Source organism: Paenibacillus sp. FSL H8-0122, from assembly GCF_038005345.1.
Lineage (GTDB): Bacteria > Bacillota > Bacilli > Paenibacillales > Paenibacillaceae > Paenibacillus_AQ.
Genome location: NZ_JBBOTB010000001.1, coordinates 7264027 through 7321697, shown reverse-complemented (window position 1 = coordinate 7321697; position 57671 = coordinate 7264027). Strand labels below are relative to the sequence as shown.

Sequence of the window (57671 nt, the reverse complement as noted above, 5' to 3'; positions counted from 1 at the left end):
AGCAAGCTCTCTCATCCGTTGCAGGATGGAGTGAGTCTCATTCAATGCACCTTCAGCGGTTTGAATCATGGAGATACCGTCTTGAGCATTGCGGGATGCTTGGTCCAGACCACGAATCTGCCCGCGCATTTTTTCGGAAATAGCCAAGCCAGCAGCATCGTCCCCTGCACGGTTAATCCGGAGACCGGATGACAGCTTCTCGATATTCTTGCTTGTATTGCTAGTGTTAACTGCCAGTTGGCGGTGAGTGTTCAGCGCCGTAACGTTGTGATTGATAATCATGATAATTTTCCTCCCTGAAATATACTGGTTCCACATCCTTGTGGTAACAAGGATCCGTTAAGGTCGGCCGCCCCGCGGGATCTTCGTCTAAATTATATATCGTCTTTAAACCCTCATGAGTTTAGAGTAATCCGGCAAATTTCCATATATTTATTTTGGATTATTTTGATGTCATAAAGAAATACCGGAGATAGCCCTGAGCTACCACCGGTTAAAGTCTTATATCCATATTAATTTTTCGCCTCGCGTATTCGGTCAATAAGTGTGTGAATCTCTGAGGGAGCAGGTGCTGCCGATTCCTGATTGGATTCCTTAATGGATAGATATATTTCTTTACGAAATATATCTATATCACTGGGAGCCTTTATACCAACTTTGACTGTATCCCCCTCTACACTTAAAATTGTAACTTCAACCTGGTCCGTTATGATGATACTCTCGCCTTTTTTTCGAGAGAGAACGAGCATATTAAGCACCATCCTTTCCATAAATACTTGGAGACAACGCTAATAAGCTGTGTTTAGTATGATAGGGTGTGTTGTGCAGTACAATCTGCTTGCCTACTCGTTCTTCTGGGTTAAGCACAAGGGGAGCAAGCAAATTAATCGTAGACTCCTCCACCTTATTCTTCAGGGTTATTACACAACGTACGATTAGTTGGTTATCAATCTTTAGTTCCTTTGCTTCAGCATCAGGAAGATCAAACTCATACGACGGATAGAAGACAAAAGGGTCACTAAGCAGAAAGGACAAGGCCTTATCTTTCGTCGACTGTAAATACCAAAAAGAATGATCAAGGGTAGAAATTAATGCAAAATCAGTTTCCTCTTCAAATCCGGGAATCCCCTTTGAAAAATGAAATACATGTTCCTCATCCACTTCCATTTCCCCCCAAGACAGTGTATCAATAATCATCTGTTTCCACTCCTTCGTACAATATTAAACAAGAAAAGCCGTAGAAGCGCTATCCGGCACATCTACAGCTCACCATTGCAAATTCACTTCAGGCGGAATGAACTGAATAGATGTATACTGCCTCATATATATATCCAGTTTACCTCTTTTATATTCAATATCAGGCCGACGAACAACTACATCTATCTTTATCGCTCCCCTCAAAAACTCAATCCGGGGGCTTCTCGTTTCAAAATGAATATCCACATTATCATACGAAGCGGGGCCACGAATTTCCGGAAATGAAAAAGAATTCCAGTCCCCCCCGTACAATTCTGCAATAGAGTTTCCAGGTTTGAAGAATTCAGCCATTCGATTCCCCTGCTCCACTCGACGTGCAATGCCTTGGAGGTAAATTTGCTCAATACCGGAATATATGCGCCTATTTACCTCAATAAGACTCCCGCCATTATAGGCAGCCAATGCTTTGGATTGATCCACAGACATTTCAGGTTTAAACTGCTGGATATCCCACTGTCCTCTTTCGGATGTAATGTTTAGCTCTGCTTGGTGTTGAATAATTGAGAACTCCCCCATGTCAGAATCAATACCTATCAAACCAGGTGTCTGACGTATTTGAACTACTGACAGTACCAACAGAGAGCACCTCCATTATCTTATGAAATCAACGAGAGTTGTAGATATAATCTTAGCTCCAACAGATAGTGAGGCATTGTAGATGTTCTCTTGAATCTTGGACTTCATAATAAGTTCTTCGTAGTCCGCATCCTCAGTCTTAGCTTGAAGGTCTGTCAAGTTTAAATTCAAATCGCTCAAACGATCCTGCATCAACTCTACGCGATTAGTCTTAGCACCTATTTCAGAGCGGGCTGACAAGATGGTCTCTACGCGAGTGTCAATTATATCAAGTTGTCTGGAAACCGCTGTAATGTTACCAGTTTTCAATCCTTCTGAAATACTGTTTATTATAGAAAACAGATTATCTGTTTCTCCTGTATATCCAAAAATATCGTTTCCTGTCATATTAATAGGTAATTCCACACCCTCACCTACAATATATTGAATTTGTCCTGGGTCTGTTGTAATTACCTTAGTAGTATCGTAGGTGCCATCAGCCCGCTTGGCAAAATCATAAGGTTTGGTAGCATACTGTTCACCATTGAATATATACTTTCCGTTCAGCTTGCTGTTCGCTATATCCACTAGTTGTTCTTTAAGTTGCATCACTTCTTCATTAATACTATCCAAAGCTGACTGTGGATTACTGCCGGTAGAAGCCTGAACAGTAAGCTCCCGCAAACGTTGAACAACATCCCCCGCCTGTCCCAACACCGTATCGTTATAATTCAGCCAGGACAGCGCGCTATCCACGTTCTTCGTGTACTGCTCATTAGAGGACAGCTCGGCGCGGTAGCGGAGGGAATAGGTGATGCCTACCGGGTCGTCGGAGGGCTTGTTGATTTTGCGGCCGCTGGCCAGCTGGAGCTGGGTGTCGTTCATGGTACGTGCATTGCGGTTCAAGTTAAGCAGCAGCTGTGAGCTCATCATATTGGAGGTGACTCTGATCATGGTATGGCCTCCTTATCTTCCGACTGTGCCGGTAGAATTAATCAATTTATCAAGCAGTTCATCATAGGTGGTCATGAAACGTGCAGCAGCACTGTAGGCATGCTGGAATACGAGCATATTGGACATTTCTTCATCCAGCGACACACCGCTTACGGATTGGCGGCGGGAATTCACTTGCTCCACCAGATAATCGGCGTTACTCGCCTGGCGTGTGGCCTCTTGAGATTGGATACCCAATTGTCCAACCATGGAGCTGAGATAGGACCCGACTGTACCGGTCTTAGTACCATCTGCTGTAGCGAAAGTATTGTTATCCTTCATATTGCTGAACAGCAGCGCCAGTGTATTATTTCCTTTTACTACGGATACATTGCCTGAGGTATCTGTAGTAGTACGCAAGGAAGTAGCAAACAGCGTGGGATCTGCAGCGATTTCTGGATTCAGCTTAAGATTGGCAGCAGTGATCGCTTCTCCGGCTACCGCAGAGGTGAAGAACGGCCGGCCCGAGGTCCCGTTGAGCGCATACCCCAGTTGGTGGAGACCGTTCAGACCTTTGACTGTTGTTCTTAGATCACCCGGCAACGGGATAGGTACCGCGCTTCCTGCTGAAAGAGTTGTTTTGGTGCCATCTGCATTAATAATCTCTGAATCCTTGAGCACAGTCGTTCCTGCGGGCAGGTTAGAGCCTGACGGTATGGTCACCTGCACTTCACCATTGGCAATGGTATTGGCCATCGCGTCGAGCTGCTTCCTGTAATCTGCTACATAGGTGTTTTTGGAGAAAAGCATCCCATAAGCTTCACCAGCCTTCAAATCGCCGGAGGCGAAGGCGGTATTAAGAAACGTACTGTCTACAGCCGCAGTCACGGTTGCTCCTTGAACTAACGGCTGTGTGCCCAGTGAGATGTTATATCCGGCATCTGTATCCAGAATGGTGATGTTAGCAATCTTGGACAGCTTGTCCGTCAACAGGTCGCGCTGGTCGCGCAGATCATTGGCTTTGTCGCCCATACCTTCTATCTTGGAAATGGATTGATTGAGGTCAGCGATAGAGCTGAGGTAGCTCTGAATCTCTTTGCCTTTGACGTCAATGTTGGTACTGAGATCGCGGTCCAGATTGCTGAGCTGTGTACTCATATAGTTCATGGCATCCGTGAGGGCCTGGGCTGTCTGAACGACGATCTTGCGGGCTGTGGGATCTTCCGGATTCTTACTGAGGTCCGACCAGGATTTCCAGAAGTTATCCAGTACGATACGGACACCGGTATCTGAAGGCTCATTCACAATCGCTTCCAGCTTATCTAAGGTATCCGACTGAATGCTCCAGTTCCCGCTTGCCGAGTTCTCCCCGCGGAATTGATCGTCCAGGAACATCTCCCGAATCCGCTCAATGGAACTGAATTCAACCCCTGTTCCCAGTTGCCCTGGCATCGTCGAGTTATTCATACCATAGGCTTCAATCGGGATGGCCGCCTTCATATTCACACGCTGGCGGGTATACCCCTCCGTGTTGGCGTTGGCAATGTTGTGGCCGGTGGTATTGAGCGCCGCTGTCTGGGTAAACAGGCTTCGTCTTGCGGTCTCGATGGAGTGGAATGTGGATGTCATGCTACTTGTTCCTCCCTTGTGATTGCTGCGGTGAGCGCAGCTCAGCGGATAACCTGATTATCCACGGGCATCAAAAAGCCCCGGCCGAGTCACACTGCTGCCCTTGTCGGACGGATGATGGTATGTCATTTCCTGATTTGGTCTTCCGACCAGCAAATCCAGGGAATAATCTATAAAGGTAAGCGACTGCTCAATCAGCTTCTGGTTCAGCTCATTGGCCTTTTTTAATTGCTGCAATGTGCCGGAAAGCTTCTGCTGAATCTGCAGCAGGCGCGATTTGTCATCGGGATCAAAGACAAGGCGGGACAGCTCGGTAAGATTCAGATTCAGATTGGAACGGATTCCAACCCCCTGCAAAAACTCGAAAGCCGCTTCTGCACGCCGTTCTTCCAGCTGTCCGATCACCTTCATCAGCTTGGACTCGCGGTTCAGGATATCAATAAGACCCTCTACCTTGTTGTCCATAATGGTCTGTTTCTTGACTGCGGCCAGATCCAGCATTTGCACATGCGCCTCGTCCAGCCGCTCAAGCAATTCTAATAATGTTGTAAGTGCCATGGGTGTTTTCACCTAATTCTCGGAGGATTGCTTAAAGTAGGGGGCGAGTGTCTCAGCGAGCTTGGCTGCGTCAACCTGGTAGGTACCTGCGGATACTTGCTGTTTCAGGCTCTCGATCTTGTTCGCACGTTCAGTGTCAATCTTCCCGCTCTTCTGTGCCTGAAGCAGCTTGATGGCTTCATCCGAAATCGATACCTCATCCTTGCGTGTACTTTTCTTCATCTGTTCCTGCCTTTGCGATTCCGCACTTCGTTGGTATGGATTAATCGCATTGATTCGTCCGGCATCGTTAATTTTCATAACTTCACCTTCCTTCTGTAATAAAAAAGCCGATAATCTTTACTAAGTTTATCGGCCCCTGTTGAAACATTCTTTATAGCTGCAAGCGTTTTTTTGCAGAATTGTTTAGTTGCGGAACTTGTCCACCGCGCGGTAAGCGCCATCCGGAGCCTTCTTGGGAGCACTTGAGTCCGCACTATCCTTGGCCGCATTGGCCAGGTCCTTGGTCAGACGGCTGCGGCAGCTGTCGCACATATGCCCTTCCCGGATCAGGGTTCCGCATACCTCGCAAGGGTACATCATATTGGGCGCATTGGCTATGGAAATCCGTCCCTCCCGGATAAAACGTGTGATTTCCTTGATGGAAATATCGGTGGCATCGGACAGTTCCTGTATGTTGGTGCCTCTATTTTTGCGTAAGTATTCTACACAGATTTCATACTCATGCTCTAGCTCTTTGATGCAGGGCTGGCACAGGTTCATCAGGTTCTTGACATATAACCGGCCGCATCTCGGACAATTGTCTACATTCATATCTACCGCGGCTCCCTTCTATCATTCTGCACAACTCATGAATCGCTTATGCTACTAAGATTACATGATCGCCGAAGATCCGTCTATGTTTAGTATCGGTCAGGGAAGCGGTTTTATTGAATTCCGGAGCGGTGGCAGCTGCTAGGAACGCGCCCAGGTCAGAGAGTAGATCTCGGCAGTACAATCCAGGCTGCGGAAGAGCTGCTGAAGCGCCCCAGCGCAGGCACGAATCGTACTCCCCGTAGTGTAGATATCATCAACAATAATAATTCGCAGGGGGCGCTGTTCAAGCTGATGTGATGCACGGGAATGCAGGTGTTCCTTCAGACTTTGGAGAACCGCCGAATCTGTAGTCCCGGCAAAAGCATGCTTCATATCGGCCAGCCGCTCCCTTCGGCTTTTGAAGCTCTGCTTGGCGGTGTGCTGGGTGCGGACCAGCAGCGGAAGCTGAGGGACTCCTCTGCGTAGGGAGACAGCTTCTGCCAGCCGCTCCGCCTGATTGAAGCCCCGCTCGGACAGACGGACAGCACTCACAGGTACAGGGACCAGCAGGTCGGCTTGCCACAGGTTAGAACGCATACGAAGCTTTGAATGCAATACCGGGAGTGGTCTGCTGAAAAAGTTGCTCTGTAGCGCTTCATTAAGTTGTTGTCCACTCTGTTCGTGTTGCAGCAGCGCATATGCCCTGTCCAGCATCAGACCGAGCAGGGGCGCGAGCCGCTCATCCCCTCTGTATTTATACTGGCCTAATATTTCACGCATTTCACTGGTGTAGGCTACTGCACTCCGGTTGCACGCAATTGGTATGGGTGCATGGCTGCGGCTGCAATCGGGACAGCCCACGTGACGCCCGCAGGTCTGGCACCGGGGAACACGTATCCATGGAATGCCGCTCTGGCAGTGTACGCAGATTCCGGGCCATTCGGGGGAAGGACGGCCTCTGCGGCCGCAAAATAGGCATTCCGGCTGCGAAGGCGCGATTATGGAGCGGGCTTGGTTCATCCATGACGTCAGGGAACGCATTGTAATCCTCCTTATAAAATAGAATGTGTTGAGTTTAAAAGTACAGAGTGTATAGAACTCAAATTGTGGGAGCTGGGCATTCACAGCTATTTCCAAGGAATCCTCACAAAATCATTAAGACTTGAGATATCCTTGTCTGCGGGCAATGGCGTTCATACTGCGGATCTGTGATATGGCGGCGCGCTGCGAGCGGCTCCACTCTGCTGAAGCGAAGATGACGTTGCCTGCCGGATCATCCTTGGAGCGTCCCGCCCGGCCCGCCATCTGTACCAAGGCCGCCTCATCAAATAGTCCGCTGTCTGCATCCAGAATAAATACATCACTATGCGGTACCGTGACCCCACGCTCCAGAATCGTTGTCGTCACAAGCAATGAGATGGTACGATCGCGGAATTTCAGTACCTTCTCTGCTCTGCCCGGATCTTGAGAGGAAGTACCCTCTATAGAAATCCCGGGGAATATCCGCCGCAGCAGCTGCAGCAGTCCCTCGATATGGGCAATTCGTGAGACAAAGAGGAAAATCTGCGCCTTACGGTCAAGCGACCGCTGCAGCGCTGAACGCAGTCCTGCCGGAATTCTGCCCTGCTTCAGGCAGCGATGGAGCGGTGGTATCTGGATATGGCGCGGAACCGGCAAGGGATGGCCGTGAAAGCGGACCGGGACCCTTGCATGCGGCAATCTGCCGGAGCGGGCAAGACGCTGCAGCTCCGCAGGCGGCGTGGCGGAGAGAAGGATGTATCGTCCGCCGGGCTTGCAGACCTGCCTTGCAGCATAGTCCAGCATAGGATCGTTGTGATAGGGAAACGCATCGATCTCATCGATGATGACCAGATCGAAGGCCTGGTGAAACCGCAGCAGCTGGTGCGTGGTCGCCAGGGTGATCCGGCTGCGGCGCAAGCGGTCCTCGCTGCCTCCGTACAGCACGGCGGGGACATCCGCCGGGAAGGCTCTGGCCAGGCGCGGCGCCAGCTCCAGCACGACGTCGCGCCGCGGCGTGGCGATCAGCGCCCGGCCCCCGGCCGCGAGCGCTGCCTCCAGGAGCGGGAAGACCATCTCCGTCTTCCCCGCTCCCGTCACTGCCCAGAGCAGGAACCGCTCTGGGCCTCTTGCAGCGGAGCGCTTGCGCGGCTCCGCCAGGAACCCCAGCGCAGCGCAGGCGGCGGCCGCCTGCGCTGCGCTAAGCCCCCACCGGCGTGCCGCTACGGTGGGGGACACGCCGGCCGTGCAGCGCACGGCCGGCAGCGGTGCGCTGCGCAGCAGCAGCGCGCAAGCCCGGCTGCGCCCCAGTGCGAGGCAGGCCTCGCAATAGGCGCAGCCGGCAAGGCCGCACGCGGCGCAGGCCGTGCGGCCCGTGGGGGCGCTGCCGCAGCGCAGGCAGCGCGGCACTTCGCGGCGGCGCAGGCCCAGCCGCGCGGCGCCGGCAGGGCCCAGGACGGCGGCCGTAAGGCGCAGCCGTCCCTGGAGATAGGCGAGCTGCGCCGCAGCCCGCCAATGCTCCGCCAGCTCCGGGAGCTGCTCGGCCACCAGCGCCTCTGCTTCACCCTGAAGCAGCGAACGCCCATCCAACGCCGTAACCAGCCCGTCAGCTCCCGCTGCAAGTGCCTCCAGCTCTTTCCTCCGTAAGCTCACCCGTTCGTTCCCGCGCCAGTTCTCCCTCCTACTTCCCCGCTCGATAACCCGTTCATTCTCCCACTCCTTCTCCCCGCCGCTGTCCCTCCCACTCGCCCACTCGCTCCCCGGCTCATCCCCCCATTCAAATCCCTCTCTATCCCTCCATTCACTCACCCCTGCCTTACGCCCCCCGTTCCATCCTCCAACCACTCTCCCCTCATCCTCGCTCCATCCCCTGTCCTCCGGCAGCCTGTACACCTCAGCCTCCTCAAAAGGCCACCCTGTGCCCCGTGCCCCTCCAGCAGCCCGCTCCGCCCGGATCTCCGCCTTCAGGAGAGCTGCGGCGTATTTCCTCCAGGCTGCCTCATCCCAGCGCTGCATCTGGTTCGTGAACTGGCAGGCTGCTGCCAGCTTCACCGCCCAGCCCAGCGGCAGTGACCGGGAGAGCACCACAACCCGGTCTGCCGATTGGCTTCTCTGGTCTGCCCGCTGACTTTTCCGTTCTGCCGCTTGGCTTTCCCGAGCTACCCGCTGACCTTTCCGTTCCGCCGCTTGGCTTTCCCCGTTTGCCACTTGACCTCCCCCTACTACCCAGCGCCCTCCCCAACCCCCCAGCCCCTCCGCCTCACCCGCCCACCATAATTCATCCACCGCCAGATTCAGTGAAATCCGGGCCTGCCACTCTCCGCCCTGCGCCACCACATACACAGCCACCTTCAATCCCAACGCCTCCTTATCTTTTAGAGCACGCCAAAAAGCACACCGCCCCATTCCTGGAGAGTGTGCTTCACCCGTAACTTACATATTTAGCTGTCATTCGCCGGGCTTGGATGGGGATCTCCCTCTTCCCGGCAACCGCATCATCCGCAGCGGCAGCAGCGGCTCCTGAACCCGCAGGTCTACCGTAACCCCCTGCCGGAGCTCTTCCCTGCCCGCAAGACCGAAGAACGGCACCGCAGGTGCAAATTCAATCGAAGAGTTATGATAAGCCATCCGTGAGGCTACCGCCATGGTCCTGTCTTCTGAACCGTCATCCACCAAGGTGACCTGCAGGGGCCTGCCGATCCAGCAAGCATACACTGCAAAAACCCTGAGATACCACTCCACCACGGCCTCATGATTACGGGTAATCAGAATATAGTGAAGCCGCTTACCAGTCCGTGCTGCTGCCCGGGTCTTTTCCCGATGATGCAGGAGTTGAACAAGGGCTGCTGCGGATGCATAAATAGAGATAATCCAGATTAACTGGGCGATCATGAAGATGCACCTCCCTCTTATACCCACACTATATGCCGGTGATAAAAGGACGGTGACAGCCCATTAGCGCGGGAGCCCTCCCGCCAGTTTAACTTAGGGTACATATTTAAGTTAGCATTTTGCAAAATTCGAATAGAGTGCGGACTGAAACAATACTATGGCTGCAGCTCTCAGCTGCATACAAGTTATGTACCGTTTATAAGGATCATTAGGATTCTCCAAAACGCTCAGTTAAAAGTTTATGAGGGAAGCTATAAAGTTACCCAGCCGTATTTGATCGAATTAATTACAGCCTGCGTACGGTCATCCACTTCCATCTTTTGCAGAATACTGCTGACATGGTTTTTGACCGTCTTCTCACTGATAAACAGATACTCCCCAATCATCTTGTTACTCTTGCCCTCCGCCATCAGCCGCAATACCTCTGCCTCGCGGCGGGTCAGCGGATTGTTATCGCCTGCAACGAATTTGACACCGGCTTCCTTCACGGCCGTCTCGGCCATTGCGCCAGTCTCGTTAAGGTACGTCATGCGCCGCAGCTGATTAATCAGCTTGCCGGTCACCTTCGGATGGATAAAAGCATGTCCCTCGCATACAGAGCGGATCGCATTAATCAGCGACTCGGCCTCCATATCCTTCAGCAGATACCCGTTCGCCCCCTTGCGCAGTGTCTCAAACACATAGCTTTCATCATCATGAATCGAGAGGATAATCACTTTGACATCCGGGAACATTTCACGGAGCTTTTGCGTAGCCTCCACGCCGTTCTCAATCGGCATATTGATATCCATCAGCACGATATCCGGCTTATTGCCGTTGCAGAATTCAAGCACCTGGATGCCGTCCCCGCATTCGCCAATGACCTCGATGTCATCCTCCATATTCAAAATACGCTTAAGCCCTTCACGAAACAATTGATGATCATCGGCCAAAAGAACTTTAATGGGCGCTTTGCCAGAGTTTTGGTTCTCCATCACATTACTCCTTCCCCTTTTCCACATTCGTCGGAATGTGAATTACGATTGTTGTGCCCTGGTTCTCGGCTGATTGTATTTCCATTCTTCCCTCCAGCAATTCCACGCGTTCGCGCATTCCCACCAGCCCGAAGCTTTCCCGGTTGGCTTGTTCACTGATTTTTTTCACATTGAAGCCTAAGCCATTGTCCTTCACGACAATCTTGATCAATTGAGCCTGATAAGTAATCTCTACCAGTACGTAGCTCGGGTAAGCATGCTTCGCCGCATTGGACAGACCCTCCTGCACCAGCCGGTATACCGCCGCTTCCATTGCCGAGGACAAACGGTGCTCCTTCCCCCTGGTTTCAAAAGAGGTGCGGATCCTCGTCTTCTCCTCATAATCATGCACATACTTCCGCAGAGTCGGAATCAGCCCCAAATCATCAAGCGCCATCGGACGCAGGTTGAAAATCACCTTGCGCATTTCTTCCAGGCTGTATCTTACCTGCCCCTTTAAGTCTATTACTTCGGCTTGTACCAGCCCAAATTCCTGCTTTACCAGCATTCTTTCTACAATTTCCGTCCTTAGGACTAGATTCGCCAGCATTTGAGCAGGACCGTCATGAATTTCCCGGGCAATTCTTTTCCGTTCCTCTTCCTGAGCCAGGATTATTTTGAGTCCAATCATCTGGCGGTTCTTCGCAGATTCGACAATTCGCGTCACTTGACCTAGTTCTCCGGACAGATATTCCAGGACAACGCTCATTTGCGAACCAATCGATTCGGCACGTTCTACAGAATTTTCGACACTGCGAACCCGCATTTGCAGTTCATCGCGTCTGCTCCGCAGATAAGCTTCTCTCTCCCTGGTCATCATCAGCTCCAGCTGCAGCTCCGTCGCCTTCTCATAGGCAATCCGGATATCCTTCTCCGTGTAGCGGACAAAATCCCGGCTGACCTCTGTCAGCCGGATCCGGGAGCGGTGGTACTGCTGCTCCAGTTTGTCTACCTTTTGCAATGTTTCATCCGTTTCTTCCATGACCCGCTGCAGTTCTTTGTTGAGTGCAGCAAGCTCATCCCGTGCCACCTGCAATATTTCGAATATCTGATACTTGCTGCTCTCCATCACGTCGATGGTGTTTTTAATCACCCGATCTATCGCATCGGCTTGAAATTCCACGGATGCTTGCCCCATTTCTATCGAATCGTATTAAAGGCTTTCCTTTATACTAACATATCACGATTCGATAGTTACGGTCTTAGTGTTCTGTTCCCATTTTACAGTGAGTCCGAGCTGTTCTGTCACGAGTCGAAGCGGTACTAAAGTCCTGGCATTCAGAATCATCGGTGCTACTTCAGCACTCTGCCGCTTCCCGTTCAGTACGAACTCCTTCTTATTCACGGTCAGATCGAGCGCCTTAGAGCCCCGAAGGACCATAATCTTCTTTGTCTTCGCATCCCAGACCGCATTGCCGCCGAACGCGTCCAGAACATATTTTATCGGCACATACGTACTGCCGTCCTTCACGATCGGCGCGACATCAATCGGCCGCTTGGTGCCGTTAACCGTCATCGCCTTGCCGCCAATGCTCATCGCCGCCGTCCCTTTGGGCAGTCCCGCCTCACTGGAGAGAGATGGCATCACGAAGGAAATATTATCAAAGGCCACTGTCCCTGTCTTGGCCCGTTCATCCTGGCCTTCTTCTACATTTACCACGTAAAGTCTCTTAAGGGAAGCTGGGAATTTAATCCCTGAGCCGGACAGATCGATATTAAGCGTCTTCCAGCCGTTCCAGTCAATAACTTTCGCCAAATCAATATAGGCCGTCTTTCCGCTGGCATCTGTCAGCTCGGCACGCATCCAGTTCAGGCTCATGTCTCCCATCACATCGACTGACATGGAGGTTGCCGCCGCCGGAATATCCTTGCCCTTTGTACCGTTGAACTGGGCGTATGCGTACATTTTGCCGGTGCCTGCACTCATATCGTAGCTAAGCGATAAGACCTTCGAGCCTGCACGCTCTGCGCTGCCCGCAACTACTGCTGCTGTTCCAGTGACGCCTGCCGCATTGGTTGTGAACGCGAACGGATAATTGGCATTCTCGAAATCCTCCCACGCCGTAGCAGCTGCAGTAGACAAGACAACCGCCGTGCTGAAGCCGTCATAGCGGGCAATCGCATATCCGGTAGTTACGCCGGGATCGACTGCCTCCACTTTAAGCTTGCCGTCCCCCACACTTCCTTTGAAGCCGATAAACTCCCACTTCAGTGCGGTTGCCGGAACAGCTAGCGTTGCCCCGCTCTTCGACACCGCGCTAACCGGAACCGATACAGTGGCTCCTGCTTGCAGCGGTGCAGTTGCTGTACCTGCAATCAGGCTGGACAGGTCTTCTCCGCCCAGAACGGTGACCTCGGTCTCCGCACTCGCTGTTCCGCTGGTCGCCTTCAGCTTGACGGTTCCCGGCTTGACGGCCGTGGCTTCGCCCGCATTCACAGTCACACTGCCGCCGCTTGCGGTCCAGGCCGGATTAGCTGCCGCTACATCCACCGGATTGTAGTACGTATCATACCCCTTTAGGGAGTATGTGGCCTTTTGTCCGATTAACAGTACCGAGTTGCCGCTGATCTTGATTCCCTTCACTTCACCTTGCGGAGCAGAAGTATATACCCCTACGCCGTTAACGATTGTGCGCTGCTCCTTGCCGTATTCGGTATTGAAGGTAAGTGTAGTCGAGGTTTCAGCCAGCGGGCGGTCTACCATCGTTGTAGAGCCCCCTCCGTCCAGATTAATCCCTTTCCACACCCCGATATTCGTCATGAAGGATTGCAGCTCTGTCAGCGACAGACCCACACTATTGCTGTTCTTCTCAGCTGCAATGACATATACGTACCTGCCATCCTGGGAATAGCCCAGCGCTGTACGCGCCCGGTACCCGCCAATGCTGCTTGTAGAACGGGAGAACGACGACGCCTTGCCGTTATTGACCAGAATCGTATGCCCCCCGATCATCATCTGCAGCGTTGAAGGATCGAGCTCCTGCTGGGTGGTTTTGGAACGGAGCAGATAGGTACTGTTTATCTTTTGTCCTACAACCAGATGTGCCTTGACGAACTCGGCAGCCAGCCCGTGCGTCCGCAGAATATAAGCGCCTTTGGGTACGGTCACCGGCAGAGCCGAATCCAGCGAGATCTGGGTAATCGTATCATTCTCTACCAGCACCTCTGTCGGTGTAGTAGAACTGCCCTTAGGCCGCTCCAGCGCTGTCCACGCATCCGTGTAGATATAAGCTGCATTAGCATGACTGTAAGTCGAGCTGCCGCCTTCGGGATTGTAGGCCCCTTTGTTGATGCCGGACAGCGGGAACTGGGAGCCATCCTCTGCGGTCAGCATCCCTTCAAACGTATATTCATCAATGATAGGTTTACGGTCCTTGGTTACTGCAAAAGCATACATTCCGTTTAGCTGTGAAGGAGTGGACACGAGCACACCGCCCGACACCTGGCCGCCAATCGGTGCACCTTCTCCGCCGGTATTGAAGTAATCCCCGTTCACCGCCGCGACCGCGCCTGTCTCCGCCGCCATGCCCCCTGTGCTCTGCCGTGTCGTCAGATTCCCGCCTTTGCCGGTCATGACATCCAGAGAGACATAAGGATTATTCAGATCGACACGAATGACGCTGGCCAGTCCTGTGGCACTCTTACCTGAACGCACCGTGGTAAACTTATATTTCATCATCATCGCACCGGAAGTGATAACCTCTTCACTCAGTTTCGTCGCCGAGAAGGACGCTGCTGCTTGTGCTACCGGCGCAGTGCTTGCGCCCAGCCATCCTGCACCTTCACTCCCGACAACCGGCATGATCCAGATTACACCCGCCAGGGATGCAGCAATCCATTTTTTAGCAGGCGACCATTGATTTCCCCGTGTTGACTCAGTACTCTTTTTCCCCATGAAAAGCTCATTCATTTCAGTGTAACTCTCCCATCTATTTGTACTCTTCTACCTCGCTATCAAGACCTGGATATCAGTTCATAGTAATAGACTATACCTTTAATAGACTGAATTCAGCTCGAAAAGTTGCGAAAATTGGAGAGAACTAGCAGGTTTTACCGGATGAGCGGAGTCACGCTGGAGCTGTCCAGGTATGCCAAAAAAGCACCCGGCCCATAGACCGGATGCTCTGCTTAACTATACAATTCCCTTGCTCTTACAAATAGCCTGCTGTCTTCAGCATCCGCTGCAGCATGACCGCAGCCTGCCCTCGGGTAGCATTACCCTGCGGCTGGAATTGCGTGGTGCTGACTCCCTGAATAATCCCCGCCTTGACTGCCTTGGCTACAAATTCGATACTCTGGCTTAGAATCCTCGCCCGGTCCTTGAACGGGCTAAGCGTATCCATTACAGATGCACTTAGCGTTACAGGCTGCCCCGTATACTCAAGCGCCCTCACCATCATAATCGCCATCTGCTCACGGGTAATTTTATCCTCCGCACGGTAGGTCCCGTCCGTATTGCCATTGATGATGCCGGCTTTGGCAGCGGCGCCGATATAATTGCCCGTTTGACTGGATGACTGCACATCTGAGAAGCGCTGTGCTGTCACGCTATCCCCTAGCAGGCCTAGCCCTCTGCTCAGCATTACTGCAAACTCACCCCGGGTGATGGCTTGATCCGGCTTGTATTGGCTGCCATAGCTGTTGTCGATGATATTCTTGGCTGCCAGTTCAGCAACAGCCGTGTTACTCCAGTGAGTAGCCATATCTGCAAAAGAACGCGTGGAGGAAAATGCTCCAACGATCTGATTTCCACTGGTCAATGCACGCATTACTTTGTAAGTCCCTTTAGTAATACTCGTTGTAGGCAGATACGCTGCATCGTAATAGGATTGATCTAGTCGTGCTACAGAAGTCTGCTCACTGCTATTTGAACTTGTTGTCCGGATCATGTACTTCCCTGGTAAGCTAAGCGCAGTCTCATTAGCGTAATTACCTGTCACAGATGCAGCCAGCCGAAGATCAGCCAAAGGGGTTATACTGGTTAGCCCCTGTGTCTGAAGTCTTTGGACGAATGGAGCAAACGCCTCAGAAGGCATTTTCTCTATGCGATAGATAAGAGAAATATTACTGCCGGTTGTATTTAGACTGGCTACGATTCCGTTGAGGTCTATTTTACCGAGATCAACACTATAGATCTGATCCCCATAACGAATACCAAATGACGAAGCCTTGTTGCGGTTGAACGCATCCACGAGTGGCTGTAGAGGTACAGTAACATAGGCTGCCAATTCGGTGGAAGGCACCTCAAACACTAGTGAAGCCGTGCCCTGTGCGTTTAAATACATATAACTGGCTGCCAGCTTATCTGCATTAAGACTGTATCTTTTCACATCCTGACTGTAAATTGAGCGGTCTGCTGCGATTACGGCGGAATCACTCTTCAGTAGCGGGAGCGCGTCTCCAAACTCGCTTGCCTCCAAGGTCCCCAGATAAGCTGGACGGTTCGCATCTGTTGGTACAGCAGCCGCCACACCTCCAGTAAGGTTCTTCACCGGAAGCTGCGAGAACGAAGCGAGTGCATTTCCGTTAAGATCCTTAATGAAGGATGTCCCCGTAGTATAGGATAAGTCAACTGTCTGCCCGCTACCCGCATAATCAGCCAGCATTAGTTTGAGGACGTTGCCTGTTAGGGTATAACTCTGAACCAGGGTAGTGGTACTATTCAATCTGACTGCAAACTGCGAAGTGCTCAGTGCAGAAGAAGTCAGCATACTTTGGACAAAAGTTACCGTCAGCTCATTACCGTTCACTGTTGCGCTGCTGATCTCCGATACGGTGATATCGCTCAGATCAACCGGCTTCAAGTCCACATAAACAGCCCGGTTGCCGTTAAGATCAGTTAAGCCTTTTACACCGGGTACATAGGAGACTGTTACAGTCTGACCTGCTACCATGTTATTTTGAAGTGTTAATGTCACACTGCTTCCACGTACTGCAACATTTGTGACGTAATTCGGGCTACCTCCCACCAGGACCGAGAACTGGCTGTTCATCGGAAGGTTACTGTCAGATAATCCCTCATTGTAATTCATTGTAATTTTCTTTCCTCCGCCCGTCGCATTCTGGAACACCGGCGGCACATTATCCTTACTATTGCGGATGTTAAACTCAGCGAAGTTTGCAATATTCTGCCCCAGAGAGCTAACCAGCGGATACGAACCGGCGTAGTAGGATACCCGGACCGACTCCGAATTGCCCACCTCGGAACCCACTGTTAAATAAAGGGTGTTGCCGCTGGAGCTGATTGAATTCACCCCAAGCGAATATCCATCAGTTGTTACCACAAACTGATCATACGCATAAGGAGAGACCGTTTTGAGCGTATCATTGAAGGTCAGTGTCACTGTTCTGCCAGTAATTCTGCCTTCTTTGGGCGTAGGGAGCGCCGATTCTATAGTATTAGTGATCTGCTGTCCAGAAAAGGTAGGCGCAGCATTCCCGCTCGTATCCTGAATCGTCCGCACGCCGCCGGTATAGCTGATTTTTACATTCTGGCCTACAGCGATACCTGTGCTAATCACTACAAATACACTGTCTCCTTGAATATAGGCACTTTCAATATTCCGGCTTTCCTCATTGACGGTTACCCCGAAGCTGGAAGCCAGCAGAGCCACTGAAGCATTAAGCGTCTCATTATACCTCAGGCGGATCGTCCGGTTGTTCTCTAGCACTGCGCTCGTCAGCGATGGCGGAGTCTTATCTATGGCTACAGTGCGGAAGCTCCAAGACTTGGTACCGCTTAATCCCTCATACTGCACACTGGGGTCTGCGGCATCTGTGAAAGCTCCTTTGGCGATGTCGATATAATAGATCGTATCTGATTCCAGCGCTGCGGACGGCTTAATGATGAATTCTTTAGCAGAGGAGCCTTGCTGAACTGCCGCATTCACTTTAGATCCATTGCTTTTGTACAGAACAACTCCGTTCGCGACTGTGCTATTGTAGACAACTTCCTGGTTGAAATTAACCGCTATTGTTTTGGAGATATCTACCGACTCACTGCGGTCTGCTGGTGATAACGCGGCTACAGACAGACTTGTCAGTGATGCCGTCGTGAACGTCCAGGAGTACGGTCCTGAAGCCGGAAAGATATGACCATCCTGATCATAAAAAGCTCCCTGCGGTATAGTCACTGTATATAGTGTACCGCTCAATAGCGGTGAAGCTGCGGAGGCTGGCAACAGAGTTATTGTCGAGCTTCCCCCACCGGTAACATTCGTTGAATTGACATTCAGCCATCTTGTTCTAGGGTCCCCTGCACCTGGAGAGACCGAGATTACTCCAGAGGCCGGACTCATCGGGCGGTCGAAGTATAGCTTAAGGGCTCCACTAACCGATGCGCCAAAAGATGCATTGGCTGGAGCCGTAGATGCAGAGATAGTACCCGTGCCGACCGTGGAGAAGCTCCAGCCGCTGCCGCTTGCTATCCCCTGATAGGTTGTATTATTAGCATCCTTGAATGCATAAGCGTCGATAAGGACATAATAATTCCCGCCGGATGGAAGCTTATTAGCCAGTGTCAACGTCACCGTTGTCGAGGAATCTGCACTCTGGAATGCTACCCCAGGTTCTCCATCTCTGATCGCAAACTCTTGTATAACCGCGTTATCCGCTGACGAGAGCAGCCTGACGCTGCCTCCTCCGGCTGTAAGGACTCCAGATAAGCGAATACTCAGCTCCGTTAAGCTACCTGCCTCTACTCTGGAATTGATGGCAGGAGACATGCTGCTTGCTGTAATCGCCGGATTTACCTCCGGGGCTGTCGTGAACTTCCAGCTTGTTGCGGCAGATTCATTGCCTGCACTATCCTTAAACAGCCCCTTAGGCACACTTACGCTATAGGTTTTGTAGGGAGCAAATTTAAGGCTGGCGCCTAGCTTGATCTCGTAGCTTGACGAGTTTCCGATTAGTCCTGCACTCCCGACTGCAATTTCCGTAAATACCGTTTCGGCATTTACATCTGTAATGGTGATTTTCCCGGCTTGCGGGATCACCTGGCGGTCAAAGCCAAGCCCCAGCGAAGCCCCGACATTTACAAAAGCAGACCCGTTCGCAGGAGAAATGCTGATTCCGAATTCCGAAGCGGCGTATACCGCTGATGTATGTATACCGATAGCCGGACTGCCCAGACCAAGCAGCAGATTGCCTGCAATGATAATTGCCGTTCCTATTCTTAATTTCTTTCTCATTCTTAAAAAACCCCTTTCAGCCCTTCCAGCACTTCTTGTATTTGTATACTGTTATATTTCGGCTAAAGGGCTTCCAAAGTTTAGAAGATGACGGCTGAGGGCACATCGGCTTGCTCTTTTCACAAAAAAATGCCCACACATCACCCTCTTCATGAGGGCTTCTGTATGGGCATATTTATTCTTAATTTCTTAGATTCCAGACTGGGCCTTTAACAAATCCGCCTTATCCACGCGTTCCCACGGAAGGTCCACATCGGTACGGCCAAAATGTCCATAAGCTGCTGTCTGTCTATAGATAGGCTTACGCAGATCCAGCATCGAGATGATTCCTGCCGGACGAAGATCAAAGTTATCGCTGATCAGTTGAACCAGCTTCTCCTCACTGATCTTGCCCGTTCCATATGTATCCACATTGATCGATACAGGGGTAGCAACACCTATAGCATACGCCAATTGAATCTCGCACTTGTCAGCAAGGCCGGCAGCGACCAGATTCTTCGCTACATAACGAGCCGCATAGGCTGCAGAACGGTCCACTTTGGTCGGATCTTTACCGGAGAAGGCTCCGCCGCCGTGACGGGCATAACCGCCATATGTATCCACAATGATCTTACGACCAGTCAGACCGGCATCTCCTTGAGGACCACCAATAACGAAACGGCCAGTAGGATTAATGAAATATTTAGTGGCTTCATCCAATAGTTCAGCCGGAACAACCGGAAGAATGACATGCTCTTTGATGTCTGCCTGAATCTGTTCAAGGGTAATTTCTTCTGCATGCTGGGTAGATACAACGATAGTATCCACACGCACCGGCTTGTCGCCCTGGTACTCAATCGTAACCTGGGTTTTGCCATCCGGACGCAGATATTTCAAAGTTCCATCTTTACGGACTTCTGCCAGACGCCGGGCAATCCGGTGAGACAGGGCAATCGGAAGCGGCATAAGCTCAGGTGTCTCATTCGTAGCGAACCCGAACATCAGACCTTGGTCACCGGCACCAATGTTAGCAGTCTCTTCAGCTAATGACGCAGGGTCGCGATGCTCAAGAGCAGCATTTACACCCTGGGCAATATCTGCCGATTGCTCATTCAACGAGCTAAGGACAGCACAAGTATTATAATCAAAGCCAAACTTCGCGCGGGTATAGCCAATTTCCTTAATAGTATTACGTACGATTGCCGGAATATCCACATATTCTGACTTGGTGCTAATTTCCCCGATGACAAGCACAAGACCTGTTGCTACAGCTACCTCACAAGCTACACGGGCATTAGGATCGTTAGCAAGAAATGCATCTAGTACCGCGTCGGATATCTGATCACAGATTTTATCGGGGTGTCCCTCCGTTACGGACTCAGAAGTAAACAGATGACGCCCTTTGATCGACATATACAACAACCTCCCATATTGTTGATCTGACACTGTATTCAAGGGGGCTCCCTAGTAGATAACAGGCCAAATATAAGTAGTAGAATAATAATGGCCAATGCCTGTTTTATTCAAAAAATGAACCTTTTCCGGATGGAAAAGGTCTACGGCCTTCCTCAAAGGTCATATTATCTTATTTACCGGTGGCTGTCAATTGAAGCCAGTTATGCGAAAAGAGACTGCTCCGCCTGTTTGATCAACCTCTTTGTGATTTCCCCGCCAACAGATCCATTATCTCTGGAGCTTAGATGTCCCAGATATGGAGTACCTCCAGAAACACTTGCTCCGCCAATCGTCCCCAGCTCAGAAGCAAATTCCGTATCCATTCCTCCGCCGTACGAAGCTCCATATAATCCGAATTCAGAAGCAATTTCATATTGCATTTGTTTCAGCATTGCCCGGCTCTCTGGTACCACAGTGCGATTTGTACGTGCCATGTTACAGCACCTCCTGCGAATTTTTTTTAAGATTACAGGTGGTATTGTGTACGAATCCCAAAGGCCTGAGTCGGCTTAATGTTTGTCAACTGTGGGAATGAGTTCCGGTGTATATGGAGGTCCAAAATAGGGCAATCTTTATATAGAAAGAAAATGTAAATTGTAGTGTAACTTAAATGGGTTGCAGCTTATTTCAGAGTATATGCTCCACGGACCATAACAACGATTTTCATCGTTTGACCGTCCTGTACAGCAATTCCACGGCCATCCCGGGGGAAAGATAACAGATGATTCGTAGGCGCAGCTACACCATTCGCCAAATCGACACCATCCGTCAAGTCAGCTACTCCATTAGCATCTTGGGAATAAATAACCGCTTTGCCGGCGCGAACAATAAATTCTGCACCCGCCCCGGCAATCAGGGTTTGTCCAGGTTTCACATCAACGATTTCGCTGGCAGTGCCTGTATCACCTGGACCCGTTGCCGGAGCTTTCGTTGGTGATGTGGTTGCAGCCGGTGCATTAGTCGCAGTAGCAGCCGGAGTCTGAGTAGGTGGACTAATTGTTCCACCTTGCAAAGCCTTCTGAATCTGTTGGTCCACATAGCTCTTAGTAACCACCGGGTCCTCTGCCGTGCCTGGCTGTGAACCGACACCGGCACCTTCAGCCGTTAAGTTAAGCATGGAGCCTGCCCACAGGCCACCCGCCAGCAACACTGCTGACATCGTAACTTTCCAAGCGGTCTTCAAAGTTGATTCCTCCTTATGGTGGGATAAATGGCTATAAAAAAAGAATAGCCTCCGAAGAGGCTATTCTTTGCTTCGTTAATCGGAGATTACTTAGCGGAAATTTCAGTGCTATCAGTGAGGATGTTACCATCACCATCTCTAGCAGTTGTTGTTCCAGCAACCTTAACGATGATTCTGTTAACTTCGTTGGAGTTCAGATCCAGCTGAGTATCTACAGCTGCACTTGAATCAACAATTTTCTTGGAGAAAGTAACAGACCATTTGCCTTTGTCAGATCCGTTAACAATCTTAGTTACTGTGTAGTAATCTTGATTGATAACGTTGGCAGCAGCAACATCATTATTGATATAGAATTGCAGATCTTGTTTGTTCAGAACTGTAACTTCTTTAGAGAATCCAAGGATCAGCTCATAAGAGTTGCCGCTGGACACTACTGCCGAAGTAAGGAGCGGACTAGTTCTGCTAGTCAATTTACCAGGTTTGCTAGCTGCTACAATCGGGTTACCAGAAGTATCAGTAACACCATTAACGATGAACTTGTAGTCAGTTTTTGTTTCAGTGATAGAAGAACTTGGGATATGAATTGTTGCACGAGCAAATTTCGGACTGGAAGAGCTGCTTGTCACAACCCCACCTTCTGTGAGAGTCTGAATAGTTACATAGCTACCTGAAGGAAGAGCCTTGTCATCCAGAGTATAGCTGTTAACATCCATCACAGAAGCAACATTCAAGCCGCTTGCATCTTTGATGTCGACAGTGATAGTAGCATCACCATAAACATTGCTTGTTGCGGATACTTTTTGACTGTCATTGAATTGAATTCCGTTATTAAACAATACTGGAGATTCGCTATCAGTAGCAGCAGAACCAATAGTCACTGTAAGCACAGTTGCCGCAAGTTTATTAGCAGAGAAGGATTTATCCTTGAAGAGTCCTTCTGGCAGGCGTACAGTGTATTCACCAGCTTCTACATTAACACCAGTCAAGATAAACGTTTTGCCGCTACCGCTTGTAGTGTTAGCAATCGAAGTAGATTGACCAGTTTTGTTGTTGATCAGCACTACAGAACCAACGCCACTATTCACAACATCTTCTGAGAATGTCAATCTAATACCTTTAACAGAGCCAGAAGTAGTATAAGTGATACCAGTAACAGTTGGAGCAACAGTATCCTTAGTGAATGTGATTGCTTGACTCGAAGCAGTTCCCAGAGTATTACCCAATGTATCCTTAACTGTCGCTCCAAACACTACGCTACCAGTGAAAGTACCGGTGGATGGGAAGCTAGTCAATGGGCTCTGCAGAGTGAACTTTTTACCATTTTCAGTGGTAATTACGCTGAAGGTACCTTGGCTTTCACCAACGGCATTCAGGAGACGTACATTACCAACCAAAGACGCACGGTCAACATTCTTATCAAACTCAACTTCAACGAACTTATCACTTACAGGAGTTACGCTCTTGATCACAGGAGCAGCAACATCGGAAACGACAGTTACAGTTGTTTTAATTGGGTTTGGAGTAGCAACATTACCTGCAAAGTCAGTTACATTAAGCAGGGATACGTCATAAGATTTACCACTTTCCAATGTTACTCCGCTCAGTTTGAATTCAGTGTAAGTATCATTCTGAACAGTAGTGGAAGCAGCAGAACCATTTACGTAAGCTACGATACCAGTAGTTTTAACCGGTTCGCTGAAGGTTACATAAACATCTTTAGTAGTCTGTTTAGCGGAAGAAGTAATTGAAGCTACAGTTGGTGCAACTGTATCAGCTACAGGCAGCAAACTTGTGAATGCTGGGATAGCTTCACCAGCTGTAGTTTTAACAGCATCGCTTACTACAACTGTGTAGTTACCTTTAAGTGCTTTAACACCAGGAAGAGTAATAGTAGCTTCTGTGTTATCAGCGCTCAAAGTTACATATGCATTAGCAACTTCATCAGTTTCGCTTCCAACCTTAGTAACCTTTACAACACCATCGATAACTTTGCTGGATTCAGCCAGTGTATCAATATCGATAGCACGGTTGAATTTAATCACAACTTGCTTAGCGTTTGGTGCTGTAGCAGAAACTACCTTAGGAGCCTGCAGAGTTACTTTTGCAGTGTAGTCCTTTTCAAGGTGTTTGAAGTTGATTGTTGTTTCAACGCCTGCTACCAGAGCAGTTGTCAATTCAACGTTTGCAGTTGTCTTGTCAGAGAAAGTTACAACTACTTTGGTTGGGCTTAATGCTTCAGCAGTAGTTACAGTCAATGTAGGAACTTTACCGATTTGGTCAGCATAGTAAGCTGTTTCAACTACCAAAGAACGAAGAGCGTTAGCTTTGAAGTTGGCAGTTTTCTCTACCAGACCAGCGTTGATAACTGCTTGCGCATAGCCCTTAGCCCATACAGATGCACTGTTATCAGTTGTAGTTGGTTGTTCCAGCTTAAGAGCGATAGCCAATACTTTAGCTACTTCTTCAACTGTTACTTTACCGTTGTAGTTGAAGATACCTTTAACAGTATCTTGACCCTGCATCAATCCTGCTGCAGTAACTGCTTCGATGTAAGGAACAGCCCAGTTTTTAGCGTTGTAACCTTTATCGTTGTAAGACAACTTGCCAGTTACTTCAGTAAGACCGAACAATTTAGTAACGATCTTAGCGAATTCTCCGCGAGTCAAATCTTTATCAAGATGAGCCTTACCATCAGGGAACCCATTAACAACACCCTTTGCTGCTAAAGCATCAAATGCTTGTTGTGGAGTTACCTTTGCTGTTTCACCAAATGCTACAGAGGCAAACATCGAGAATGCCATTGCTGTAGATAATGCTACGGATAAAATTTTCTTCATAACCTTTTTTTCTCCTCCTTGGACATTCATAAACTGGGATTTTTCTTTAGTTGTGTAGCTCATATCACTCATTTGTCGAGCACCCCCTTTCCCGAGTTGAGCAGATTAAGTATAAATAATGTCTGTGACGGGTATCACAGAAACTTGTAAACAGCTTCAAGGCATAGTAATACTAGATTCCTAATTCTACCTAAGTATTATACAATGTGCCTCTAGTCACGTAAAGCTAATTTTTCCATTTAGCAATGAACAGTGCCTTGAGGGCATTCCGCAATTGCCTTGTGCAAGTGACTCTACACCTTAAACGCAATAGTTTCAAAAAAGTTGCGCTTTGGTTAAAAAAACTTTTTCTGCCCTGCTGTATCCCTGCCCCGATACTCTAGAAGATACAATATGTATGTTCTACTAACTATTGTTAATGTTGGGTGGCTACGGGAATCAGTATAGCATAGAGGCATTCCAAACGTCATTAAACAATATTTGCTAAGTTCATAAACAAATATTGTATACTAAATGTGATTTTTTTGTTGACCAACATTCGAGCTAATAAGTATATACCCACATTGCAGCAGGGTTAACACGTTCCCGGATAATGATTGACATAAAGAAAGGCTACTGAGATCAACTCAGCAGCCTTACCTTCAACTCAGTATATCCAGGGCTATCGAATCTTCATCGATAGCTGTATTAACTCCTGGCGCTTCTCAGGGCTTGCATTTACATTCTCATACATGGCATCAATCGCTGCGCGGTTCTCACGGTAGGTCTTCTCATGCTTGATGGTGCTATGGGACCAATCGATCAAAGCATTCTCAGCAATAACAAGTTCATTATAAGCATCATGGAAGCCAGTTGCTTGAACAAGCTCTTCCATTACTTCCTGAGTGATCTCCTGCAGTGCCCGCTTCGCTGCAATTTCCTTTTCCATAACCTTTGCTCTATTCTCAAACATATTCTTTGCTTTCGTGTAATCCAATTGTGCTTTTGATAAAATCGGTTTCATCGATAGCTTTCTCCTTCTTGCATTAAATGTTTGTGCTTACAGCTTCTTAGGTCATTGTAACGCAAAGTAACACACAATTCAAAGATTTGTATATGGAAATTGTAAAAGATAAGCCTCTTTCCCGTAAACAGGGAGTCAGAGGCTTATTTTTACTTCATATATATATTTTTTTTACAACCTCTTCATCTTAGCCATAATACGCTGTGCCATTACTGCTGCATCCGCCCTCGTAAAGTTGGCTTGCGGATCGAAACGGAATGTTGCCTTCTTTTGTCCAGCCACCAGCTTGTTTTCAATTCCAGAAATTACACCGGCTTTGTAGGCTGCAAGGATAGAAGGAGCTGAGTATACCGACACAATTGATCCCGTATCCGTAAACAGCTTCTGCAGGGCCGCCAGATCGGTGGCATTGTTTCCAAGCTTCAAGCTCATTGCACGAGCGATCATCACCGCTGCATCCTCTCTGGATAAGGTGCGGTTAGGAGAGAAAATTCTCGGTGCTGTTCCGCGGATAATCCCTTTGCGGACCGCTGTTTCTATATAACGATAATCCCAGTGATAATCACTGTATTTAACCACATCTGAGAAAGTCAGATTGTTTGGCTCGTAATCAAGCTGAATACCCATAATCTTAACGAGCATGGTAGCAAATTCCCCACGCGTAACATTCTCATACACGCCAAACTCATTAGCATCCTTCGCATTCATAATCCCTCTGGATAAAATAGTCTCCAGCTCGCTGCGCGCATAGGTGTGGGAGACAATATCATCATAACTGTAGCGTAAGCTCATTACAGTGTAATAACCAAAGCCGTCGAAGGTGGCCGTAATCGTCTTGCTCCCTGTGTTGACCACACCGCCCATGTTATACCAGGTGCCGTCAACATTCTTCCAAACAGAGATATTAGAGGTTGCGGCATTAACGATTGTCGGATCATATTTCAGTGTAATCTTCCCTTGCTGTGTAGGCTCCATCCATCTGCCCATATGTCCGAGGAAGGATTCGTTCCCCTTCTTATATGGATGAGAAGCAACTACAGTTGAATAATCATTAATGGACGTCGCGGAAACAAAGTATCCCGGGTCAATCCAATACAAGTTCGAAGCATATCCGTAATGAAGTTTTGGGGTCATATAAGCAGTAGCCAAGCCGCTGGCAGGAACCTCAACCAGCTTGCCGTCCTGATAACTCGTTCCATCATATTCACCTACCGGATTATACTGCTTCACGGTACGTCCATCTTGCTTATCAGCAATACCAAGCAGGATATATTGTTCATTGAACAGATTGATCTGCCGGGTATTACTTGACCCTGGTGTCGGCGTTGCATCCCGCAGCATTGTTCCTTTTGGGAAAACGAGACTAACTGCATTCTGGAAGGCTGTCAGCTTGCCAGATGAGTTAAGAGTCGTTTTTAGCTGTGCTCCTTGCAGGATCTCATCTGAGTAGGTTACATCAAACGTTCCGTTCGATTTCGTCGTGCCTGTCGTGACGGTGAACTTAACCGTGTTTTTTCCTTTTTTCAGACCTTTCAATTCGAGACGGAAGATGTCCTTCGCCCCTTTAATCATCGGTTCTTTACCAATTACAATGCTTGTAGCCCCTTCAGCCTGAATACTCACATCAATAAAGTTCTGTTTGATGATGCTTTCATTCGGAAGCTTTGGTGACAAAATTCTATAAGGAGGAACCTCACGGGTAATTTGCAAAGTCTGCGTGATTGCCACTGTTCCTACTCTGGCTGTAATGACAAAGGTCTGCAGCCCGGTCGTAGGTAGCTCTTGAGCTTTAATCACGAATTCTCCGTCCTTGTTAGCAGGTGTCGTGAGATAACTTGAAGCTGTGCTCCATACACCTGCACTAGTCCCGGAAGGTCCACTATAATCTGCAACAGCATATTGCTTACCGTCTTTCATTATGACAACCTGAGTGGCGTTATTCACTACAAAGTGAATATCCGCCGCAGATTCGTTTGTCGTGTAATTAAGATTTGAATTCTTAATAAACACCCCATTCGGATCCGAGATCTGACCTACTGGATAAGGAACGACGCCATCAATATTTGGTGTATTATTCGGAAATAGATACACAGTGAGGTTCGTCGAGACAGGAACTCCATTTGCGATACCCGCAATCGTAATTTTGTTTGGTCCGGCCACCAGAGAGATACCAGAAGTATCTACGCTGAACTCTTGAGGAGAAGTACTGTCGAGAGTTGGTTTAATCGAAGTTCCATTAATAGTTGCCTTGACAGAGCTAAGATCACCTGCCGGGAAATTTACAAACCGCCCCTTGATGGATGTGAATTCACCTTCATATTTAAACACCTGATTGTTATAAATATTCGTAAGCTCAATAAATGGAGCAGACACATAATTAACTGGGAGCACCTTAGTATCAATGACAGGACTGTTGGCAGAGTTGTCCTTCTTCAAGTCAATCTGCAATGTCTGCTCGCCAGTTGGCAGTCCATTAATCTTGAACACTCTGTAGCCGTCTGCCGTCTTCATAGAGTTTGTATCTGTGACAAACAGACCATCTGATACCTTTTTACCATTCTGATATGAGCTAATGACCAGATTTCCTGGAGCACTTGTAGTTTCGCTTGTCTTGATCATTAACCACAAAGGCAACTCAAACAAATTGGAATTGCCGGTAAACACGCCGGATGAGGAATAACTAACAGAACTCCCACTCGCCTTTGCGCTGTATAACTGTTCAACCCCTGTAATAGAAGGGTCATTGGCATTCCGGTAGGTGAACTGTAATGGATTAATGCCCATTCCGTTATACGTTCCATTGGTAGTCGTAAAGGTGATAGTGTACAAGCCGTTGGAGGAGAGTGTTACATCAGCTGCACTAGTATAATGGAACGTTATATATTCCCCGTTTTTAACCGTAGAATCAATTGTGGTAGCACCGCCAGCTAGTACATCGCTGCCCGTAGTCGTATTACGAACAGTGACTGTCATATTTGACAGCGGCGGTTTGCTAGTATCATCGGATACACGATAGGTAATCGAACCGGAAAGCTTACCCTTGATTTCGGTATCTGAGCCTGTATTTGTTACAATATTCCCCTCATCTATCTTGTAAGATCCGATCTTGGTCTGGTTCGGAGTCCCCTTATCGATAGGCGCATATACCACTTCACGCGTAACCGCATAAGTACGCGTACCTGAATCTGTGGTTGCAACGAAGGTCAGCTTATTAAGACCCGCAGTTAACGGTATGTCAGCAATGACGAAAGTACTGCTACCGCCGTTAAACATCTTGGAATTATTAACCATAACCTCTGTGGCATTCGGAGCTTCCAGAGTCAAAGTTAATCCCGCTGTATTAACCATTGTGGGTGTATTCTCACTTAGCAATGTGCCATCCGGTAAAGCAATATTATAAATGGCAGGAACGTTGGAGAAATTAACATAGGCTTCCCCACTGGCTAAGCTTCCTGTAGCCGTGGTACCGTAAACTGTGATCCGGTTGAGGCCTTGGCTCAGCTTCACACTAGGAAAACGGAAAAATTTCTCGTTCTCAATAATCGGCTTAACATCGGCACCACTTGCTCCAGGTACTACATTCCCGTTGACAATTCCGTCTACTTGATAGTAGATGCTGTCAGCAGACACTCCATTAAACGTACCTTCTACGTCAACGGTACTGGTATTCACTGAAGTTGGAGCACCCTTATCTGTACTGAACTTGGTAAACTGAAAGTATTGTCCTGTTGCAGGGTCCGCTGCATAAACAGCACCCGCTGAGGAAAGTGTGGATATCATCATCACTATTGCTAAGAACATTCCGCCTATCGCCTTCAAACTTTTCTTCACGTAAGAAACCTCCTACTGCTTTTTGGTTTATTGTCGGCCTGTGCAGCATTCCGCGTCTTAACCAACTCTATATTTTTATCGGACAGATATTGACTAATAATTAGCAAAAAAATAAAAAACCTTACTCCACTGGAGTAAGGTTAGGTGCTCACTGCGATTTGTATTTTATAAATTGCTAATCATGAATCTAGGATTTGGAGCTTCGTTCAGGATCAACCTTCATCCGCATTCTCAAAAACAAATCAATCACCGGGCGCTTGGTCTTGCTGATGACGCCGGTGATCTCTGCGCCGATCTGCAGGAAGAAGAGCATGACGCAGATGACTACGAAGGTAACCCAGTTGGCTTCGTAGAGCGAAGCAGAGGTCTGGATGACTGCCAGGATACCGAAGAATGCGGCAATGCCGTAGATGATCAGTACCGTCTGGCGGTGGCTGAAGCCGAGCTCGCGCAGACAGTGATGGAGATGGCCTTTGTCCGGAGCGAAGATCGGCTTCTTCTGCAGCTTGCGCCGGACGATGGCGAAGAACGTATCCGATAACGGAACTCCGATAATCAGGAGTGGTGTGATGAATGAAACCACCGCAATCTGTTTGAAGCCGAGGAGTGCAAGCAGTGCCAGGCAGAAGCCCAGGAACAGCGAGCCCGTATCTCCCATGAAGATTTTGGCGGGATGGAAGTTGAAGAACAGGAATCCCAGTATGCTGCCCAGAAGCAGCAGACAGAGCAGGGCAACCATGGTGTTCCCCATCAGGAAAGCCATGACAGCAATCGTAGCAATGGCAATACCGGATACGCCTGCTGCAAGCCCGTCCAGCCCATCGATCAGGTTCACGGCGTTCGTGACGCCGACAATCCAGAAGATCGTCAGAGGGATGGCAATCCAGCTCTCTAAGGAAGAATAGCTATTATGAAAAGGAATATTTACGAAATCTACCGTGATGCCAAACCCGAAAACTACAATACAGGCAGCAGCAATCTGGCCCAGCAGCTTCACTTTGGCTGATAGCTCAAAACGGTCATCCAGACCGCCGATCAACACAATCAGGCCTCCGCCGCATAGCAGCGCTTTAATGAAATTAGCCTCCCGGGGAGTGAAGTCATACGGAATAATCGGTAATACGGCAAGCAGGCCTAACACAAACGCCAGAAATATGCCGAGTCCGCCAAGGCGGGGCATGATCTTCGTATGCACTTTCCGGGCATTTGGCACATCTGTCGCACCGATCTTAATGGCGAATTTCTTCACGAACGGCGTCAAAAGCAGTGCAAGCCCCATGCACACAACGAATCCGGCGATGTATATGATTAACATGTGAAAAGTCGACCTCCATTTCTCTACCGCATTGAATTATACGCTGAACCAAAAACAAATTCCAATACTGTTTTTAGGCGGTAACACGGATTTTTTCAGTAAATTTCCTCATTTTACTGGTCTTTTGTCACTTTATCTTTCTCTCGTACCACTTTTACTGCGAATTTCGGCAGCGCAAGCATTCTTTTGTAACGTGTGGGTTCCTTGAGCAGCCGGTATAACCATTCTGCCCTTAATTTCTGGAAGGCCACAGGGGCACGGCGGCTCTTGCCGGAGATCACATCAAAGCTCCCGCCGACACCCATCATCACCGGGATCTGCAGCCGGGCTTTGTATTTGGCGATCCATGGCTCCTGGCTGTCCGCCCCTCTGGCAACAAAGAGCAAGTCAGGCTTCGCTTCAAGGATTCCGCCCACAATGTGTTCATCCTCTGCCGGACCAAAATACCCGTCATGATATCCTGCGATGACAATACCGGGATATCTTGTTTGTAACCGGGAAGCCGTCTCGCGAATCACCTCAGGGGTTGAACCGAGCAAATATACTCTCCAGTTATAGCTTTCGCCTTGGTGCAATAATTCATGTAAAAGATCAAAGCCCGCTACACGCTCTGCTACAGGCTCCTGACAATACTCCGCGGCCCAGACCACTCCAGTTCCGTCAGGGACAACCAGCTCTGCTGATTTCATAATCTCCATATAAGACGGATTCTCCAGCGCCGCCATGACCATAATCGGATTGGCAGTAATTACCTGATGAGGCTCACGCTTATGAACCGCCTCTGTCAGATAGGAAACGGTGGTCTTCATATCCGCCTTGGATACTCGTATGCCAAAAATGGGTACTGTCGGTAATGCGCTATCTGCTTTCACTTGTCACTCATCCTTTACGGCCGAAATATTGGACAATTCGCCGGGCCGGTGCCTCTGCCTCTTGGGTGAGCGCGGCAATCAGCGGCTCCCGCTCCTGCTTCCATCGCTCCCCTGAGCTTAGCAGCTCCAGAAGCCCGGCAGCCACCTTGTCTGCCTCCAGTGTATCTGTCTTGCCTACCGGCTGACAATCCACCCGCTCAAGAAAATGATCAATCTTCGGATCATAAGAGACGCCCATCAGCGGAACACGCTGTCCCGCAGCATAGATAAGGCTGTGCAGCCGCATACCTATAAGCGCCTGGCACTGGCTTACCTCACGCAGCATCTGCAGAGGATGAAGCGCATCCTCACGGATCGTTACCGATCCTCCATTGTCTTCTATACTCCGGCCCAGCTTCTGCATTACATAGCGGGAAGCCTCATTGTCCGCAGAATGATGGAAGGGCAGAAAGTGTACATGGAGCGGCTGGACCGCAGAAGCCTTCACAAGGCCTTCAGCCAACGCGTCCAGCTCCTTACGGGACTGCTCCCAGAAGCGGACAGAGACACCTACAGTAGCGGGCACAACTTGCAGGCCAGGATCTGGCGTATCCCCAATCAACGTCCCTTTTTCTACCCCTGGCTGCATATCCTCAGGCAACTCCAGACCCATAACCGGGTCAGGTACTACCTCTACCTTATCAATACTAAGCCCCATAGACTGAAGCAGCAGGCGGGACTGGTCGTCCCGCACGGAGATATAGACACATTTCCGGAAAATGGATTTGATCAGCGGATGAAACAGCTTGCGGTTCACCGGGCCGATCCCCTGGGAATAGATAAATACCGGCTTCCCCATCCACTGGGCCAGCTTGATAATACCGAGGTAATACGGAATGGTCTTGCTGCTTGTAACATCCTGAAGCAGGCTGCCGCCGCCGCTGATCAGGCCCGCACTTTCTGATATGGCTCTGCGGACCTCTCCCAGCTTCATCCGGTGTACAGATTCCACCCCGTACGTGGCAGCCGTCCACTCCGGATCAATGGATAAGACCACAGGCGCAAGCGTTATTCCGGCGGCCTGGGACTGCTTGCGCAGAGCATTCAGAATCGACTGCAGAACGGCTTCGTCTCCGCTGTTGCGGAAGCCGTAGAAACCGGAGATTACAATTTTTTGAGGAGTGGTGACCATCGTTTCCAACATCCTTCCGCAATCTGCCATACCCCAACAGCGATAATACCGATGATCAGGCCGAGTCCAAGACCCAGGAGTCCGCGGATCAGCGAGATCAGCACAGGTGAATGAATATGGGCAAAGGTATCCACCATAGACAACTGCCCAATAACAGCAATAATCATGATGAAGGCTGCGTTCCGGTATTTATAGGCCAAGAATGCGCCGAGGATAAAGAGCGGATGCGCCAGCAGGAATTCCTTGTTACGCGGTCTTACCCCGACGGTATTCTCCAGGAAGACACGCAGGATTTTCTCCGGTGCACTTACACTTCCGGCATTCCCGGTCCGGCTCAAATAATACATCCCCACGATACCGATCACACAGGCGGCAATGACCATAGCGAGTGTAATCGGCGTCCGCAGCAGCTTACCTGTCTTGTTAAAGGCAAAATCCCCACGGTACAAAAGCACATAGATTGCGGTAAGCCCGATCGGGGCCAAATGCAGCAGACTCACACCGCGGAACTGTTCCAGTACCAGGGCATAGGTGATATTGTTCAGCAGTGCAATGACGAAAGGCACCGCACTGAAGGTGATTAACGCAGTTTTGACATACAGGACCAGACTATGCGTCAGACGGCGGCGCGGGCCCATTACGGCAAAGGTTAACGGATTGGCGCGCAAAGGCGGACCCATTTCATTAATTTTGCGGATAGCCAGAATTATAGCCAGAGTAGGCGCACTTATGGCTACGGCAAGCGCAAGCGCCTGTTCAAATAATGCCGGCTTCAGAACCAGCAGACCTGCACTTCCAACCAGTCCAAGCACCCATACAGGCAGAGTAAGCCAAGGAATGAAGTAGGAGAACAGCAGCGCAACCATAGCCACCGCTCCGATTACCGCAATCAGCTTGAAGTAACGCTGGAAGGAGGAGTCGCTCACATCAAATGCTGTAGCCTGTCCAATCTTGAAGCCGTTCGCCTCAATCTTGGCCACTGCACCCTCAGGTCCGCTGAGACTCTCAATCAGGTTATCCAGCGTATCTGTGATAGCAGCCTTCTTGGTGTCTCTGGAGGGAATCGTATTCAGATAGATCATGCGGATATTGCGGTCTTTGGTGCCCAGCGCGAACCGGTCTGCGATCACTTCAGTCTTCAGGCTGGAATCCGCCTCGCTGAGTGAATACAGGCGCGTCACGTTGTAATCCAGCATATAAGCCAGCTTGGAGAAGCCCTTCTGCTGAACCTTAATATTCTCGATTGCCGCAATTCCCATCCCGTGCTGCTTCAGGAGATCGGCGAAGACGGTCAGACTGCCCGTATCTGCATCATCGGAGTACCCTTTGACAGACTCTCCTTCAAAAAGAATCCGCTTGACGCCAAGCTCGGCGTAACGGTCCAGCAGCTTCTTCACGGCATCCTGATTGTATGCCAGAGAGTCTACAAGCCGGGGCACAATGCTGAAGCCCTTCCCGTGGAGCATTTCCAGGGTAATCGGGTCCGGCTGCAGCGGCTTGAGCGTTGCATCCTCCAGCGGTGTCTGGATGATCAGCCCCTGCTGGCCGCGGTAGTTCCATTCTTCCGTCCGGATGTCCAGTCTGCTGAAGGCATCGCGGATAACCGGTGAGAGCATTTCACTGTTCTTCGCACTGGTAAAGAGGACATATGTATAGTTCTCATTCTCCGGAATCACAGTATCGGTAAGATTGGCGATATCAGACGCTCCCCAAATCATCAGGCGGCGCGCCTTGCGGAAATCCTCCAATGTATTCTCATAGATAGCCATACTCTGAACACCGGCTGCCTTCAGCCGGTCCAGCTGCTCGTTGATATAATCCTGCGGGTTCTCCCGGTAGCTCGCAACCTCAACCAGATCGCGGTAATCAAAGACAAACTCAACCGTTTTGGAAGACTTCTCTGTCTGTAGACGGTCATATACGACCGGAAGCGCACCGATCAGACCTATCACCATAATGATCCATAACCACTTGCGTGATGCTATATTCCAGCGTTGCCATTTCTGCTGCACCAAAGTACCTCCTCTTTCACTTTAAAGCTGAATGCTACTTACAGACGCCGACCCTCTTGCCAGCGGCAAATTGAAGCGGAAACGGAGGTCTGTCCATCTGGAGCAGCTCCGTTTCCGCAGGGAAGTTATCTATTGCTTATTATTTCCCGTCTACCCGTGCCATAACCTGACTGGTCAGTTCCGCAACCTTGTGCTTGGCGTTGTCCAGAGATTCACCCACCACGGCAAAATACACTTTGATCTTCGGTTCCGTGCCGGAAGGGCGCAGGCAGAACCAGGAGCCGTCCGACAGCAAGTATTTCAGCACGTTCTCCTTAGGCAGACCGTCCAGTCCCAGGGAGTAGTCCAGCACCTGTGTTACGGATGCCCCGGCGATTTCGTGCGGCGGGCTGGTCCGCCAGTCATTCATGATCCCCTGAATCTGGGCCACTCCATCCTTGCCCTTCAGCGTGCGGGATTCCAGGCTCTCCAGGAAGTATCCGAACTGTGCATACAGCTCTTGCAGCACATCGTACAGGGTCTTGCCCTGGGCCTTGTAATAGGCACCTGCTTCAGCGATCAGCATTGCAGCAAGGACTGCATCCTTGTCACGGGCATAGTTGCCGGCCAGATAGCCGTAGCTTTCTTCATATCCGAACAGATACGTGTACTCCCCGGACTGCTCAAACTGGTTCATCTTCTCCCCGATATATTTGAACCCGGTCAGAGTGTTGAACACTGTAGCGCCATAATGGCTGGCTACAGCAGCCCCCATCTCACTGGTTACAATGGTCTTGACTACAGCGCCGTTAGCCGGCAGCTTCCCTTGTTCCTGTAAACGGCTCAGGTAATAATGAATCATGAGCGCGCCGGACTGATTCCCGGACAGCACTACAAATTTGCCTTCGTTGTCACGAACCACAGCGCCCATACGGTCAGCATCCGGGTCTGTACCGATCAGCAGATCCGCATTCAGCTCTTCGCCCAGCTTCATCGCCAGCGTGAAGGCTTCACGTTCCTCCGGATTCGGTGATTTCACGGTAGAGAATTCGGAATCCGGCTGTTCCTGCTCAGGAACTACATGTACCTGAGTGAAGCCGATCTTCTCCAGTACACGGCGGACCGGAAGATTGCCTGTCCCGTGCAGCGGCGTATAGACAATGGAGAAGTCACGGCCCAGCGAAGAGGCAATCTCTTCACGGCTGACACTTACCGCAGCAACCGTATCCGTAAACGCCTCGTCCTCTTCGGCCCCCAGCCAGTGCAGCAGGCCTGCGCTCTCTGCAGCCTCCTGAGACATGCGCTTCACTCCGTTGAAGGAGTCCACATTCAGAATATTAGCAATAACCTTCTCCGCTTCATGCGGCACCAGCTGTCCGCCCTGGGCATTGTAGACCTTGTATCCGTTGTATTCAGGCGGATTGTGGCTGGCAGTGATTACAATGCCTCCAGACGCCTTCAAATGACGGACGGTAAAGGACAACTGCGGCGTAGAGCGCAGGGAAGAGAACAGGTGGGTCTCAATTCCGTTGCCGGCGAGTACAAGCGCAGCCTCCAGCGTGAATTCCGGCGAGAAGCGCCGGGAATCGTGGGCAATAACCACCGAGGGTCTGCCTTCTCCCGTATGCTGCCCCAGAATGTAATCAGCGAAGCCCTGAGTAGCCCGGCCGACAGTATAACGGTTCATCCGATTACTGCCTGCTCCGATGACTCCACGCAAACCGCCTGTACCAAATTCAAGATCTCTATAGAATCGTTCTTCCAGTTCCTTGGGTTCACCGGCAAGAGCCTTCAGCTCTTCTTTGGTGTTCTCGTCGACAGAAGGGTCCTGCAGCCAGCGTGTCAGAGTCTCCTGCGCCTTAGGGCTTAATCCAGTCATGTCAATCTCTCCTTCTCCATCTATAATGTATAAGTTTATAACAGGGACTAGCTGAGTGCGAACATAATCTCGCCGGAAGCTACCGTCTTGCCGTCCACCTTGGCAGTGGCTTGTCCTTTGCCGATACTGCCTTTAAGCCGGGTAATCTCTACCTCAAGCACAAGGGTATCGCCGGGAACAACCTGTCCACGGAAGCGGAAGCCGTCAAGCCCGGCCAGAAAACCGATTTTGCCCCGGTTAGCTTCTACGCCAAGAATAGCCACAGCGCCCACCTGAGCCAAGGCTTCCGTAATCAGCACACCCGGCATCACCGGGAAGCCAGGGAAGTGTCCGGCGAAAAACGGCTCGTTCACTGTAACATTCTTGATGCCTACCGCACGTTTGCCCATTTCTATTTCAGTAATTCTGTCCACCAGCAGAAATGGGGGCCGGTGGGGGATTATTTCTTGAATCTCATTGGTATTCATCATGATTATAAAGCTCCCTTCGGTTGTAACCGCGTCTATGAACCTCCGCCTACAGCAGCACTTTTGTTTTATTCTCCGCCGTCTCTGCATAAATATGGACAGCTTCGGCAAAAACTATAATTATCCTTCACCACCTGCAGCAGTGGAGGTTAAGATAAGGGGCTTTCTCCACCGCACGCGGCAGCATGGCGGAGAGGGCCCTTTTTGGCGCTCTTAGGGCACGCCATCATTATACAATTTTCAGTATAAAAAAGAAAACTCCCCTGCACAACAAGGGAGCCTCAGATATCGGTATGCCATAACGCTTTAAGGTGCGAACACCAGATCATATACATGCTTCCACGTGCTCCACAGGAGCACATCACTTAGTTCCTTTTTGCCGAGGATCACATACCCTACGACCAGCCCGCCTCCAAGCGCGGCAACCAGCAGCAATGGAATCAGGAACCACTGGATAATGGTCCAGGCCCTAATCCTGCGCCGCTTCACCGGCTGCTGCTGTTCCTCTTCTGCTTTCTGTGCAGTCTTAACCTTCTCACGACTCATTCCTTCACCTCACGCGCGCATGTTATTAGCCAGGCCCAGCATCTGGTCACTGGAGGACAGCGCCCGGGCAGCAAGCTGATACGTACGCTGAATCTGCATCATCTCCGTCATTTCCCGGCTCAGATCCACGTTAGAGGATTCCAGATAGCCTGAGCGAACGCCTACATCCTTCGCTTCGCCCGCTGCTCTTGGCACGAATGCCTGCTGCGTTGTCACGCCCTCAGCCAATACATAGAAATTACCATCTACAGCTTGCAAAGCATTCTTGCTGAGCGGCTCAACTATCATTAAGCTGCCTGCCAGGACAGGCGGCTGTTTCTCATCCGTCTTGATCCATACCTGCCCGCGCTCATCAATAGCAGCACTTACATTAGCCCCTACGCTGAGCGGAGTACCGTTAGCACCCAGCACAGGATTGCCGGTATTGTCCACAAGAATCATCTTATCCTTATTGGCTGTATCCGGGGTGAAGTGGAAATTCCCCTGGCGGGTATATGCTGTTTCACCGTTCACCTGAACGCCGAACAATCCATTGCCTTGAAGCGCCAAGTCCGTAGGCTTCCCTGTCTCCTGGAGCGTGCCTTCCTCCCAATTACTTGACACTGTAGGCACACGCACACCAAAGCCGATATTGAAGCCCAGCGGCATGCTGCGCCCAGGCTGGTTATAATCCTTGGATTGCTGCTGCACACGGGTAAGCACATCCTCGAACGAGCCTTGCTTGCTCTTATAACCATTGGTATTCATATTGGCAATGTTATCCGCTATAATATCCAGCCGCTGCTGCAGACTGGCCATTGAGACAGAAGCACCGATTGTCGAGTTGTTCACAGGTCTAACCTCCTACTAGCTTGATAAGAAGAAACTGGCTTACACCATCAGTAATGGTCCATGCAGCCCGGCTATACCCGGCCGACTTCATTCACGGCCTTCTGCAGGCTGCTGTCATAGAACTGGATCACTTTCTGATTCGCTTCATAAGCGCGGTAAGCGGCGTTCATATCCACAGTGACCTGAGTGGCATCCACATTAGAGTTCTCAAGGTAACCCTGCCGTACCTGCAGATTATCCGTTCCATTAGAAAAGCGGATGTCTGCGGCCTCCGCATCATCGGCATGGAAGACCCCGTTGCCGTCACGTACCAGCTCCTGCGGTCTTGTGATGACGCTGATTCCGATCCGGGTGCCTGAAGGCTGTCCGGTAGCATTGTTAATCAGATTGCCCTGCCCGTCCACTGTAAGGTTATCCTGGGGCCCTGTCAACCGCAGCGGATTGCCGTTACTGCCCAGCACTCTGAATCCGCCCGAGCTAAGCACTTCCCCTGTAGGAGCCACGGTAAAGCTTCCGTTACGTGTATATAAATTATTGCCTTCGTTATCCTGAACTGTAAAGAACGCCTGGGGCCGGTAAGTCACCTCGCCGTCAGGACTGATATATTTACCGGAGCCGTCAAACACAAGATTGGTGCCCGGATTATCCGGGTCCTCTACCTGTAAGTCGGTAGACAGCGCAAAATCTGTGCTTTTGCCGCTCTCGATGAGGTCGCCCTGCAGATATTGAGACACGGACTGCTCGGCAAATACTCCCGTATTGATCCGCCCGACAGGCTTCGGAACGCCCCCGCTCATCGCGGAGATCAGCACCTCGGGAAAGGCATGGCTGACGCTGTCAACCTGCTTGTACCCCGTTGTATTCAAATTGGCAATGTTCTGCGTCGCTGTATCATGTCTGCGCTGCTGTGTTACCATTCCTGCTGCGGCCGTATATAGTCCTCTAAGCATGAGGTCAGTCCCTTCTGTGAATCTGAATCTGCTGTTCTCCCTTATTATCGGCAGGCTAGAACTTTTTCTTAACCACCTTGTCCAAATGATCCAGCATAATTCCCGTGCCTTTGACTACGCAATGCATCGGGTCTTCAGCGATCCAGACGGGAACATGCAGTTGCTCGGAGAGCAGCTCGTCCAGTCCGTTAAGCAGAGCGCCGCCGCCGGTCAATACGACTCCGCGGTCTATAATGTCCGCTGACAGCTCGGGAGGTGTCCGCTCAAGCACCGACTTGGCCGCAGCCACGATGGAAGAGACCGGGTCCCATAGCGCTTCCTTCACCTCGCCGGATGAAATGGTCAGTGTCTGGGGGAGTCCGCTTACCATATCACGCCCGCGGATATCCATCTCTGCCTGCATCCCGCCCGGGCGTACCGAACCGATGGTCACTTTGATATCCTCCGCCGTACGTTCACCGATCAGGAGCTTATATTTCTGTTTAATATATCTTAAAATGGCCTCGTCGAACTTGTCCCCTGCAATTTTGATGGAGGAGGCGGTAACGACGTCGCCCATGGACAATACGGCTACATCCGTCGTTCCGCCGCCAATATCGACGACCATATTTCCGCTAGGCTGATAAATATCCATCCCTGCGCCGATAGCCGCAGCCTTGGGCTCTGCTTCCATAAATACCTCTTTGGCCCCGCTGCGCTCTGCAGCCTCACGGATGGACTTCTGTTCTACTGAAGTAATATTGGTGGGAGCACAAATCAAAATACGGGGCCGTGAATACCAGGTACGGCCGCCGACGCTGTCAATAAAGTGCTTGAGCATCATTTCCGTAATGGCAAAATCAGCGATTACCCCGTCCCGGAGCGGACGGATCGTAATTATATTTCCAGGTGTGCGCCCAACCATCCGGCGCGCCTGTTCACCAACCGCAAGGACTCTCTTCGTATCACTTTCAAGTGTGACCACGGAAGGTTCATCCAGAACGACTCCCCTTCCCTTGACATGAATCAGCACATTGGCTGTGCCGAGATCGATTCCGATATCCTTGCTAAGCATAATGAAAGAGCCCCCAAAGTGTTATTTTAAATTGAGATTAGTTAGATAGTACCAAATTTAAAAATACCATACTTTAGGGGGTGTGCACAATGGAATAAAGCTGAATTATGACTCGAAAATCCGAAAATCTTATGGCTTGGAGGCTACGGCAACCTCACGCTTCTTACCTGTTGTTTTCTTATATTTAATTTTTGTGGCTTCTCCCCCCCGAAGATGACGGATGGACTTGTGATATTCGAGAATGTGCTTCACCTGATCAGCCAGATCCGGGTTAATTTCCGGCAGCCGTTCGGTTAAATCTTTATGCACCGTGCTTTTTGAAACGCCAAATTCCTTGGCAATGGTCCGGACCGTGTGCCTGGTTTCCACGATGCAGCGTCCGATTTTAATGGTACGTTCCTTGATGTAATCGTGCACGCTCCCGCCTCCCAACTGTGAATAGTTTGGTACATTATATGAGGGGCGGGCCTATATATTCGCGCTTTCAGGACATGACAAGCTCCGGAAGGCTCATTTAATTTGTCGGACAACCCAATCAGGGGTATTTAACAGCCCTATTGTGTGATTAGAACCTGCCTGACTGTCCATTTCGGGTAGAAAATAAAAAAAACAGGAGGCTTTCGCCCCCTGCGGAAATTTCGGCTTAACGCTGCGGAAGCAGATCCGATGGATTCACAATCTTGCCGTCCTCATGCACTTCAAAGTGCACATGGTTGCCAAGATCCTTCTCCATCTCATTGCGTCCCGCTGTTGCCAGCGTATCGCCCTGCTTCACTTCATCGCCCTGCTTCACTTTGGTTTCACCCAGACTCTGATAGACCGTCTTCAGATCGCCGGGAGAGGTAATCTCGATTACCTTGCCCAGTACAGCAACATCTTCCACTCTGGTGACTTCACCGCTGAGCGCCGCCTTCACATCAAACGTCTTGTTGTCCTCACGGGCAATATCAATTCCGGTGTTGGTGACAAAGGTATTGTTGTACTGCACCATCGCCGCAATATGATTCTCTTCCGTGCCGTTCTCATCGTAGTACGGTTTGACCACTTCCACTTCACTCGGGCTTGCTACCGGCCAGACCAGGCTTTCGGCTGATGCGACAACTTCCAGGGCTTCGGGATCACCGTTTGCGGCTCCGGTTTTGCTACCGGCCTCACCTTGGGATACTACCGCGGCGTTGTCCGGATTCAGCGGCTTCTGGCCGGCATCCTGATAGACCCACACCAAGGTTAGTATAAGTGCCGCTGCCGCCGTGTAGACTGCCGGGAATACCCACCGTTTGGATAACAGTCTGCTCCATGAAGAAGGCTTGGCGCCTGAATCTCCCTGCTTGTTTTTGAGAGATTCATCATGGGTTGATTTGATTTTGTCTTGTTCATTCATATGGTTATCACCTCAGTAACCAGTGTTACCGGGCGCTTCGCTTTTATACGTATCTTGCAGATTATTTTTTCAGAAGAGTTGAGATTCCGGTAAAAGAGACCCCGCTGTAGTAGTGTTTGAGAATCTGCGTGGCTGTCTTCCCCTGCTTCGCCATCCCGTTCGCCCCCCACTGGCTCATACCGACACCGTGGCCGTTGCCATACGTGGTGATCTGTACCTTCCCCGCTTGGCGCTTCCAGGTGAACTGGCTCGAGCGCAGCCCCAGCTTCTCTCTCACTTCCCGCCCGGTGAACACCTTCCCACCGATAGAGATCTGTTTGATCCGGTGGCCGGCTGTCAGCGACAGTACCTCCGCTGGCAAGCTGGTGGAGGATTGAGAGGAGACCGGCAGCACCTTGCCCGAAGCTCCCAGACTGGCTGCTGCCGGAAGGTCCTTGGTTCCAAGGCCCAGCTTGCTGCGCAGCTCCGAATTGCTGAAGGTGTAGCTTACCGCCAGGTTCGGGGTGATCTGCAGCTCCCACGGGCTGGCTACACTGCGCAGATAGGGAACCGCAGCATTCCAGTACTCCTCGGAGTTCTCGGTATAACCTCCGCTGGAGGCGAAGAAGGAAGCCGTGATCGGCTGCCCCTGATAGGTCATGATGGTCCCGCGCGTCTCCAGGACCGCGCGGCGGATCTTCGCCAGTCCGGCGCGTTTGCTGCCGGACGCCCAGTCCCGTTCCAGCACGGCCCGGGATACGTAAGCCTGATGGCTTACCGTATCGCTCACATCCGCTTCGGGAACGGGTACCCCGCTGTGATCGCCGGCGACCAGACGGCGGGCAATGAACGTGCGGGCCGCTACGGCCTGCGCCTTGAGCGCTTCGAGCTCAAATTCGGCCGGCATCTCGGCCGCCAGCACGCCGCTGACGTATTCCTCCAGCGGCAGGGTCTCTATTTGTCCGCTCCGCGACAAATAGACGGAGACCTCCGGCTGCGGCGCCTCTGCGGCAGCCGGTGCCGGCGCCGCCGGAGCGGCCGTGGCCTGCGGCACAGCCGGGGGCGCCGGCGGCTGTTGTCCCCCGCGCTGCGGGACAACAGCCAGCGGCAGCAGCAGCGCCGCCAGCAGGGGCGCTGCCAGCCAGGCGGCGGGGGCCAGCCGCCGCAGGGGGCGCACGCCGCGCCGCCGCGCGCGCGCTACGCTGCGCGGACGCTTCAGGATGCGGCGCAGGTTGATTAACTCTTTCATCTCTATGGCTCCTTCCGTAAGCACCGGTGATTCTTATAGATATGAATTTGCGGCACCTGCTAGAACGGGATTTTGAGAGAAAGAGAGTTGCGGAATCCCCCGGAACATATAAGGTAAATTCCCCAAAAAAGGACCAGCCGCTAAGCGGCTGGTCCTAATACTTGTAAGAATAACTATTATACCCAAGACGGCTGAATCTGGAAACGGGGTCTGATCTCTTCGGCTTTGGAGGATTCGCTTCTGGCCGGTTCAGGCTTAAGCGCTTCTTCCTTCGCAGCAGGAACAGCCGACTCTTCCATGGAAATCCGCCATATGTCCGCACCAAGTCCTGACAGCTTCTCAGCCAGGTGCACATACCCGCGGTCAATGTGATGCGTTCCGCTAACTTCTGTAGTGCCTTCCGCCACAAGTCCTGCCAAAATAAGCGCAGCTCCTGCACGCAGGTCCGTAGCACATACCTTAGCGCCGACCAGACTGGCATTGCCGGTCACGATTGCAGAACGGCCCTCAATCTTGATCTCCGCATTCATGTTGTGGAATTCATCCACATGCATGAACCGGTTCTCGAAGACAGTCTCTGTCACTACGCTGGTTCCTTCCGAACGGAGCAGCAGCGCCATCATCTGTGACTGCATATCTGTCGGGAATCCCGGGTAAGGTAATGTCTTGAGATCGACAGCCTTCAGCGGCTTGTCGCTGATGACACGGACTCCGTTCTCATCCGGGATAATCGTAACGCCCATTTCCTCCATTTTGGCAATCACCGGACCCAGATGGTCGGCAATAGCTCCCTCAACATACACATCACCGCCCGTAATCGCCGCTGCCGCCATGTAGGTTCCAGCTTCGATCCGGTCAGGAATGACATGATGTCTTACGCCGTGCATACGCTCAACGCCTTCAATCCGGATCACTCCGGTACCGGCTCCGCGTACTATGCCGCCCATCCCGTTCAGGTAATTGGCAAGGTCAACAATCTCCGGCTCTTTTGCGGCGTTCTCAATCACTGTGGTGCCTTCGGCAAGCGCGGCAGCCATCATTATATTTTCGGTCGCACCTACGCTGGCCACATCCAGGTAAATCTTGGCGCCGCGCAGTCTCCCGTTACTTTTCGCATCAATATAGCCCTGGCCCAGACTAATCTCGGCCCCAAGCGCTTCAAAACCCTTCAAATGCTGGTCAATCGGCCTAGTTCCAATGGCACAACCGCCAGGCAGAGAAATACGAGTATGCCCCATACGGGACAGGAGCGGGCCCATAACCAGGAAAGAAGCCCTCATTTTGCGTACCCATTCATATGGTGCTTCACAGGAAGTAATATTAGTGGCATCTACTTCAATCACATCGTTCTGGTATGTAATACCTGCACCCAGAGATTCCAATACCTTGTTAATCGTCATTACATCGTCTAACGGAGGTGCGTCCACAATGACGCTGACTCCTTCTTCTGCCAATAGAGAGGCGGCTATGATCGGTAGTACGGAATTTTTTGCGCCGCTGACTTTCACGCTCCCGGTCAATCTGTTGCCACCGCGGACGATAAATTTGCTCATTTCGGTTTCCCTCCGCGTCCATTATTTCTGAAATTAATTTTGAGGTTAAAATTCGTCTGTTAAGATATTGAATATTCCGCCATTGCGTCTTAGGTGCAGATTCCTTGCTTAACTTCAGTGTTGACATAATAAAACCTTATTATTCGACACTTTTTTCACTGCATCAGCCTATACAGATATAACCAAAGCTGCTGCCGTTAAAACATCCGTCCTATAAGTCCGCTCCAGCCCAGATAATCAAGCAGGAACCCGGCCACGAAGTGACCTAGAACAATCGCCAAGAGCAGGTGCAGCAGTCTGCCCTGAGGGCTCTTGGGATATCTTATGACCAAATCCAGCTTAAGGTTCTGAAGTGACCACCAGGATAATGCAACGCAAATCAAAGAAACAACCATCGAAATCATATTGCTGGTGCCGATTGCACCCGACAACTCAGCGGATAAACGTGTGTTCATATTAGCCCCCTGTGTTAGGTACTCGGAAATCGACTCTTATATCATACTTGTGCAGGGGAAAAGAATCCAGTACTTTTACGAAATTTTAAACAATTGGGTCTTTATATGCAGATCTGATGACGATATGTTCATAATCTGCTAGAATCGTGCAAGCAACATCACCCTTGCGGGGGCCCAAAAACATATAAATTCTTTCAAAAAAAGCAGTCAAGCCCAGGGCTTGACCGCTTATCTGCTACTGTTGTCCTTTGCCGGTCGAAACTTTGATCCGCGTTACAGCACGCTGTAATGCCAGCTCCGCACGGCGGTGATCGATCTCATCCTGCTTGCTTTGCAGCTTAAGGCGGCGCTCAGCCCGCTCCTTAGCCGCTTCAGCGCGTTCCACATCAATATCCCGGGGCAGCTCAGCACTTTCAGCCAGCACCGTTACCTTATCTTTGTGCACTTCAACGAAGCCGCCATGCACAGCGATGGAGACTGTAACGCCGTCCGCCTTAACGCTAAGCGGAGCAACCTGAAGCGGGGTGACGAGCGGAATATGTCCCGGGAGAATCCCCAGTTCACCATTCACGCCGCGTACCGTCAGACTGTTCACTTGCTTGGAGTAGACCAGATGCTCCGGAGTAACTATTTCGAGCAAAAAGGTATTCACTTCCATTCCTCCTCAAAGCTTTACAGAATAAAGCCCGATCCCCCAGCATAGCATGCTTAGGGTTACAATGTTTTCGCTTTTTCCACGGCTTCTTCAATCGTGCCTACGAACAGGAACGCTACTTCCGGAAGATCATCGTGCTTACCTTCCAGGATTTCCTTGAAGCTGCGTACGGTTTCTTTGATCGGCACGTATTTGCCCTTGAAGCCGGTGAACTGCTCTGCTACGTGGAACGGCTGGGACAGGAAGCGCTCAACCTTACGGGCGCGGGCTACAATGACCTTATCCTCTTCACTCAGCTCATCCATACCGAGGATGGCAATGATATCCTGAAGCTCGGTATAACGCTGCAGCAGCTGCTTAACGCCTTGTGCCACGTTATAGTGCTCTTCGCCGACGATTTCCGGTGCCAGCATCCGCGAGCTGGAAGCCAGCGGGTCAACCGCAGGGAAAATCCCTTTTTCGGAGATTTTACGCTCCAGGTTGGTCGTTGCATCCAAGTGGGCAAACGCCGTAGCCGGTGCAGGGTCAGTATAGTCATCCGCAGGCACGTAGATCGCCTGGATGGATGTAACAGAGCCTTTCTTCGTGGACGTAATCCGTTCCTGCAGCTGACCCATTTCTGTAGCCAGTGTAGGCTGGTAACCTACCGCAGAAGGCATCCGGCCGAGCAGGGCCGATACTTCGGAACCCGCCTGGGTGAAGCGGAAGATGTTATCGATAAAGAGCAGCGTATCGCGGCCTTCCACATCACGGAAATATTCCGCCATGGTCAGACCGGTCAGTGCTACGCGCAGACGCGCGCCCGGAGGCTCATTCATTTGTCCGAAGACCATCGCCGTTTTCTTGATAACGCCGGAATCGGTCATTTCGTGATAGAGGTCATTCCCCTCACGTGTCCGCTCGCCAACGCCGGCGAATACGGAGATCCCGCCGTGCTCCTGTGCGATGTTGTTGATCAATTCCTGAATGGTCACTGTTTTACCTACGCCGGCACCGCCGAACAGGCCGATTTTACCGCCCTTGGCATAAGGGGCCAGCAAGTCGATAACCTTAATCCCGGTCTCCAGAACCTCTGCCTGAGTTGACAACTCATCAAAGGTAGGAGCGAGACGGTGAATCGGGTTTCTTGCTGCCACCACTTCAGCACCGTTATCGATTGGATTGCCAAGTACGTTAAATACACGGCCCAGTGTTGCTTCACCGACAGGAACCGAGATCGGCACTCCCTGGTCAATAGCGTCAATCCCGCGCACCAGTCCATCTGTAGAGGACATGGCGATACAACGCACCAGGTTATCTCCAAGATGATTGGAAACTTCAAGAGTCAGATCCATGCTGCGGCCATCGCTGAGGCTCGCAACAATTTTGATGGCGTTGAATATCTGGGGCAACTGGCCGCGTTCAAATTCAATATCGACAACCGGACCCATAATGCTCACAACGCGTCCTTTGTTCATCTTCATTTCCCTCCTCGAAAGCTGTTACATATGGACCTTGAGGCCCACTCATATTAAGACTGCGCGTTCGCACCAGCCACGATCTCGGTAATTTCTTGCGTAATGGCCGCCTGACGGGCACGGTTGTACGTAAGTCTAAGTTCTCCGATCATTTTTGACGCGTTCTTCGTTGCACTGCCCATCGCTGTCATCTTGGCTCCCAGCTCGCTGGCCTTGCCGTTCAGAAGAGCACCATAGATTAAAGTTTCGGCATATTTCGGAAGCAGAACCTCCAGCACGCCTGCAGGTGAAGGCTCATATTCATAAGCAGCAGATGCTCCGTGATGCCCGCCTTCCCCAACGCCTTCCATAGGCAGAAGTCTGTCTACAGTCGGAACCTGGCTGATCGCATTAACGAACCGGTTGTAGCAAATGTAGATCTCATCATAGACGCCTGTCTCGAACTGGTTAACCGCCGAATAGGCAATCGACTTGATGTCGGCAAATTTCGGGGTATCGGACAGCTCGGTGATTTCTTCTACAATGGGATATTCACGGCGCCGCAAAAAGTCACGGCCTTTGCGCCCGATCACAAACAGCGCATACTCATCCTTGGACTTATGGCGTTCTGCGATCAGCATCGTTACTTTACGCAGAATGTTCGCATTGTAGCCGCCGGCAAGCCCTCTGTCCGAGGTGATGATCAGATAACCTGTTTTTTTGACAGGCCGGCTGACCAGCATCGGGTGCTGGAGATCCTGTGTGCCGGCAGCAATACTCGAGACGACCTCTTTCAGCTTCTCTGAATACGGACGGGCTGCTTCCGCCTTCTCCTGCGCCTTGCGCAGCTTGGATGCAGCGACCATCTCCATCGCTTTGGTGATCTGTCTGGTGTTCTGAACGCTCTTAATTTGACGTTTAATATCGCGCATGCTTCTTGCCATGATTTCACCACCTCTGAGCTTTGACGTAGTCAAAGCTAACTTCGTAAGCATAAGCTGAGCTCTGGCGTACCAAAGCTAACCTCGTAAGCATAAACGGTAGACTCTATATATTAGCTTGTAGCAAAGCCTCTTTTGAATTTCTCGATGGCATCCTTGAGCGCTGCTTCGTTGTCTGCTGTCAGATCCTTGGTATCCGAGATGGATTTCAGGATTTCAGTTGCACTGCTGTCGATAAAGGCCAGGAATTCCTTCTCGAAACGCTTAACGTCCTTGACAGGAATATCATCCAGATGTCCTTTGACAGCGGTGTACAGACTAAGCACTTGATGCTCAACGCTAAGCGGCTGGTTCACGCCCTGCTTCAGAATCTCCATCATACGCGCGCCGCGGTTCAGACGGGCCTGCGTTGATTTGTCCAGATCGGAGCCGAACTGGGAGAAGGCTTGAAGCTCACGGTATTGAGCCAGATCCAGACGCAGGGAACCGGCGACCTTCTTCATGGCTTTGATCTGTGCGGAGCCCCCTACACGGGATACGGAGATACCTACGTTGATTGCCGGACGCTGGCCGGAGTTGAACAAGTCGGATTCAAGGAAGATTTGGCCGTCTGTGATCGAAATTACGTTCGTTGGAATGTAAGCCGATACGTCAGAAGCCTGTGTTTCGATGAATGGCAGCGCGGTTAATGAACCACCACCAAGCGCATCGCTAAGCTTGGCCGCACGTTCCAGCAGACGGGAGTGCAGATAGAATACGTCACCAGGGAAGGCTTCACGGCCCGGTGGACGGCGGAGCAGCAGGGACAATTCGCGGTAAGCCGAAGCCTGCTTCGAAAGGTCATCATAGATTACAAGCACATGCTCGCCCTTGTACATGAAGTATTCGCCCATAGCGCAGCCTGCGTACGGAGCAATATAGAGCAGCGGAGAAGGCTCGGAAGCCGACGCGGTTACAACGATAGTGTAATCCAGCGCGCCATGACGGCGGAGGGTTTCTACTACCTGTGCAACAGTAGATTGTTTTTGTCCGATAGCAACATAGATACACTTCATCCCGTTGCCCTTCTGGTTGATGATCGCATCAATTGCGATTGCTGTCTTACCTGTCTGACGGTCACCAATGATGAGCTCGCGTTGTCCGCGGCCGATTGGCACCATGGCATCGATTGCTTTTAGACCCGTCTGCATCGGTTCGTGTACCGACTTACGGTCGATAACCCCCGGCGCGTTATGTTCAACCGGACGGAATTCTGTAGTAGCGATCGGTCCCTTGCCGTCAAGCGGCTGGCCCAGTGCATTCACTACGCGGCCCAGCATGGCTTCGCCAACCGGAACCTGCATGATCTGGCCGGTACGTTTAACCTGATCGCCTTCGCGGATCTCTTTGTATTCACCCAGAATAACAACACCGACGTTGCTTTCTTCCAGGTTAAGCGCCATGCCCACTACCCCGTTGGAGAACTCCAGCAGTTCCCCTGCCATTGCGTTTTCCAGACCGTAGACACGGGCGATACCGTCGCCGACTTGAATGACGGTGCCAATTTCGGCCACTTCGATATCGGCTTTATATTGCTCAATTTGACTTTTGATCAAAGTGCTGATCTCTTCAGGTCTGATGCCCAATATCCTCACCCCTATCTTCTTTGCTTATCATTAAAGGATTTCTCAAGACGCGTAAGCTTACCGGACAGACTTCCGTCATACAGCGTATCGCCGATGACGACCTTCAGTCCGCCGAGCAGGCTTGTATCGACCACATTGGTTACACGAATCTTACGGCCAGTAAGCTGGCTGAATTCAGCCGCAACACTATCCTGTTCAGCTTGATTCAGGGAATAAGCGGAATAGACAGTAGCGTAGCCAATGCCAAGAGCATCCCCTTCAATCTTGATATACTTGGCAAGCAACTCTTCGAAAATATCGGTTCTGCCCCGCTCTACCAATAGCTCTACCGTGTTCATAACCGCTTCCGAGACTTTACCTTGAAGTGTCACGCGCAGCACATTCAGCTTGTCGGATTGCGAAATGCGGGGTGCCAGGATAAACCGTTTCACCTCTGCATCATTATGAAGCACTTCGACCACTAATTTGAGCTGTTCCTCCACTTGAAGCGTAATGCCTTCATCCACCGCTACACTGTACAAGGCTTTGGCATAGCGCCCGGCAACTACCGTGTCGCGGCTCATGATCGGCCTCCTACCTCTTTGAGGTATTGATCAACAAGCTGTTCCTGCTCGCCGTCAGCTGCAACTTCCTTCTCAAGCAGCTTCGAGGCAATGCGGACCGAGGCTGTGCCCAGCTCGCTGCGCAGCGCTTCTACCGCTTTGTTCTTCTCGTTCTCAATGTCACGGACCGCTTCGTCTTTCAGACGGCTCGCTTCCACATGGGCCTGCTCAAGAATCTTGTCAACCTGGTTGTTGCTGGTAGCCTGGGACTGCTGAATGATAGCCTGTGCCTCTTGGCGTGCCTGCTGCAGGGCCTGCTTCTGCTCTTCTACATAAGCGACCGCCTGCTCTCTGGTCTTGGCTGCTTCATCCATTTGCTGCAGCACCATTTCGCGGCGCTTCTCCATAATTCCGAACAGCTTGCTGAAGGCAAATTTGCTGAGCAGGAAGTATAGAATTACAAAAGCAGCAATAGAAAACACTATATTGGTCCAAATGATATCCACTGAGGTCACTCCCTTCCGTTACCGCGGCTTGCGGACATATACAAAAGTAAGGCGCGGATGGCACTTGCCCTCCCCGCCAAACCGTAAAAACGGTTTATTAAGTAAACATGATCAGGAACGCGATAACTGTAGCGGCCAAAGGAATAACTTCCACGATACCTACACCGATAAACATTGTTGTCTGCAGTGCGTTACGTGCTTCCGGCTGACGGGCGATAGATTCCACTGTCTTGCTGACGATCATACCGTTACCCAGACCTGCGCCGAGTGCGCCCAAACCAACCGCGATTGCTGCTGCTAAAAATTCCATTTGTAAATATCCTCCTTTAATTTCGGTTCTTTTTGTAATGTCTTAATAATATAAAATCTCCCGCGAAGAGTGTTCCGGCAGCTGCCGCTATCCTCACGGCAGCTTATTAATGCGCTTCTTCCTCGTGGATCGTCATCTGTGCGATGTAGACCATCGTCAGAATCGTAAAGATAAAGGCCTGAAGCGCCCCGACAAAGATACTGAAGCCCTGCCAGATGGCCAGGAACGGAATACTGAACAGTCCCAGCTTCAGAATGACGGTAATCAGAACTTCACCGGCAAAGATGTTAGCGAATAGACGGATGGCAAGCGCCACCGGCTTCGCCAGATTCTCAATGATGTTCAGCGGCAAGAAAATTGGAAACGGCTCAATATAATGTTTGAAATAATGCTTGCCGTTCAGCTTGATGCCCAGGTAGTTCATGAGTACAAACACAACGATCGCAAGTCCTGCGGTTACGTTGATATCTGCAGTCGGCGATTTGTACCACAGAATCTCAGCATGCGCGCCATCGGCCAGGTTCTTGGTTGCTTCAATAACATGTCCAAAAATATAGACCGGCTTATCAGCCTCTGTAATGAAGGAAAACGGCAGACCAAGGAGATTGGAGACGAAGATAAACAGTATCAGCGTCAATCCCAGTGATATGTAAGGCTTTCCCTTCTTCAAATCCATGGCGCTGCTGATCAGTCCCTGTACAAATTCGACCACCCATTCCATAAAATTCTGGAGCTTGGATGGATTCTCAACCGACAGGTTGCGGACGGACAGCATGACCAGTACGAACACAATCACCGAGCTGATTACCAGCATCAGCACAGCAGACAGGTCAATCGGTATTCCGCCAACATAGATTAAAGGCATTTCGTGCATAGTATCATCCCCCTTTCTCGTTAGTATGGCTACAGCTTATTCTTGATTCCTAGATATATCCCCACGGGAATAGCCAGAAGCTGGGGGATGAACAGGCCGATAATCGTTGCCTCCAGCGAGAAATGCTCATATTTGACTGAGAACATGGTCACCAGAATTCCAAAACTGATTCTTGTAGCAAAACCAAGGCTGAAGGAGCTTTTCCCTTGCTTCGCCACCGCTGCTGTCACTCTTCTGACCTTAAGGGCCAGATAACGGAAATTAACCAGTCCTGCCAGCAAGCCGAGTGTCATTCCCAGAGTAACTGCACGGGTCTCATGATGGAGAGCCCACCCCATTACCAATCCTGCCATAATGATTACTGTCACCCTGGTGACGATATTGATTACGGGAGTCATATTATCCATTTTGCTCCCCCAAAAAATTTTTGATTAGCAAAGCAACATTCACAACTCCGAGAATCAACCCGGCAATTGTTCCGATAGCCAGCCAAAAGGCAGGTCCGTCCATCAGATTGCGCAGCCACTTTGCCACAAAAAAGCCTATTACAATGTAAGCGGCGAGCAAGCTGCCCGCACCCCCGAGTACTAGAGCCGTACGCCCCAGTCCAGGCTCATTCTTTGGTTCCTTCATAGGCTACAATCCCAACTAATTTTACTGAATATCCAGACTCTTTGTCAATTCACAGAAAATTGCCCAAAATCGCATGAAAATATGAAAATAATCACAGCAAAATACACCAAAACCATATAAACCGTACAGTTTAACTGTATGCTGCTTTTATTAACGTTAGTATATTAGTTGTCTTGCCCTGTTTTATCATTTGTGAACATTGTGTGAAATTTTTCCGGACGTTCTTGAACAGCTCCGAAATGGTGCAAAATCGCATTGACAATCCTCTCGGAGGCTTTGCCGTCTCCATACGGGTTGGCGGCCCGGCTCATCGACTGATACAGGTTCTGATCGGTCAAAAGAGCATGTGTCCGTTGATACACCTTCTCCTCGTCCGTTCCCACAAGCTCCAGTGTTCCGGCCTCGATCCCTTCCGGGCGCTCGGTTGTATCACGCAGCACAAGCACAGGAACTCCAAAGGAGGGAGCTTCCTCCTGCAGGCCGCCGGAATCGGTCAATATCAGGTGGGTATGCGGATAAAAGTTATGCAGGTCAACGACATCCAGCGGATCAATCAGCTTGATTCTAGGGTGTCCGCCGAGGATCTCATGCGCCGGTTCCTTGACTGCCGGACTCGGGTGCACGGGATACACAATGGCTACATCTTCAAATTCATCAGCGATTCTTTTGACTGCACGGAAAATATGACGGTGCGGTTCGCCTTGGGATTCTCTGCGGTGCGCCGTCATCAAAATAAGTCTTTTTCCTGAAGCAAAATCAAGGACCGGATGCCGGTAGTCCGGCTGTACGGTATATTGAAACACATCAGTTACGGTATTGCCTGTGATATAAATACTTGATTCTTTTTTGTTCTCGTGTCTCAGGTTGCCCGCTGACCAATGAGTCGGAGCAAAATGCAGATCAGCAAGCACGCCTGTCAGCTGACGGTTCATTTCTTCCGGATAAGGCGAAAGCTTGTTCCATGTCCGAAGACCTGCTTCCACATGCCCAACCTGAATCTGCTGCAGGAAAGACGCATAGCTGGCCAGGAAGGTGGTCAGGGTATCGCCATGTACAAGCACGAGGTCCGGCTTCACTTCGCGGAGCACCGGCTCCAGGCCTTCGAGCACCCGGATCGTGATCTCATTGAGCGTCTGGCGGTCCTTCATTACGTCCAGATCATAATCCGGGGTAATCTTGAACACCTCAAGCACCTGATCCAGCAGCTCCCGGTGCTGCGCAGTTACACAAACAATCGATTCAATCTGCTCAGGATGTCTGTTCAGCTCCAGAACCAGAGGCGCCATCTTGATTGCCTCGGGGCGCACTCCGAAAATCGTCATTACTTTAATTTTGGACATAAGCCCTTCCCTCTCTTCTGAAAACTGCAGTCTATTGTGTTCGTTCTATTATTATCTGTGCTTCTTACTTGGTTCCGTACAGTCTGTCCCCGGCATCTCCGAGTCCCGGAACGATATATCCGTGATCATTCAAATGATCGTCAAGCGCCGCAACATAGATATCCACATCCGGATGAGCAGCTTGTACAGCCGCAACACCTTCCGGGGCAGCAATCAGGTTCATCATCTTGATCTGGGTGCAGCCGCGGTTCTTGAGCGAGGTAATTGCCGCAATGGCAGAGCCGCCTGTAGCCAGCATAGGATCGATTACGATCAGCTCACGTTCCTGGACATCCGTAGGAAGCTTAATGTAGTACTCCACCGGCTGCAGGGTGTCCGGATCACGGAACAGGCCTACATGACCTACCTTCGCCGCAGGAAGCAGCTTAAGAACACCTTCCAGCATGCCAAGACCGGCGCGCAGAATCGGAATCAGTCCAAGCATTCTTCCCGAAATCACCTTACTCTGCGTTTCCTGCACTGGCGTCTGCACCGTAATGGTCTCCAGCGGGATATCACGTGTAATCTCATAAGCCATAAGTGTTGCTACTTCATCGACATGCTCCCTGAAGTCTTTTGTGTTGGTCCGCACATCGCGAATGAATGTCAATTTGTGCTGAATCAATGGATGATCGCAAATCACCAATTTTCCCATGTTGTCCCTCCGGTAATTGTAAGTCTTATTTATAGCCAAAGTAAGCGCTGTGCTTCTCAGGTGGCTAAATCCTATCTATTATATCATCACCAAGGCCGCTTTTCACCTACAGATAGACAAATCCACAGGTCCGCCCGCTTACTGGAAATTCCCAGCCCATGGAAGCTTAAGGCAATATAGCCACCTCTCTGGATATAAAACAAAGTTTAGTTTGTACGATTAAGCGCTTTTAATACTATTCACAGTTCTTTCACTACTTTTATTGAAAATTCCATGAACTTTCATGTAACTTTCAGTATAATTCACACGTTTTCGCGGCAGCCATTTGTGAACATTATGTAACAGCAAAAAAAAGCCCTTGCGTAAATCCGGCGGAACCGGATACGCAAAGGCGATGTTAGAGGGACTCAGATTAATACTGCAATCCAGGGTAAATCGGATATTGTTCAGTCAGCTTAGCTACCTCACGGGCTGCCTGGGTCAAGTTAGCTTCATCCTGCGGGTTCTTCAGGACAGTCGCAATAATCCGGCCGATCGTAACCATAGCCTGCTCATCCATTCCGCGTGACGTAACTGCCGGTGTACCGATGCGGATACCGCTGGTGACGAACGGGCTGGTCGGGTCAAACGGAATTGCGTTCTTGTTGACTGTAATTCCGATGGAGTCGAGCACCTTCTCAGCATCCTTGCCGGTAATGTTCAGGTTGCGGGTATCGAGCAGGATCAGATGGTTATCGGTTCCGCCGGATACAATATTAATCCCTTCGCCGACAAGGGTCTCCGCCAGCACCTTGGCATTCTTAATTACGTTCTCGGCATAAGTCTTGAATGAAGGCTGCAGCGCTTCGCCGAACGATACGGCTTTGGACGCAATCACATGCATCAAAGGTCCGCCCTGGGAACCAGGGAAGACCGCTTTATCAATAGCGGCAGCCCATGGCTGTCTGCACAGAATCATCCCGCCGCGCGGACCGCGCAGGGTTTTGTGCGTAGTTGTAGTGACGAAGTGGGCATGAGGAACCGGATTCGGGTGAAGACCGGCAGCTACCAGACCGGCAATATGAGCCATATCGACCATGAACAGAGCGCCCACATCATTTGCAATCGAACCGAGTGCGGCAAAATCAATCGTACGCGGATACGCGCTCGCACCGGCAACGATCATTTTGGGACGGTGCTTGAAGGCGGCTTTGCGCACTTCATCATAATCGATCAGGAAGGAATCCTCCTGTACGCCATAGGCCACAAAGTTATACAGAATTCCGGAAGCATTCACCGGGCTGCCGTGGGTCAAATGGCCGCCATGCGCCAGATTCATACCGAGAACGGTATCGCCGGGCTTGAGCGCAGCCAGATATACAGCCATATTAGCCTGTGCGCCGGAATGAGGCTGCACGTTGGCATGCTCGGCACCGAACAGCTCCTTGGCACGGTCACGGGCCAGGTTCTCTACGATATCCACATCTTCACAGCCGCCGTAGTAACGCTTGCCGGGATAACCTTCGGCGTATTTGTTCGTAAGCACGGAGCCCATGGCCTCCATGACGGCTTCACTTACAATATTCTCTGAGGCAATAAGTTCAATGTTCGCACGCTGACGGCTCAGTTCGAGGCCCATCGCTTCCAGTACTGCCGGGTCACTTTTACGCAATTGTTCCATGTTTCTAATTTCCTCCCTGTAACTCTGATTTATGTGGTGTTAGTTAAACCCTCTCACTTCAGTCACAATTCACGGAACCGCTAGTCTCAGGCGTGCGGTACACGGCCCGTTCCCCGCCGATCAGCGGCGGTCTGCTCCATGCGGCATTTACCCGGGCAGCCCCGATAACCCGCAGGCTAGGCCGGTAAGGTACGGCAATCCGGCGCAGATGCATGCCAATCAGGGTCTCCCCGATATCTATACCGGCATGAGCTTCAATCGTCTCTGCCAGTACCGGATCTGTCATGGACTGGTAGGCTGCTGCAGCCATAGAGCCTCCGGCCCCCGGAATGGGTACAGCCGACACCTCTCTGAGACCAAGGGCTTCCAGCAGAGCGCGTTCCATCACGAGCGAACGGTTCAAATGCTCGCAGCATTGATAGACCGGGTGAAAACCAAATTCATCCGCAATCTGCGTAATCCCCTCCAGCAGCTGCCGCGCAACCTCCAGCGCACCGCCTGTCCCAATCCGCTTGCCCGCCACTTCGCTGGTGCTGGCTCCGACGACCAGGATCTTCCCCGGACCGAGCTTGCCCGCTACTGCAAGTTCACGCGTTACCGCAGCAGTGGCTGCGGCCAAAGAAAGCTCCCCGCCGCCCGTTAGCTGCTGCTCTGCAGCCGCCATACCGTATAAGCGATCCTCCCCTGACTTTTGCTTCAGGACTTCCTCCATCTTACCGCCCCCTTCAACCGTTTCTGATTTCCATGGAGATGCAACTTTTAAACAAAAAAGAGCAGTCCGCAGGTTGAACTGCGGATGTGCTCTTTTGCCCAGGCGACCGGCCGTTTATTCCAGGTGCTCCATCGTGGTTTCATCCACACTCGTCGCCAGTTACACCGGAACCGGATCATATTTATTACATCTTAAGGGATTGGCGGCAAAAAATCAACCACTTCAAAGCCGTCTCAGCGATTCAAGCTTATCGAGCAGACCATACAGCGCCGTACGGATCTCGGCAGCCGCCAGCTCGTAATCTTCACGCGAGCCGCCGAACGGATCACTGATATCGAAGCTGGGGATACGCTGGCGGATCTCAATCATCCGCTGCATAGCCGCAGCATCCGGCTCGGTGCCCAGGGCCAGATTCAGCTCCGCATCTGCATACAAGCTGTCCAGCTCCCGGATATCGGCGTTCACGGATTCCTGCGTCTGGACATACTCCTTAAGGGTATGGGTCTTGGGTACCGCTTCAGGAAAATATTGCAGCAAGTGCCGCTTATGCGCTCCTGTCAGGGTCAGGATCAGATCGGCCCAAGCCACTGCCTCCCCGTCCAGCTGAGAGGATACGATGCGGTCCTGAATCCCTTCATCCTGGAGAATGCCGGCAGCATGTCTGGATATGGAAGTACCCGGGACAGCAGAAACTCCGGCAGACCGCACCTCCACATGAATGCCCCGCTCCTTCGCAAGCTTCCGCAGAAGCCCTTCGGCCATGGGACTACGGCAGGTATTACCTGTGCAGACAAATAAAATATGCAGCAACCTTTCCACCTCCGGTAAACATTATAATTCGGTATGAAGCAAGCTTAAAAATTATGGGTATTGCCGTTATTGTATCAAAAGATGAACATCAAGCCAAACGCCAGGAGAACGGCT

The 57671-nt window shown here is 50.7% G+C and carries 53 protein-coding genes and 1 riboswitch (2 of these 54 only partly in view); all 53 genes read right to left on the bottom strand.

Going from position 1 to position 57671, the window contains the following annotated elements; genetic code table 11:
- A protein-coding gene (locus tag NSS64_RS31470; protein ID WP_339251826.1) for a flagellin N-terminal helical domain-containing protein crosses the window boundary here: on the bottom strand, positions 1-282 show its 5' portion. The gene continues 528 nt to the left of window position 1, outside the view; only the first 282 of its 810 coding nucleotides appear in the window; its start codon is at positions 280-282; its stop codon lies beyond the left edge, outside the window.
- 230 nt (positions 283-512) lie between these two features.
- Entirely contained in the window at positions 513-749 is a 237-nt protein-coding gene (gene csrA / locus NSS64_RS31465; RefSeq protein ID WP_339251828.1) for a carbon storage regulator CsrA, read from the bottom strand.
- Position 750: 1 nt separating this feature from the next.
- Positions 751-1197: a flagellar assembly protein FliW gene (gene fliW / locus NSS64_RS31460; protein ID WP_339251830.1), complete on the bottom strand. Its 447-nt coding sequence runs from the start codon at positions 1195-1197 to the stop codon at positions 751-753.
- 69 nt (positions 1198-1266) lie between these two features.
- Entirely contained in the window at positions 1267-1833 is a 567-nt protein-coding gene (locus NSS64_RS31455; RefSeq protein ID WP_339251832.1) for a DUF6470 family protein, read from the bottom strand.
- 15 nt (positions 1834-1848) lie between these two features.
- Entirely contained in the window at positions 1849-2766 is a 918-nt protein-coding gene (flgL, locus tag NSS64_RS31450; protein ID WP_341142669.1) for a flagellar hook-associated protein FlgL, read from the bottom strand.
- A 12-nt stretch (positions 2767-2778) separates the two neighbouring features.
- A complete protein-coding gene (gene flgK / locus NSS64_RS31445) occupies positions 2779-4374 on the bottom strand; it encodes a flagellar hook-associated protein FlgK (protein ID WP_341142668.1) in 1596 nt (531 codons plus the stop codon).
- 57 nt (positions 4375-4431) lie between these two features.
- Entirely contained in the window at positions 4432-4932 is a 501-nt protein-coding gene (locus NSS64_RS31440; protein ID WP_076080047.1) for a flagellar protein FlgN, read from the bottom strand.
- Positions 4933-4944: 12 nt separating this feature from the next.
- Positions 4945-5232: a flagellar biosynthesis anti-sigma factor FlgM gene (flgM, locus tag NSS64_RS31435; RefSeq protein WP_036694667.1), complete on the bottom strand. Its 288-nt coding sequence runs from the start codon at positions 5230-5232 to the stop codon at positions 4945-4947.
- 105 nt (positions 5233-5337) lie between these two features.
- On the bottom strand, positions 5338-5745 hold the full coding sequence (locus NSS64_RS31430; RefSeq protein WP_076080046.1) for a TIGR03826 family flagellar region protein: 408 nt from the start codon (positions 5743-5745) through the stop codon (positions 5338-5340).
- Positions 5746-5886: 141 nt separating this feature from the next.
- Entirely contained in the window at positions 5887-6768 is an 882-nt protein-coding gene (locus NSS64_RS31425) for a ComF family protein (protein ID WP_341142667.1), read from the bottom strand.
- A 114-nt stretch (positions 6769-6882) separates the two neighbouring features.
- Positions 6883-9093 carry a helicase-related protein gene (locus tag NSS64_RS31420; protein ID WP_341142924.1) on the bottom strand — a complete coding sequence of 737 codons (2211 nt, stop codon included), beginning with the start codon at positions 9091-9093 and terminating at the stop codon, positions 6883-6885.
- A 99-nt stretch (positions 9094-9192) separates the two neighbouring features.
- Positions 9193-9636, bottom strand: a complete 444-nt coding sequence (locus NSS64_RS31415; RefSeq protein ID WP_341142666.1) for a hypothetical protein — start codon at positions 9634-9636, stop codon at positions 9193-9195.
- Between the two features lie 251 nt (positions 9637-9887).
- The gene (locus tag NSS64_RS31410; RefSeq protein WP_036699238.1) at positions 9888-10610 is read right to left on the bottom strand and encodes a response regulator; all 723 of its coding nucleotides are present in this window, start codon (positions 10608-10610) and stop codon (positions 9888-9890) included.
- A gap of 4 nt (positions 10611-10614) precedes the next feature.
- Positions 10615-11772: a sensor histidine kinase gene (locus tag NSS64_RS31405; RefSeq protein WP_340946825.1), complete on the bottom strand. Its 1158-nt coding sequence runs from the start codon at positions 11770-11772 to the stop codon at positions 10615-10617.
- Positions 11773-11829: 57 nt separating this feature from the next.
- The gene (locus NSS64_RS31400; protein ID WP_339257645.1) at positions 11830-14544 is read right to left on the bottom strand and encodes a stalk domain-containing protein; all 2715 of its coding nucleotides are present in this window, start codon (positions 14542-14544) and stop codon (positions 11830-11832) included.
- Positions 14545-14800: 256 nt separating this feature from the next.
- The gene (locus NSS64_RS31395; RefSeq protein WP_339251847.1) at positions 14801-18838 is read right to left on the bottom strand and encodes an Ig-like domain-containing protein; all 4038 of its coding nucleotides are present in this window, start codon (positions 18836-18838) and stop codon (positions 14801-14803) included.
- Between the two features lie 189 nt (positions 18839-19027).
- Positions 19028-20230, bottom strand: coding sequence for a methionine adenosyltransferase (metK, locus tag NSS64_RS31390; RefSeq protein ID WP_076084485.1), 1203 nt, complete (start codon positions 20228-20230; stop codon positions 19028-19030).
- Positions 20231-20433: 203 nt separating this feature from the next.
- Positions 20434-20706, bottom strand: a complete 273-nt coding sequence (locus NSS64_RS31385; RefSeq protein WP_209868427.1) for an alpha/beta-type small acid-soluble spore protein — start codon at positions 20704-20706, stop codon at positions 20434-20436.
- 188 nt (positions 20707-20894) lie between these two features.
- Positions 20895-21455, bottom strand: a complete 561-nt coding sequence (locus NSS64_RS31380; RefSeq protein WP_339251851.1) for a hypothetical protein — start codon at positions 21453-21455, stop codon at positions 20895-20897.
- 86 nt (positions 21456-21541) lie between these two features.
- Positions 21542-24364: a hypothetical protein gene (locus NSS64_RS31375; protein WP_339251853.1), complete on the bottom strand. Its 2823-nt coding sequence runs from the start codon at positions 24362-24364 to the stop codon at positions 21542-21544.
- 589 nt (positions 24365-24953) lie between these two features.
- On the bottom strand, positions 24954-25295 hold the full coding sequence (locus NSS64_RS31370; protein WP_036721689.1) for a hypothetical protein: 342 nt from the start codon (positions 25293-25295) through the stop codon (positions 24954-24956).
- Between the two features lie 171 nt (positions 25296-25466).
- On the bottom strand, positions 25467-29126 hold the full coding sequence (locus NSS64_RS31365; RefSeq protein WP_341142665.1) for an S-layer homology domain-containing protein: 3660 nt from the start codon (positions 29124-29126) through the stop codon (positions 25467-25469).
- A 187-nt stretch (positions 29127-29313) separates the two neighbouring features.
- A complete protein-coding gene (locus NSS64_RS31360; RefSeq protein ID WP_076084500.1) occupies positions 29314-30441 on the bottom strand; it encodes a glycosyltransferase family 4 protein in 1128 nt (375 codons plus the stop codon).
- Positions 30442-30554: 113 nt separating this feature from the next.
- Positions 30555-31313, bottom strand: a complete 759-nt coding sequence (locus NSS64_RS31355) for a WecB/TagA/CpsF family glycosyltransferase (protein ID WP_339251858.1) — start codon at positions 31311-31313, stop codon at positions 30555-30557.
- A gap of 7 nt (positions 31314-31320) precedes the next feature.
- Positions 31321-32484: a polysaccharide pyruvyl transferase CsaB gene (gene csaB / locus NSS64_RS31350; protein ID WP_341142664.1), complete on the bottom strand. Its 1164-nt coding sequence runs from the start codon at positions 32482-32484 to the stop codon at positions 31321-31323.
- Complete coding sequence (locus NSS64_RS31345; RefSeq protein WP_341142663.1) at positions 32457-34496, bottom strand: DUF5693 family protein; 2040 nt, start codon at positions 34494-34496, stop codon at positions 32457-32459. Before NSS64_RS31345 ends, csaB begins: the two co-directional genes overlap by 28 nt.
- A gap of 139 nt (positions 34497-34635) precedes the next feature.
- Positions 34636-36354, bottom strand: a complete 1719-nt coding sequence (locus NSS64_RS31340; protein WP_341142662.1) for a phospho-sugar mutase — start codon at positions 36352-36354, stop codon at positions 34636-34638.
- A gap of 47 nt (positions 36355-36401) precedes the next feature.
- On the bottom strand, positions 36402-36824 hold the full coding sequence (fabZ, locus tag NSS64_RS31335) for a 3-hydroxyacyl-ACP dehydratase FabZ (RefSeq protein ID WP_339251866.1): 423 nt from the start codon (positions 36822-36824) through the stop codon (positions 36402-36404).
- 303 nt (positions 36825-37127) lie between these two features.
- Positions 37128-37367: a DNA-directed RNA polymerase subunit beta gene (locus NSS64_RS31330; protein WP_036699259.1), complete on the bottom strand. Its 240-nt coding sequence runs from the start codon at positions 37365-37367 to the stop codon at positions 37128-37130.
- Between the two features lie 9 nt (positions 37368-37376).
- Positions 37377-38198, bottom strand: a complete 822-nt coding sequence (locus NSS64_RS31325) for a flagellar hook-basal body protein (RefSeq protein WP_341142661.1) — start codon at positions 38196-38198, stop codon at positions 37377-37379.
- A 71-nt stretch (positions 38199-38269) separates the two neighbouring features.
- Positions 38270-39148, bottom strand: a complete 879-nt coding sequence (locus tag NSS64_RS31320; RefSeq protein ID WP_341142660.1) for a flagellar hook-basal body protein — start codon at positions 39146-39148, stop codon at positions 38270-38272.
- A 55-nt stretch (positions 39149-39203) separates the two neighbouring features.
- Positions 39204-40202 carry a rod shape-determining protein gene (locus NSS64_RS31315; RefSeq protein ID WP_341142659.1) on the bottom strand — a complete coding sequence of 333 codons (999 nt, stop codon included), beginning with the start codon at positions 40200-40202 and terminating at the stop codon, positions 39204-39206.
- A 129-nt stretch (positions 40203-40331) separates the two neighbouring features.
- Positions 40332-40619: a sporulation transcriptional regulator SpoIIID gene (spoIIID, locus tag NSS64_RS31310; protein WP_019915029.1), complete on the bottom strand. Its 288-nt coding sequence runs from the start codon at positions 40617-40619 to the stop codon at positions 40332-40334.
- A 226-nt stretch (positions 40620-40845) separates the two neighbouring features.
- A complete protein-coding gene (locus NSS64_RS31305; RefSeq protein WP_340946550.1) occupies positions 40846-41583 on the bottom strand; it encodes a M23 family metallopeptidase in 738 nt (245 codons plus the stop codon).
- Between the two features lie 61 nt (positions 41584-41644).
- Positions 41645-42811, bottom strand: a complete 1167-nt coding sequence (spoIID, locus tag NSS64_RS31300) for a stage II sporulation protein D (protein WP_341142658.1) — start codon at positions 42809-42811, stop codon at positions 41645-41647.
- Between the two features lie 176 nt (positions 42812-42987).
- Complete coding sequence (murA, locus tag NSS64_RS31295; RefSeq protein ID WP_036699206.1) at positions 42988-44364, bottom strand: UDP-N-acetylglucosamine 1-carboxyvinyltransferase; 1377 nt, start codon at positions 44362-44364, stop codon at positions 42988-42990.
- A 197-nt stretch (positions 44365-44561) separates the two neighbouring features.
- Positions 44562-44819 carry a DUF1146 family protein gene (locus NSS64_RS31290; RefSeq protein ID WP_340946548.1) on the bottom strand — a complete coding sequence of 86 codons (258 nt, stop codon included), beginning with the start codon at positions 44817-44819 and terminating at the stop codon, positions 44562-44564.
- Positions 44820-45054: 235 nt separating this feature from the next.
- On the bottom strand, positions 45055-45471 hold the full coding sequence (locus NSS64_RS31285; RefSeq protein WP_036699230.1) for a F0F1 ATP synthase subunit epsilon: 417 nt from the start codon (positions 45469-45471) through the stop codon (positions 45055-45057).
- 62 nt (positions 45472-45533) lie between these two features.
- Positions 45534-46931 (bottom strand): F0F1 ATP synthase subunit beta, encoded by a 1398-nt coding sequence (gene atpD, locus NSS64_RS31280; RefSeq protein ID WP_076084533.1) that lies wholly within the window; start codon positions 46929-46931, stop codon positions 45534-45536.
- Between the two features lie 53 nt (positions 46932-46984).
- A complete protein-coding gene (gene atpG / locus NSS64_RS31275; protein WP_076084536.1) occupies positions 46985-47854 on the bottom strand; it encodes an ATP synthase F1 subunit gamma in 870 nt (289 codons plus the stop codon).
- 110 nt (positions 47855-47964) lie between these two features.
- Positions 47965-49476, bottom strand: a complete 1512-nt coding sequence (atpA, locus tag NSS64_RS31270; protein ID WP_341142657.1) for a F0F1 ATP synthase subunit alpha — start codon at positions 49474-49476, stop codon at positions 47965-47967.
- 11 nt (positions 49477-49487) lie between these two features.
- A complete protein-coding gene (locus NSS64_RS31265) occupies positions 49488-50039 on the bottom strand; it encodes a F0F1 ATP synthase subunit delta (protein WP_340946547.1) in 552 nt (183 codons plus the stop codon).
- Positions 50036-50524 (bottom strand): F0F1 ATP synthase subunit B, encoded by a 489-nt coding sequence (atpF, locus tag NSS64_RS31260; protein WP_036721727.1) that lies wholly within the window; start codon positions 50522-50524, stop codon positions 50036-50038. Before atpF ends, NSS64_RS31265 begins: the two co-directional genes overlap by 4 nt.
- 97 nt (positions 50525-50621) lie before the next feature.
- Entirely contained in the window at positions 50622-50834 is a 213-nt protein-coding gene (gene atpE / locus NSS64_RS31255; RefSeq protein WP_036699216.1) for a F0F1 ATP synthase subunit C, read from the bottom strand.
- 106 nt (positions 50835-50940) lie between these two features.
- On the bottom strand, positions 50941-51708 hold the full coding sequence (gene atpB, locus NSS64_RS31250; RefSeq protein WP_340994730.1) for a F0F1 ATP synthase subunit A: 768 nt from the start codon (positions 51706-51708) through the stop codon (positions 50941-50943).
- Positions 51709-51737: 29 nt separating this feature from the next.
- The gene (locus tag NSS64_RS31245; RefSeq protein ID WP_036699219.1) at positions 51738-52115 is read right to left on the bottom strand and encodes an ATP synthase subunit I; all 378 of its coding nucleotides are present in this window, start codon (positions 52113-52115) and stop codon (positions 51738-51740) included.
- On the bottom strand, positions 52108-52341 hold the full coding sequence (locus tag NSS64_RS31240) for an ATPase F0F1 (protein WP_051477752.1): 234 nt from the start codon (positions 52339-52341) through the stop codon (positions 52108-52110). Before NSS64_RS31240 ends, NSS64_RS31245 begins: the two co-directional genes overlap by 8 nt.
- A gap of 164 nt (positions 52342-52505) precedes the next feature.
- Positions 52506-53681, bottom strand: a complete 1176-nt coding sequence (gene wecB / locus NSS64_RS31235) for a non-hydrolyzing UDP-N-acetylglucosamine 2-epimerase (protein WP_341142656.1) — start codon at positions 53679-53681, stop codon at positions 52506-52508.
- Between the two features lie 64 nt (positions 53682-53745).
- Positions 53746-54375 (bottom strand): uracil phosphoribosyltransferase, encoded by a 630-nt coding sequence (gene upp / locus NSS64_RS31230; protein ID WP_036721735.1) that lies wholly within the window; start codon positions 54373-54375, stop codon positions 53746-53748.
- A 412-nt stretch (positions 54376-54787) separates the two neighbouring features.
- Complete coding sequence (gene glyA, locus NSS64_RS31225) at positions 54788-56035, bottom strand: serine hydroxymethyltransferase (RefSeq protein ID WP_340994732.1); 1248 nt, start codon at positions 56033-56035, stop codon at positions 54788-54790.
- Positions 56036-56093: 58 nt separating this feature from the next.
- Positions 56094-56699, bottom strand: coding sequence for a TIGR01440 family protein (locus NSS64_RS31220; RefSeq protein ID WP_340946823.1), 606 nt, complete (start codon positions 56697-56699; stop codon positions 56094-56096).
- Between the two features lie 137 nt (positions 56700-56836).
- Positions 56837-56920: riboswitch (ZMP/ZTP riboswitch) on the bottom strand.
- Positions 56921-56969: 49 nt separating this feature from the next.
- Positions 56970-57557 (bottom strand): low molecular weight protein arginine phosphatase, encoded by a 588-nt coding sequence (locus NSS64_RS31215; protein WP_340946542.1) that lies wholly within the window; start codon positions 57555-57557, stop codon positions 56970-56972.
- A 74-nt stretch (positions 57558-57631) separates the two neighbouring features.
- Positions 57632-57671, bottom strand: the 3' portion of a protein-coding gene (locus NSS64_RS31210) for a manganese efflux pump MntP (protein WP_341142655.1). The gene runs 557 nt beyond the window's last position; 40 of the gene's 597 nt are visible here — the last part of the coding sequence; the start codon falls outside the window, past its right edge; it ends in the stop codon at positions 57632-57634.

Coding starts and splice junctions, on each gene's coding strand:
- csrA (WP_339251828.1), bottom strand. CDS start 749: ATGCTCGTTCTCTCTCGAAAAAAAGGCGAGAGTATCATCATAACGGAC.
- fliW (WP_339251830.1), bottom strand. CDS start 1,197: ATGATTATTGATACACTGTCTTGGGGGGAAATGGAAGTGGATGAGGAA.
- flgL (WP_341142669.1), bottom strand. CDS start 2,766: ATGATCAGAGTCACCTCCAATATGATGAGCTCACAGCTGCTGCTTAAC.
- flgK (WP_341142668.1), bottom strand. CDS start 4,374: ATGACATCCACATTCCACTCCATCGAGACCGCAAGACGAAGCCTGTTT.
- NSS64_RS31440 (WP_076080047.1), bottom strand. CDS start 4,932: ATGGCACTTACAACATTATTAGAATTGCTTGAGCGGCTGGACGAGGCG.
- flgM (WP_036694667.1), bottom strand. CDS start 5,232: ATGAAAATTAACGATGCCGGACGAATCAATGCGATTAATCCATACCAA.
- NSS64_RS31430 (WP_076080046.1), bottom strand. CDS start 5,745: ATGAATGTAGACAATTGTCCGAGATGCGGCCGGTTATATGTCAAGAAC.
- NSS64_RS31425 (WP_341142667.1), bottom strand. CDS start 6,768: ATGCGTTCCCTGACGTCATGGATGAACCAAGCCCGCTCCATAATCGCG.
- NSS64_RS31415 (WP_341142666.1), bottom strand. CDS start 9,636: ATGATCGCCCAGTTAATCTGGATTATCTCTATTTATGCATCCGCAGCA.
- NSS64_RS31410 (WP_036699238.1), bottom strand. CDS start 10,610: ATGGAGAACCAAAACTCTGGCAAAGCGCCCATTAAAGTTCTTTTGGCC.
- NSS64_RS31400 (WP_339257645.1), bottom strand. CDS start 14,544: ATGGGGAAAAAGAGTACTGAGTCAACACGGGGAAATCAATGGTCGCCT.
- NSS64_RS31395 (WP_339251847.1), bottom strand. CDS start 18,838: ATGAGAAAGAAATTAAGAATAGGAACGGCAATTATCATTGCAGGCAAT.
- metK (WP_076084485.1), bottom strand. CDS start 20,230: ATGTCGATCAAAGGGCGTCATCTGTTTACTTCTGAGTCCGTAACGGAG.
- NSS64_RS31385 (WP_209868427.1), bottom strand. CDS start 20,706: ATGGCACGTACAAATCGCACTGTGGTACCAGAGAGCCGGGCAATGCTG.
- NSS64_RS31375 (WP_339251853.1), bottom strand. CDS start 24,364: ATGAGTGATATGAGCTACACAACTAAAGAAAAATCCCAGTTTATGAAT.
- NSS64_RS31370 (WP_036721689.1), bottom strand. CDS start 25,295: ATGAAACCGATTTTATCAAAAGCACAATTGGATTACACGAAAGCAAAG.
- NSS64_RS31360 (WP_076084500.1), bottom strand. CDS start 30,441: ATGTTAATCATATACATCGCCGGATTCGTTGTGTGCATGGGGCTTGCA.
- csaB (WP_341142664.1), bottom strand. CDS start 32,484: ATGGTCACCACTCCTCAAAAAATTGTAATCTCCGGTTTCTACGGCTTC.
- NSS64_RS31340 (WP_341142662.1), bottom strand. CDS start 36,354: ATGACTGGATTAAGCCCTAAGGCGCAGGAGACTCTGACACGCTGGCTG.
- fabZ (WP_339251866.1), bottom strand. CDS start 36,824: ATGATGAATACCAATGAGATTCAAGAAATAATCCCCCACCGGCCCCCA.
- NSS64_RS31330 (WP_036699259.1), bottom strand. CDS start 37,367: ATGAGTCGTGAGAAGGTTAAGACTGCACAGAAAGCAGAAGAGGAACAG.
- NSS64_RS31320 (WP_341142660.1), bottom strand. CDS start 39,148: ATGCTTAGAGGACTATATACGGCCGCAGCAGGAATGGTAACACAGCAG.
- NSS64_RS31315 (WP_341142659.1), bottom strand. CDS start 40,202: ATGCTTAGCAAGGATATCGGAATCGATCTCGGCACAGCCAATGTGCTG.
- NSS64_RS31305 (WP_340946550.1), bottom strand. CDS start 41,583: ATGAATGAACAAGACAAAATCAAATCAACCCATGATGAATCTCTCAAA.
- spoIID (WP_341142658.1), bottom strand. CDS start 42,811: ATGAAAGAGTTAATCAACCTGCGCCGCATCCTGAAGCGTCCGCGCAGC.
- murA (WP_036699206.1), bottom strand. CDS start 44,364: ATGAGCAAATTTATCGTCCGCGGTGGCAACAGATTGACCGGGAGCGTG.
- NSS64_RS31290 (WP_340946548.1), bottom strand. CDS start 44,819: ATGAACACACGTTTATCCGCTGAGTTGTCGGGTGCAATCGGCACCAGC.
- atpD (WP_076084533.1), bottom strand. CDS start 46,931: ATGAACAAAGGACGCGTTGTGAGCATTATGGGTCCGGTTGTCGATATT.
- atpG (WP_076084536.1), bottom strand. CDS start 47,854: ATGGCAAGAAGCATGCGCGATATTAAACGTCAAATTAAGAGCGTTCAG.
- NSS64_RS31265 (WP_340946547.1), bottom strand. CDS start 50,039: ATGAGCCGCGACACGGTAGTTGCCGGGCGCTATGCCAAAGCCTTGTAC.
- atpE (WP_036699216.1), bottom strand. CDS start 50,834: ATGGAATTTTTAGCAGCAGCAATCGCGGTTGGTTTGGGCGCACTCGGC.
- atpB (WP_340994730.1), bottom strand. CDS start 51,708: ATGCACGAAATGCCTTTAATCTATGTTGGCGGAATACCGATTGACCTG.
- NSS64_RS31245 (WP_036699219.1), bottom strand. CDS start 52,115: ATGGATAATATGACTCCCGTAATCAATATCGTCACCAGGGTGACAGTA.
- NSS64_RS31240 (WP_051477752.1), bottom strand. CDS start 52,341: ATGAAGGAACCAAAGAATGAGCCTGGACTGGGGCGTACGGCTCTAGTA.
- wecB (WP_341142656.1), bottom strand. CDS start 53,681: ATGTCCAAAATTAAAGTAATGACGATTTTCGGAGTGCGCCCCGAGGCA.
- upp (WP_036721735.1), bottom strand. CDS start 54,375: ATGGGAAAATTGGTGATTTGCGATCATCCATTGATTCAGCACAAATTG.
- glyA (WP_340994732.1), bottom strand. CDS start 56,035: ATGGAACAATTGCGTAAAAGTGACCCGGCAGTACTGGAAGCGATGGGC.
- NSS64_RS31220 (WP_340946823.1), bottom strand. CDS start 56,699: ATGGCGGCTGCAGAGCAGCAGCTAACGGGCGGCGGGGAGCTTTCTTTG.